The sequence below is a fragment of the Streptomyces sp. NPDC087845 genome, assembly GCF_044742755.1.
Lineage (GTDB): Bacteria > Actinomycetota > Actinomycetes > Streptomycetales > Streptomycetaceae > Streptomyces.
In genome coordinates, this window is sequence record NZ_JBIUVC010000005.1 from 395,332 (window position 1) to 451,818 (window position 56,487).

Here is a 56,487-nt window from a genome sequence, read left to right on the forward strand (position 1 = left end):
CGGTGGGCAACCGGGGCGCGCACACGGAGATCCAGTCCATCAAGATCGCCACCCCGCGCGCGGTGGTCGACATCATCGACCGGGCGGTGCAGCTGCACGGTGCGGGTGGCGTCGGCCAGGACTTCCCGCTGGCCGAACTGTGGGCGGCGGCACGGACGTTGCGGCTGGCGGACGGGCCGGACGAGGTCCATCAGCGGTCGTTGGCTCGCCGGGAGATCAAGCGGTACGTGTAGGCGGGGCCACCGGTTGCCGTTCCGTCCTCGGGCGCCGGGCGGGGACTTCGGTCGTCGGGCGGGCCTGACGGCTGCCCGGCGGGATCTTCGGTCGCCGGGCAGGCTTGACGGCTGCCCGGCGGGTCTGATCGTTGGTGGTGGTCAGCCGGACGTCCCGATCCGGTCGAGGACGGACGTGTAGACGGAGCGCCTGTCGGGGCGGGCGTGGGCGGCGGCGTGGCGGAGGGCCGGGACCGCCGCCCCACCCATGCCGATGAGGCCCTCGGCCGCCGCCCTGCGCACGACGGGACGGGGATGTGCGAGCAGTCCCGTCACGGCGGGGATCGCGGGTTCCCAGCCTGCGTGGCAGAGCGTGCGGATCGCCGTACGCACCACATCCGGCCGGGGGTCGTCCAGCAGGAGCACGGTGTGGCCGAGATGAGTGATCCGGTCCAGCATCGCCCGTGAGGTCCGGTGGGCGCGCAGGCGCACCTCGGCCCGGGGATGGGTCAGCAATTCGTCCAGCAGGCGGCGGAGTTGCGGGTCCCGGTCCGGGTCCGGGCCGGAATGCGCCTCGGCCATGCCGGCGAGGGCCCGGCAGGTCTGTTCCGGAGTGCCGGTCCGGGCCAGGTCCAGCAGTTCCCTCCGGGACGGGCCGTGCGGAGTTCCGGTGTCCGCGACCGGGGGGCGGTCCCGGAGCGCCGCCAGCGCCGCCGCGTCCCGCTGTGCGGCGTCCGGGCCGCGCAGCGGGCCCTCGACGAGCAGGAGCCGGTCCGCGAGTGCGTCACGTCCTTCGGCTCGCAGGCGTCGGCTCGTACGCGTCAGCGCGGGGGTGCGCAGGAGCCGGCGGCCGAGGAGCAGGTCGAGGAAGCCCCAGGCCCCGGCGTCGAGACGGTCGCCGAGGGTCCTGGCGAGCGCGTCGGCGGGGTATCCGCGCAGTGCGTCGCCGACTGCCGGAGCAACGGTGGACGGGGCGTGTTCCCACCACTCCAGCAGCAGCGGGACCAGGGGTGCCAGTTCCCCGGGGCCGAGCTTCGAGGCGGCGAGCGCCACCCTCTCGGGCAGGATGTCGTCGCCCCGGAGCTCCGCCGGGTCGACGGCGCTCAGCGCACGGGCCTGCTCCGCGCCGAGGGGCAGGTCGATGTCCCCGCGCAGGTAAGCGCGCAGCACCGGCAGCCGGGCCTCCGGCTCGGGCCACTTCGCCAGCGTCAGGGCGGCGGTCTCCCTGCGGTCGGCACGGTCCGACCCGAGCATGGCCAGCAGGCGGTCCCGCAGGGCCGTCGAGCGGGGCTGGTCGAGGTCGTCGATGTGTACGCGCCGGGGCGGCGGCGTCGGGGCGTGGGCGGTCTCGGTGAGGGTCCAGGGCGGCGCGTCGAGCGGCTGAAGCAGTGTCATCCAGTCGAGCAGGGCGGCCCGGACCTCGGGGTCCGCACCGTGATGGACCTCGATCAGCGCGGCCAGCCGGTCCCGCGATCCCACCGGGCCCCCGTCCCGACGGCGGAACTCCTCCAGCGCACCCGGTGTGCGTACCGCGTCGTCCAGCGCCGCCCGCCAGGCCCGGGTCTCGGCGCACCCGGGCCCCGCCTCCGGGGCCGCGAACGCCTCCCTCAGCACGGCGGTCCCGGCCCGCCAGGGGTCGGCGCCGAGCCGGGCCGACGCGAGCGCCTGATCGAGGTCGGCGCGGACCAGCACCGCGCCCAGGCGGCGCAGCAGCGTCAGCGTGGACCGGCTCGGGATCACGGGTGCCGGCCGCAGGGCCCGCACCGCGGCGACGACGGACGGCTTCCGTGCCGCCGCGAGCATCGGCGCGACCGCTTCGAGCAGGGCGATCAGGTCGTGCCGGTCCTCGTCGCGGGTCTCGGCGAGGGCGTCGGCCAGGACCGGAACGTACCGGGCGAACACCGCCAGTTCCCCGGCGGCCCAGGGGGCGGGGCAGATCCGCAGCACGAACCGGACCACCCGGCTCCGGGCCGCCGGCCGGGAGTCGGCCAGGCGGAGCCAGTCGGGGAGCATCGGCCGCAGCGCGTCCAGCCGGCCGGGGGCGGGCGGCTCGTCCCGCTCGGCGAGGCGCAGCGCGACGGAGGGGTTCCAGCCGCCGGCCACCAGGGACTCGATGGCGCGGTCCGCCCGGCTGCCCACCGGTGGCCGCCGGGCGGGGGCGGATACGGTGATCCCATGCCGGGCCGCCGCCGTCGCGAGTTCGCCGACCTCGCCGGACGCGAGCCCGACCCGGCCGGCCGCCACCAGGGAGAGCAGGGTGCCCGCCGCCGGTGACTCCTGGTCGTCCAGGGCGAGGACCGCGCGGGCCGTGAGGACGCCGTCGAGACCCGCCAGCAGCAGTTCGCGGGAACGGCCGTCCCGGCTGTGCTCGGCAGCGGCGACGAGTGTGGCGGCGTAGGCGTCGCCGAGGACGGCGCGCAGGGCCTCGACGAGCGCGCTGCGCAGCCCGGGATTGTCGTGGTGCCCGAGCCAGAAGAGCAGCTTCGGCAGCGCCGCCGGAGTGCCCGCCCGGACCAGCGCCTCGGCGGCGGTCTTCTTGATGTTCATGTTCGGCCGGTCGAGGCAGGCCGCGATCGCGGTGCATGCCCAGTGGGCCCGTGCGTGGCCCAGGGCGAGCAGGGCCTGGCGGACGGTCTGGATGTCCTGGACGGCGGTCAGCGCGATCAGGGTCGCCGACAGTGCCTGGGCGTCCTCGCCCGTCGCGTCGCGGGCGAGCAGGGCGATGACATGTTTGCGTACGTGCCGGTCGCGGTGGCGCAGCAGCCGGTGCACACGGGCGCGGGTCCCCGCCCACGGGGCCCGGAGCAGCAGTTCGAGCAGAATCGTCTGCTCGCGGCCGGACAGCCCGGTCCGGTCCAGCAGGTCCAGCGCCGTGGTCGCGACGAGTGCGTGGCCCGCCTCCCGCCCGTCCGCCGCGTCCAGCAGGCAGACCGGCCGGATCGCGCCCCGCGCGTGGAGCCGCCTGCCCAGGTTGTGCACGGCGTCCAGGACCTCCTGGGGCACCGCGGGCTCCCCGCCCGGCCGTCCCCGTTCCCGCTCCCGCTCCCCGGCGGCCGACAGCCCGGTCACGACGCGCAGCAGCAGGTCCGCGACGGCCGGGAGTGTGCCGGCGTTGCCGTGGGCCGCCAGCCGGCACAGCGCCGCCACCGGGTCGTCCGGGTCGAGGTGGGAGCTCAGCAGGGCCAGTTCCCGCTCGTCCGGGCCCCCGAGCCCGGCGGCGATGCGCGGCGGCAGGTCGACGGGGTCGAGCCGTACGAGGAGGGCGTGCCGTTGCACCGGATCGCTGGTCAGCTGCCAGAGGAGTCCGAGGGCGCGGTCGCGTACGGCGTACAGATGGGGTGCGGGCGGGACCGTGGACAGCCCCAGTCCTTCGCGCAGTGCCTGCGCCGTCCGGTGTCCGCCGATGGCCTCCAGGGCGTCCAGGGCCGCGGCCGGCACCGAGGGCAGCAAGGCGATCACGGCCTCCTCGGCCTCCGCGTGGCGCAGCTGGCGGATCGCGTGGAGGAAGGGGCCGGGGGCGGGGGCCGAGGCCAGTACGCGGCTGACCGCCTCGCCGATCGGAAGATCGCCCGCGCCCTGCCCGGACAGGGCGATCAGCAGGGCGAGCCGTCGCGGCCAGGCCGGATCGTCGGCCGCGGTGTCCGTCAGGACGCGGAGCATCTCCCTCCGGCAGGTGTAGAGGACCGTCGCGACGTCGCGCGGCGGAATCGAGTGATCGGACAGGGCGAGGCCGATGACGGCCGGGACGTCCGGATCGTCCGCGAAGTGCCCGCGCCGGTGGAGCCCGCGCAGGCAGCTCACCATCGGCCCGCCGAGCAGCAGCGGATCGCGTGCGGCGACGCCCGTCAGTTCACCGATGTCCTCGCGGCCGGCCAGGCCGCCGAGCAGTTCCATGCCCTGTCGGCGAAGACCCGGCGGGAGACCGGGGTCCTCGACGACCTGCCGCAGCAGGTCCTTGTGGCCGTGGCGGGCGGCGGCCGCGAGGGCGGCATCGGCCACCGCGGGCCGCTCCCCCGCCGCATCGGCGGCGAGAAACGGAGCGAGGCGCCCCGGCGGCAGCGGCTCCGGCGCGGCCCACGGCTCGGCGAGTCCGCCCAGCGCACCGGCGACGACCTGGGCACTGTCGGCGTCGAGCAGGCCGGCCAGGATCCCGCGGACCGGCGTCGGGGCCAGCAGTCCGGCGTGCAGCCCCTCCCGGGCGAGCCGCAGCGCCTCGGCCTGCAGTACGGGGTCGCCGCTGTCCGCCAGTTCGCCCACGAGCCGCGCCGGGCGGCACGCGCCGGCGATACCCGTCTCGCGCACAGCCTGGTACAGGAGTTCACCGGGAGCTTCGCCACGGATCACCGTCGGGTCGTGGAGGATTTCGGCGCGCAGCCATGCGATCCCCACCCGCGCCGGCAGCCCCGCCGCGCGCCACGAGGGCCACGGGCGGTCCCGGAGACGGTGACCGAGCCGCTCGTAGAGCCCCGCCAGGAGCAGATCCGCCTCCGGTGGTCCCAGCGGCGACACCGGCAGCAGGCCGGCGATTTCGGCCAACTCCCCGTCGTCGGACGGGCTGCACGCGGCGGCACGCTCGGTGAGCAGGACCAGGCCCAGGTGACGCGTGCCGGGGTCGTCGTGCCGGATCAGTCGGCCCAGTTCCGAAAGCGGGCCCTCACGCGCGTCCACGAACCCGGGCAACGACGCGTCCACGAGCCCGGACAGCGGCGCGTCCGGAAATCCGGACAGCCGGCCGGTGCCGGCCCGGGGTGCGGCGTCGTGGAACGGTTCGTCGGCCGGCGTCTTCACCGTCGGATGCTAACCGGGACGCTTCCGGCTCCACCAACGGAATAGGCCCCTCCCCCGGTCGGCAACCGCCGATGGTCAGTAGCCGCCGAACGGCACATGGTCCGCCAGTGCCAGATCCCGGGCGAACGCCCTCAGGCGCAGCAGGCACCGGGCGGCCCGGCGGACGGCACGGGTGTGCCGCGGCCCGTATGCCGCGGCCCAGAGTGCGGGGACGCGCGCGGATGGCTGGATGTGAGTCATACATCCAGCTTCGGCCCGTTTCGCCGGTCGGTCCAACAGGTGGTTTCGCCGGCGGCGACGACACCGCGGACGGACGGAGATACGCCGACTCCGCCGCTTCGTCGCGGTGCTCACGCACGGCACCTTCACCAACGCAGCCCGTGCCGAGCCGAGCGGGCGGGCGGTCCGCGCCGAGCGTGCGGCCCGCTCCGAGCACCTCGGTACGCGCTCCCCCCAACGGGGGCCGGGTGCCGAGCTGTTCGACCGGACGGGCCGGCGTGCGATCCCCACCGAGGCGCGCCGGGCGCTGCCGCCCTCGGCCCGGCCGGTGCTCATCCGGCAGCCGGAGCCCGGCCGGACCGTGGTCCTCACCGGGCAGGCGCCCCGGCCCCGCGATCCTGCGGCGGAGGCGCTGCTGCGCCGGCCGGCCGGAGACTCAGCAGACTAGGGACGCAGGGCGCGCAGCAGCAGGTCGGCCAGGTGGTCGGCGACCTCCTGCTGGCTGAGCGGGCCGTCCGGCCGGTACCAGGTGGACAGGTGGTGCACCGAGCCGAAGTGGTAGTCGACGATCAGGTCCGCCGGCGTGGCCGTGGAGAACACCCCGCTCCGCTGGCCCTCTTCCACCAGGGCGCGGAACCGCTCGTGGTAGCGGCGCCGCTCCAGCCGTACCTGCTTGTTCTTCTCCGGGCTCAGGTGGTGCATGGACCGGAAGAAGATCGAGGCGTCGTCGAGATTCTCGATGGTCGTGACGACCACGTCCGCCGCCGCGTCGCGCAGCCGCTGCTCGACCGGGGCGTCGGCGTCCGCGAAGGCGTCGAGCCGCTCCTGCTGGAGCCGGAGCACCCGGGCGTAGACCTCCTGGAGGAGGTCCTCCTTGGAGCCGAAGTAGTGGTAGAGCGCGCCCTTGGTGACGCCTGCCGCCTCGACGATCTCCTGGACCGAGGTGCGGTCGTAGCCCTGCTCGGCGAAGAGCCGGGTGGCGGCGGCCAGCAGCCGCTGAGGGACGGGGGGCGTCTCCCCGTCCGTCGCCTTGGCCATTGCCGCCACCTTCCTTCCGTGCTGTGCTGTGCTGTGCTGTGCTGTGCTGTGCTGTGCTGTGCTGTGCGTGAAACGGTCCGACCGGCCGGCGGTCCACCGGGGGGAACACAGTTCCCACCTGAGGATCTTCCCACTCGCCGGCTCCGGGAGCCCGGTCAGGATCTCAACCTCGTGCGGGTACTTGTACGCGTGGCTCACGCGCCCGTCGAAGCGGGCGAGCGCGGGGTGCCCGGGGCTGCGGCCGCCGGACGCGCGGACGGCTCGGAAGGCGCGGACCACGGTCCCGGCCGGACGGGGGCCCGTTGGGCCTCGCCGAGCAGGGCGGTCCACGGCGTGGCGGCGTAGATCGCCCCGGTCATGCGCCGGTCTCCTCCCACTTCCGCTGGAGGTGGTTCATGCTGCCCAGCCAGTGGTCGGTGTCCTTGGTGCGGGCCCGGTAGTAGCCGGCGACCTCGGGGTGCGGCAGGACGAGGAAGCGGTCCTCGGCCATGGCGTCGAAGAGCGCGTCGGCGACCGCCTCGGGCTCGATGGCACCGGGGGCGAGGACGAGCTCGCCGGCCGATCCGGCGGCGGCGAGCATGTCCGTACGCACGCCCTGCGGACAGATGGCGTGGACCTTGATGCCACGGTGGCGGTAGGTGAGCGAGAGCCATTCCGCGAAGGCGACGGCGCCATGCTTGGTGACGCTGTACGGGGCGGCTCCGATCATCGTCAGCAGCCCGGCCGCGGAGGCGGTCGAGACGAACCGGCCGCTGCCGCGCTCCAGCCAGTCCGGCAGCAGCGCCCTCGCCGCGCGGACGTGGGCCATCACATTGACGTCCCAGGCGGCGGCCCAGATCTCCTCGTCGGCGAAGACGTCGCCGGGCGAGGCGAGGCCCGCGTTGGCGCAGTAGATGTCGACGGTGCCGTCCAGCGCGTCGCGGGCGGCGTCCACGATCCGCGAGGCGTCACCGGCGACGGCGACGGCGCCGATCTCCTCGGCCAGCGGCTTGATCCCGGCCTCGTCGAGGTCATTGACCACGACCCGCGCGCCCTCCGCGGCGAACCGGCGGGCCAGAGCGGCTCCGATGCCGCCTCCGGCCCCTGTGACCACCACGCCCGAGCCCTGCACCGTACTCATCGGGTCCCGCCTCTCTCCGCCGGCTGCCCCCGCAGACTAACCAGTCGGTATGTCGGAACGGAAGAGGCCGTCCCGACTCGGACGACACTCCTGTCACACCCGTCGCGTCCGGCTCATTCCGTATGGCCGGAACGCGCGCTAGCGTGCGTGACCATGACAGAGGTCGCGATCATGGAGGTACCCGAATGAGCCTGTCCAGACGTGGTTTGCTGGCCGCCGGCGGTGCGGTGGGGGCCCTCGCGGCGACGGCCGCCGGCACCGGGAGCGCGGCCGCCGCCCCCGCATCCGGCCACGGGCGGGGCAACGGGCGCGGCCGGGTCCGTACCGGCTTCGACCGGCTGGCGGCGGACGGCTACGGGCTGCTGAAGGGCCAGAAGGTCGGGGTCGTCACCAACCCCACCGGGATCACGTCCGACGTGCGCCACATCGTCGATGTGATGCACCCGGACGAACGGGTGGACCTGATCGCCGTCTTCGGGCCCGAGCACGGTTTCCGCGGCACCGCGCAGGCGGGTGGTTCGGAGGGGCGGTACGACGACCCGGCGACCGGGCTCCCCGTCTACGACACGTACTTGAAGAGCGGGCAGCCGCTCGCCGATGTCTTCGCCGCGTCCGGTGTGGACACGGTCGTCTTCGACATCCAGGACGCGGGCGCCCGCTTCTACACGTACATCTGGACGCTGTACGACTGCATGGAGGCGGCGGCTCTCGCGGGCAAGCGGTTCGTCGTACTGGACCGGCCGAACCCGGTGACCGGACGGGCGGCGCTCGGGCCGGTGCTGGATCCGGCGTACGCCACCTTCGTGGGCCGCCGGGAGATCGCGCAGGCGCACGGCATGACGGTCACCGAGCTGGCGCTGCTGTTCAACAAGGAGTTCCTGGCCCGGCCGGTGGATCTGCGGATCGTGAAGATGTCGGGGTGGAAGCGCGCGGACTTCTTCGACACGACCGGGCTGCCGTGGGTGCCGCCGAGCCCCAACATGCCGACGCCGGACACCGCGCTGGTCTACTCGGGGACCTGCCTGTTCGAGGGCACGAACCTGTCCGAGGGGCGCGGCACCACCCGGCCGTTCGAACTGCTCGGCGCGGAGGGCATCGACCATCGGTGGGCGGCGGCCGCGAACGCGCTCGATCTGCCGGGGGTCGCGTTCCGCGAGGCGTACTTCGCGCCGACGTTCTCCAAGTTCGAGGGGAAGACGGTCGGCGGGGTGCAGCTGCACGTCCACGACCGCGAGGTCTTCGATCCGGTACGCACCGGGATCGCGCTGCTGGTGACGGCGAAGCGGACGTGGAGCGGGTTCGCCTGGCGCCCGGACAACTGGATCGACAAGCTCACCGGCAATACACGGGTCCGCACGATGATCGATGCGGGTGCGGACACGGACGAGGTGGCGGGAGCGTGGGCGGCGGACCTCGCCGCGTTCCGGACCGTCCGCAAGAGGTACCTCCAGTACCGGTGAGCCCAGGGGGCGGGTGCACGTGCCGGACGGGCCCGATGGTGCCGGCCCACCGGCTGGACGGTTCCGCCCTCGGGCGCCGGACGGGCTGGAAATCAAGCCCGTCCGGCGATTGAGGACAAAGCGGCTGCCGGACGCCCCCGGTGCTAGCGGTGCGCCGGGAACTCCACCACCTGCTGGTACGTCGGGCGGTTCTGCCAGTGGACGGCCTTCTGCGCGATCCCGCCCAGCGGCCGGTGGACGATCGAGTCCGAGCACCACTGCTCACCGGCCTTGCAGCTGTCGTCCCCCGGGTACACCTCCGCCGCGGGCTCCGCCGCGGCCCCCTTCAGGGAGGCCAGCAGCGCGTCCCGGCAGCTGTCCGGATCGCCGTTCCCGCAGTAGGTCTTGGCCAGCGGGCCCTCGACCGGCTGGCCCAGGACCTGGCGCAGGTCCTTGTCCACGAAGCCCCACCAGCCGTACTGGAACGCCGAACCACTGTGCGCCCCGCTCGGACCGTGGCTGGCCGCCGGGGACTCGTCGGTGGCGAGGTTGGCGGTCAGCGCCCCGTACAGCCCGTCGCCGAGCCCCGGCCTGAACTCGGCCTCGACCAGCTTCGGCCACCACGCGTCCATGATCCGTACCGCGTCGGCATGGCTGTACGTGTGCGATCCGGGGCTGCTCTCCCGGCGCTGCGATCCGTCCGCCCGCCAGGACTCCAACTGCTGCACGACGCCGTTCAGTTCCGGATCGGTGACCGGCCGGGACCGGATCACCTTCAGCAGTTCGGGCAGCAGCTGCTCGCCGCGCAGATCGGTGACCGCGGCCTGGGCCATCGCCCGGGTGAGGGACGCCCGGGTCACACCGCCCTCCTCGACCAGCCGCGCCACCCGGTCGTCCAGCAGATCGGCCCGGTGCACCGCGCCTAGGCCGAAGCCCGCGGAGGCGTACCCCTTGGCCTGCTTGTTGTTCCAGGAGACGTAGTAGTCCTGGCCGCTGGAGTGCGGGTGCTCGGCGAACGGGGTGTACGCGGCGGTGTTGGCGGCCGGGTCGTACTCCTTCCACTCGTAGGCCCGCTCGGCCTTCACCGGCAGCGCCGGGTCGACGCCCGCCGCGCGCACCGGGTTCATGCCGCTGTTGTAGTACGCAGCGGTACGGGAGTCGGCGTAGAACCAGTTGAACGCGTAGTCGATGCTGCTTGCCGCCTGCTGGAAGGAGGCGGCGTCCTTGACGTACGCCGGGTCGTTCAGCATCTGGAAGCCGATGATCGAGTCGGCCTCGTGGCGGTAGGTGGTGCGCAGCGAGGTGTACGCGACGGGCTTGCCCCCCACCGTGGCGCGGTGGGTGACGATGCCGTAGTTCGTGCGCCGGACCTGCATCCGGTAGGAGCCCTTCGCGGTGGAGTCGGCGACGGTCGGATTCCAGGAGTTGGTGCGCTCCAGCGTCTCCATGGCGGTGCAGGTGCCGCGGTAGAGGTAGTGCGTGGAGTCCTTCGTGGGCGTGGAGCCGTCGGGCTCGCACAGGTCGACGGCGTATGTGTCGGTGATGTCCTGACCGGCGGAGGTGGCGCTCCAGGCGTAGTCCTGGCCCCGGCCCATCTGGATGTACATGCCGACACCGGCGAAGGAGACACCCCGGGCGCTGATCCCCGGACCCTGGAGCTCCTGGAGCATCATCAGCTGCGGGGCGAAGTAGCCGGTCTGCGGTCCGAAGACGGCGATCGGGTTTCCGCTCGCCGTGTGCTTGCCGGAGACGAGCAGGGCGTTGGACATGCCTCGCTTCTGGGCGCCGGAGCCGGAGCCCGGCAGCGAGCCCTCGGGGATGACGCCGTCGTCGTAGATGCCCTGGGCCTTCTTGAGCGCGGCGGGGGCCTTGACGGGGGTCTTCCTGTCCGTGCCGGCGGAACCGGTGCGGTCGTAGATGAGGGGTTCGGCCGTGACGGAGCCGCTGTCGGGCAGGGCGGTGCCGCGCGCCGCGGCGGGCTTGCCCGCGTACGGGAACGACGTGCCGTCGTGAATCGTCAGCACGGCCTCGGGGTCTTCGCGCTGCCGGAACGACTCCCAGACCTTGGTGCCTTCGGCGACGCCGTACTTCTGCTGGGCGGACAGCAGCGAGAGCGCCGCCTGCACCTCGCCACCGCCGCCACCGCCGAACTGGCCGCCGACCACGGAGGCGATGGAGATCAGGTCGGTCAGCTCGAACGGCTGTATCTCCCCGACGTTGGTGATGGCGTCGATCTTGCCGGTCAGGACGTACTCGCCCGGGAAGTAGCGGCCGTTCTTGGACTTCTCGCGGTAGGCGTTGATGCCGTCGACATACGCCTGGGCGTCCGCCATGGCCTGTTCGCCGCGGGCGCCCTCATGGGTCCTGATGTAGGTGACCTGGGCTTCGAGATCGGCCTCGGTGTACGGGGCCTGCGGCCAGAACTGCTGCTCCAGGCCCTGGTTGGCCAGTGCGCCGCCGGCGAACGAGGTCAGTTCACCGCGTCCGATGTGGCGGAAGAGGTCCATCAGCCAGAGCCGGTCCTGCCCGGCGGCGAATCCGGCGCCGAACTCGGTGCCGTAGCGGGTGGTTCCCTTGATGTGCGGGACACCGGACGCCTTGTCACGGGTGATGGTGACGTCGTCGCGCGGCGAGGTGACGGACTCGACCTGGTCCTTCGGGACGCCGAACGAGGCGTCGTTGAAGAAGTCGGTCAGCTTCTGGTCGGTGAGACCGGAGTGCCCGGCCACCAGGCCGTTGTAGCGGTCGAGTTGGTCGTCGCTGTGGGCGGGGTGCGTGCCGAACGCCTTGTTGCCGAGGATGTCGACGAGCGTGGCGTTGCCGTTCTCGCCGGGCGGCAGTATGTCGTCGCACTGCCCCTGGCAGTAGTCGGTGACGGGTGCGGGTTCCGCCGCCGCGGCGCCGGACTGCGGCGCGGCAGCGAGCAGCGCGGCGCCGAGAGCGAGGACCGCCGCGGCGGTGGCGGCTCTGAACTTGACGGTGCGTGGGGGCATGCGTGCTCCTCCGAGAGGCCGATGCGCCGGAGGTTACCGGCGGTACGACCCGTCGGTAAGGTGAGCAACAGTCACTTTTTCCGAATCATCACATGCCGCCGCGCACGGCCCCCATGACGACCCGTCGTCTCACATGGTGGACGTCACAGCGGTTCGATGGATCCGGATCGGGCAGTCGCACGTCTATTCCTGGACGCCGAAGTACGAGCGACGGAGGTGGCGGTGCAGTGGCCGGATTCCGGAGTCTTGCGAGACAGGTCCGCGATCCGCGGAGCGACCTGGCGCTGCGGCGGTATTCGCTGCGCAAGTGCCTGGAGAGGTTCGCCCCTTACGGGCATCGGGCGACCTGGGACCATCTGTGCGCCCGGCACGGGATCGATGCCGAGGACCGGTCCCCGGATCCGGTGCGGCTGATGCGCGCGCTGGACGAGCTGGAGGCGGCGCGGGCCGTCTGGCTCGGCTACGAGGCGGGGTTCGCCGAGCGCCGCAGGCGGGAGAAGCACGACGGGTTGCGCAGGCCGGGCGCGTTCGACGACTGGCACCGGCGCACCTGGGGCGGGTACGGGGTCGCCCGCTGCGAGGACCCGGGGGTGCACCCCTCGGCGCCGCTCGCCGAGGTCCTCGGCCGGCTGATCGCCGCCCTGGAGTCGGAGCCGGGCACCGCCTGCCCGGTGTGCGCGGGCGCAGAGATCGCCTGGCGGCCGGACCTGGGATGCGAGCCGTGGTCGGGGCCGGTCTGCACGGGGTGCGGGATCCTGGTGCCGCAGCCGGTGCTCACGCGCGGGGCGCTGGCGAGGGCCCGGAGCGCGCACCGCGAGAATCTGGCGTCGGCGGCGTGACGGACGACAGGGGCATCCGGCAGGCGCGCCCGGCCAGGGGTCCGGCGGCGTGACGGACGACAAGGGCATCCGGCGGGCGCGCCCGGCCAGAGTGTCCGGCGGCGTGACGGACGACAAGGGCATCCGGCAGGCGCGCCCGGCCAGAGTGTCCGGCGGCGTGACGGACGACAAGGGCATCCGGCAGGCGCGCCCGGCCAGGGGTCCGGCGCGCCCGCCCGGCAGCCGAACGGCGGCGGGCGGGCCCCGGTATCTACCGGCAGTCGGCCGACGGGCGCTCCGGCATCAGCCGCGAGCCGCTGATCCGCTGCCCGGAGACGTCGTTCGGGTTGGAGAGCACGCAGTTCTCCAGCGACAGGCAGCCGCAGCCGATGCAATCGGTGAGATGATCCCGCAGCCGGCCCAACTGCTCGATGCGCTCGTCCAGTTCGCGACGCCATGCGGCGGAGAGCCGCGCCCAGTCGTCGCGGGTGGGGGTGCGCTCCTCCGGGAGCTCGGCGAGGGCGTCGCGGATGGTGGCGAGCGGGATTCCGACCCGTTGCGCCGCACGGACGAACGCGACCCGGCGCAGCGCGTCCCTGCTGTAGCGGCGCTGGTTGCCGCTGGTGCGGCGGCTGCTGATCAGGCCCTTGGCCTCGTAGAAGTGCAGGGCCGAGACAGCGGCGCCGCTACGCGCGGAGAGCTGGCCGACCGTGAGTTCCTGGAGTGTCTGCGGGATCTGGGGCACCCCTCCAACCCTACGTGGCCACCCCCGGGCAGGTCCGTCGTTGACAGGAACGCACCCGCCAACCATGCTGAGCAAGCGCTTAGACAGGCGCGCGACACCGGATGGCCGAGAGCGGGAAGGGCAGGGACCAGGGACATGGCGGAGCCGAGGATCTTCACGTCCGCGCAGGAGCTGCGCGACGGGGTGGGCGAGCAGTTGGGACACAGCGAGTGGCTGGAGGTCGACCAGAAGCGGATCGACCTCTTCGCCGAGGCCACCGGTGACCACCAGTGGATCCACGTGGACCCGGAGCGGGCCGCGGCCGGGCCGTTCGGCGCGACGATCGCGCACGGCTACCTCACGCTCTCGCTGCTGCCCGCGCTCGTCCCGCAGATCATGCGGGTCGAGGGCATGAAGATGGGGATCAACTACGGGACGAACAAGGTCCGCTTCCCGTCCACCGTCCCCGTGGACTCCCGGCTGCGCGCGACGGCCGTTCTGCAGAGCGTGGAGGAGGCCGGGGGCGGCGTGCAGGTCACCGCCGTCGTCACGGTCGAGCGCGAGGGCGGCGACAAGCCGGTGTGCGTGGCCGAGTCGGTGTCGCGCTACTACTTCTGACGGCGCCCCGGCGCTACCGCCCGGCAGCGACCATGCGCAGCACGAGGTCGGCGTACAGCTCGCCGACCTCGTCCGGCGTCCGGCTGCCCTGTGCGTTGAACCAGCGCGCCACGTCGATGCAGAGGGAGAGCACCGCCAGCGTGGTGCCCGGGATGTCGGGCACGTCGAACTCCCCGGCCCGCACGCCCTCGCTGATGATCCGGCGCACCACCGCGTCGCTCCTGCGGCGCAGCTCGACGATCTCGGTGCGGTGCTCCTCGCCGAGGGCGTCGAGTTCGTACTGGACCACACGGGCCGTGGTGTGCCGTTCGGCGTGCCAGCGGACGAAGGACCGTACGGCCTCGGCCAGCCGCTCGGCGGCCGTGCCGCCGCTGTCGGCGGCGGCCTCCAGGACGAACAGGGCGCGGTCGTGACCGATCCGGCTGATCCGGTGGAGCAGTTCTTCCTTCGTCTTGTAGTGGATGTAGAGCGCGGCGGGGCTCATCCCGGCCCGGCCGGCGATGTCGCGGGTGGTGGTCGCGTGGTACCCGCGCTCGGCGAAGGCGTCGACGGCGGCGACGAGGAGCCGCCTGGCCGCCTCGGGTGTCACCTCGGCCCACGGCGCACTGTCGCCGTCGGTCTCCTCCGCCGTGCTCATCGTCACTCGCCCCTCTCGTCAGCAGGACGAACACCATACCCCGAACCTGAGCAAGCGCTTAGGGTCCGTCCGGGCCGGACCCTCCGGGCGCCGGAGGGCCGGAGGGCCGGAGCTTCCGCAGAGGTCAGAGCTTCTGGAAGGGGTCGTGCTCCGCGAGGATCTTCTCCAGCCGGGCCTGGTCGACCCGGCTGACGATCTGCCCCGCCTCCTGCCGGTCGCGGACGACCTTGGCCAGGGTGAAGCAGGAGGTGACGAGATAGAGGACGCCGATCGCGAGGAATCCTCGGACCCAGGCGTCGGCGTCCAGGAAGTAGATACCGAGGGCCACCGCGGCCATCGCCACCCCGAAGGAAGCGACGGCCTGGCTGTAGAAGGCCGCGGTGCTCTGCTGCTTGACCGATGCTGTGTCACTCATGGCACCCAGCATCGGCCGCCGTGGTGTGCGCCACATCCGTCCCCGTACTCAGTGCGGTACTCAGACTCCCGTTCGAGCACGGGCGAAGCGGTCAGAAGGCGGAGACCCCGGTGAGCGCGCGGCCGATGATGAGCTTCTGAATCTGGCTGGTGCCCTCGTACAGCGTCATCACCCGGGCGTCGCGCAGCAGCTTGCCGACGGGGTACTCGTCGATGTAGCCATAGCCGCCGAAGACCTGGAGGGCGTTGTTGGCGGCGCGGACGGCGGCCTCCGAGGCGAAGAGCTTCGCCTTGGAGGCGGCGGTGGCGAAGTCCTCGCCGCGGTCGACGAGGTCGGCCACCCGCCAGGTCAGCAGCCGGGCGGCGTCGACGTCCACGGCGATGTCGCTGATGAGTTCCTGGACGAGCTGGTGGCTCGCGATGGACTTGCCGAACTGCTCGCGCTCGCCCGCGTAGCCCACGGCCGCGTCGAGGGCGGCCTGCGCGATGCCGACACAGCCGGCCGCGACCGACATCCGGCCCTTGGCCAGGGCGGACATGGCGATCGAGAAGCCCTTGCCCGCCGGGCCCAGGAGCGTCGAGGCGGGGACCCGGACATCCTCCAGGACCAGTTCGGCGGTGGCCTGGCCACGCAGGCCGAGCTTGCCGTGGATGGTGCGGCGGCTCAGGCCGGGGGTGTCGGTGGGCACCAGGAAGGCCGATATGCCCCGGTGGCCGGGGGCGTCACCGGTGCGGGCGAAGAGCAGGACCACATCGGCCCAGGTGCCGTTGGTGATGAACATCTTGCTGCCGTTGATGACGTACGAGCCGCCGTCCCGGACGGCCTTCGTCGTCAGGTTCCCGGCGTCCGAACCGGTGCCGGGCTCGGTGAGGCCGAAGCAGCCGACCGCGTCGCCCGCGGTGAGCGCGGGCAGCCAGCGCCGCTTCTGTCCCTCGTCGCCCCGGGCCGCGATCGTCTTGGCGACCAGGCCGAGGGAGACGGAGACGATGCCGCGCACCGAGGAGTCGCCGCGGCCGAGCTCCTCGGTGACCAGGCAGTAGGCGAGGTGGTCACCGCCCGAGCCGCCGTACTCCTCGGGGACGGTCAGCCCGAGGAAGCCGACGGAGCCCAGCTTCTTCACGATCGACCTGTCGACGCTCTCGGACCGGTCCCACTCCACGGCGTGGGGGGCGACCTCACGGGCGACGAAATCCCTGGCGAGCCGCCGGACGGCCTCCTGCTCCTCGCCGAGTTCCAGGTTCATCCTTCGGCTCCCCACTTTTAATTAGCACTGCTAGTTTTCCGTTCGCACGCCCTACTATGTGCCGCATGGCCCGACCGCGCAAGCCCCTCCTCAGCAGAGACCGCATCGTCGAGACGGCGAGCGCACTCGTGGACTCCGAGGGACTCGACGCCGTCTCCACCCGTCGGCTCGCCGCCGAACTCGGGGTCAGCGGTCCCTCGCTCTACAACCACTTCCGCAACAAGGACGAGATCCTGGACGCGGTCGCGGACGCCGTGTCCGCCCAGGTCGATCTGTCGATGTTCGACGAGGCGGACGCCCGTGACTGGCGCGCCGCCCTGCACGACTGGGCCGTCTCCTACCGTGCGGCGCTCAGTGAGCACCCGCACATCGTCCCGGTGCTCGCCCAGGGCCCGGGCCGCCGCCCGGCCGGCCTGCGGGTCGCCGACGCGGTCTTCGGCGCGATGGTCCGGGCCGGCTGGCCGCCCGCCCAGGCGACGTACATCGGCGCCCTGATGCGCTACTTCATCACCGGATCGGCCCTCGGTTCGTTCGCCCGCGGCTTCGTGGACGACGAGACGGCGTACGACCCCGCGGACTATCCGCACCTCGGTCAGGCCCACCTGCTGGCCGAGCGCCGCCAGAAGGTCGACGAGGGGGCGTTCGAGACCGGGCTGCGGGCGCTGGTCGACGGCCTCGACCTCCAGTACGAGCGGCTCCCGCGCGAACAGCTGCCGCCCGCCGGAACAGTTCGGCAGCGGCCGAAGCGTCCCTGACGCATCCTGGAACCCATGGCACGCATGGCACACCCCGACCCGGCCGCGCCCCGGCTCGCCGCCCTGGCCGCGCTCCTCGCCGACGAGACCCGCGCGGCCTTCTGCCTGGCCCTGCTCGACGGCCGCGCGTGGACCGCGGGAGAGCTGGCCCGCTACGCCTCGGTGGCACCGTCCACCGCCAGCGAGCACCTCGGCAAGCTCGTCGCGGGCGGGCTGCTGGCCGAGGAGCGGCAGGGCCGCCACCGCTACCTGCGGCTCGCCGACGAACGGACCGCACACCTCGTCGAGGACCTGGCGGCCCGGGTCCTCGACGGTTCCGCGCCCGAGCGGCCGCACACGCTGGGCGCGGCGAGCGCGGGCAGCGCACTCGCGCGCGGGCGCACCTGCTACGACCACCTCGCGGGCCGGATCGGCATCGCGATCGCCGATGCCATGACCGTCCGGGGGCTGCTGAGCCAGGACACCGGCTTCGCGCTCACCGATGACGGCCTCGGCTGGTTCGACGGGCTGGGCATCGGCCTGGAGTCGAGGTCGCGGCGTCCGCTCGTACGGAGCTGTCTGGACTGGACGGAGCGCCGACCGCACCTGGCGGGGGCCGCCGGAGCGGCGCTGTGCCGGCACGCGCTGGATGCCGGGTGGTGCGTGCGGATCGGGTCCGGGCGCGCGGTGAAGGCGACCCCGGAGGGGGAACGGGCGCTGCACGAGCACCTCGGTATCGAGCCGTCCGTCCTTCGGTAGGTGCCGAACGGCCGCGGCCCTGCGGCCGGGGCCATGACGACGGCATCCGCCCCGGCGACGCCGCCCGCGCCCTCTCGTGACGGGCGGGCCACCGCCGCGGCCCGCTCTGTCCGGCCGGGGTGGCGGTCTCCCGTACTCGTCAGCAGACTGGCCTGACGCGGAAGAGTCCGGCACAGCCGGTGGAGGGACACCTGCATGACACGGAGCGCCAAGGAACCGAGCAGCCGCAGGAAGACGAAGAAGCAGCCGGCCGGGGCCCGGGAGGCCGTGCCGGACGCCCTGGCCGAGGCGGCCCGCCACGGCGGCTCCGGGCTGGACGGCTTCACCGTGGCCGACAGCGGTGACGACGACCCGGTCCTGGTGACGCCCGAGGGCCGGGCCCGGGACGCCTGGCGCGAGGACTACCCGTACGACAACAAGCTCGGCCGGAAGGCGTACGAGAAGTCCAAGCGCGCCCTGCAGATCGAGCTGCTCAAGCTCCAGCACTGGGTGAAGGAGCGCGACGAACGCCTCGTCATCCTCTTCGAGGGGCGCGACGCGGCGGGCAAGGGCGGCACCATCAAACGCTTCACCGAGCACCTCAACCCCCGTGGCGCTCGGGTGGTGGCCCTGGAGAAGCCCACCGAACGCGAGCGCACCCAGTGGTACTTCCAGCGGTACACGGCCCATCTGCCGTCCGCCGGGGAGATCGTGCTGTTCGACCGGTCCTGGTACAACCGGGCGGGGGTGGAGCGGGTGATGGGGTTCTGCACCACCCGCGAGTACCTCGAATTCATGCACCAGGCACCGGGCTTCGAGCGGATGCTCGCCCGGGACGGCATCCACCTGGTGAAGTTCTGGTTCTCGGTCTCGCGCAACGAACAGCGCAATCGGTTCATGATCCGGCAGATCGATCCGGTGCGGCAGTGGAAGCTGAGCCCGGTCGACCTCGCCTCGCTCGACAAGTGGGACGCGTACACGGAGGCCAAGGAGTTGATGCTCTTCCACACGGACACGGCGGACGCGCCCTGGACGGTGGTGAAGAGCAATGACAAGAAGCGGGCCCGGCTGGAGGCGATCCGGCATGTGCTGCACCGCTTCGACTACCCGGACAAGAACACGGACGTGGTCGGCGAACCGGACCCGCTGATCGTCGGCCCGGCCTCCCGGCTCTTCGAGCAGGACGAGATGGACGCCCGGCTGCTCACCACGGAGCGGGCTCAGGCCGCGCCGACGGCCTGAGGGCTGTCCCCCGGTCCCTGGCGGGACAGCCCTTGGACGGGATCAGAACACGACGAGCGCGCGGCCCCCCTTGCCCGCGATCATGTTGTCGAAGGCCGCCGGGATGCCTTCCAGCGCGATCCGTTCGGTCACCATCATGGAGAGGTCGAACCTGCCCGCCCGGATGTGCTCGGCGAGGACCGGCAGATCGCGGGCCGGGTCGCTGTTCCCGTACACACAGCCCGTCAGCGAGCGGCCCCAGTGGAAGATCTCCAGGGCGTTGAAGGTCACCAGCTGGTCCTTGCCGCCGATGCCGACGACCGTGGTGCGGCCGCCGCGGCGGGTGGAGTCCCAGGCGCCGCGGATGGTGGCGGGCCGCCCGACGCACTCGATCGCGACGTCGGCGCCCTGGCCGCCGGTGAGCTTCCGGATCGCGCGCGGGGTGGTGTCGGAGGCGATCACGTAGTCGGTGGCGCCCGCCTGCCGGGCCAGTTCCTCCTTCTCCGGGGACACGTCGACGGCGATGATCTTCGAGGCGCCCGCGATCCGGGCGGACTGGAGCACGGCGAGGCCGACGCCGCCGATGCCGAACACGACGACCGACTCGCCGGGGTGGACCCGGGCGCTGTGGTGGACCGCGCCGTATCCGGTGAGGACCGCGCAGCCGAGCAGGGCGGCGTCGGTGAGCGCGATGCCGTCCGGGGCGGGCAGGACGCAGTTCGCGGCGACGACGGTCTCCTGCGCGAACGCCGCCACGTTCAGGCCGGGGTGGAGCTCGGTGCCGTCGGCCGTACGGGCGTGGAGGCCGGCCGCACCGGCCAGGGCGTGGGCGCAGAGCCACACCTCGCCGATCCCGCAGTGGTGACAGCTTCCGCAGGAGGGAGCCCAGTTGAGCACGACGCCGTCACCGGGCGCGACATGGGTGACACCGTCGCCGACCGCGACGACGGTGCCCGCGCCCTCGTGCCCGAGGACGGCGGGGACGGGCAACCGCATGGTGCCGTCGGACAGCGAGAGGTCGGAGTGGCAGACGCCCGCGGCGGCGAGACGGACTCGCACCCGGCCGGGGCCGGGCTCCGGGAGTTCGATGTCGGTGATCTCCAGGGGAGCTCCGGCGGCGGGCAGTACGGCGGCGCGGACCACGAACAGGCTCCTTGACGGTCGGCAGCGGGGATCGGGGCGGGGCGGAACGGTCAGAACTGCAGGGACTTGGTCTGGAGGTACTCGGCGAGCCCGTGCGAGCCGAGCTCGCGGCCGACGCCGGACTGCTTGTAGCCGCCGAACGGGGCGAGCGCGTTGAACCGGCCGCCGTTGATGTCGACCTGCCCGGTGTCCATCCGGCGGGCGAACGCCACCGCCTCGGCGTCGTCGCCCGCCCAGACCGCGCCCGCGAGGCCGTACACGGTGCCGTTGGCGATGCGCAGGGCGTCGTCCTCGTCCTCGTAGCGGATGATCGAGACGACCGGGCCGAAGATCTCCTCCTGGGCGATGGTCATCTCCGGGGTGACGTCGGCGAACACCGTGGGGCTGACGAAGTAGCCCTGCTCGCGCGGGGCCTCGGGGCCGCCCGCGACCAGGCGCGCACCCTCCGACACGCCCTTCTCGATGTAGCCGAGTATCCGCGCGTGCTGCTTGGCGTTGACGAGGGGACCGATGCGGTCGCCGTACGTGGCGGCGGCCTCGGCGGCAAGCGCGACCGCCTCGTCGTACTGGGAGGTGTGCACGAGCATCCGGGTCCAGGCACTGCACGTCTGGCCGGAGTTGCCCATGACGTTCGCGATGCCGGCGCCGACGGCCCTGGCCAGGTCGGCACCGGGCAGGATGACGTTGGCGGACTTGCCGCCCAGTTCGAGGGCGACGCGCTTGACGGCCGCGCCGGCCGTGGCGCCGATCCGCCTGCCGACGGCGGTGGAGCCGGTGAAGGAGACCAGGTCGACGCCCTCGTGCTCGGCCAGCGCCTGTCCCGCGACCGGCCCCAGCCCGGTGACCAGGTTGAACACGCCTGCGGGGATGCCCGCTTCGTGGACGGCCTCCGCGAAGAGCTGGGCGGTCAGCGGGGTGTCCTCGGCCGGCTTGAGGACGATCGTGCAGCCGGCCGCGAGCGCGGGGGCCACCTTGGCGACGATCTGGTGCAGCGGGTAGTTCCACGGTGTGATCGCGCCGACGACGCCGACCGGTTCGGCGTAGACGGTGGAGTTGCCGACCTTCTCCTCGAAGGCGTACGACGCGGCGAGCTCGGCGTACGAGCCGGCCACCAGGATCGGCACGCCCGCGTGCACCGCCCGCGAGAACGGCAGCGGGGCACCGAGTTCGGCGGTGACGGTCGCGGCGACCTCGTCCCTGCGGGCGACGAGGACGTCGCGCAGGGCGGCGATCCTCGCGGCGCGCTCGGCGGGCGGGGTCGCGGCCCAGGCGGGGAAGGCCGCCCGCGCGGCGGACACGGCGGCGTCGACGTCCTCGGCAGTGCCCGCCGGGACGTGGGCGATGACCTGCTCGTCCGCCGGATCGACCACGGCGATCGTGTCCGTGCCCGCGGCGGCGCGCCACTCGCCGCCGATGTACATCCCGTCGTGGGCCTTCATCGCATTCCTCCCGGGTGCCGTGGTTACGGCGTAGTCGTCCGCGCCCAAACTAGCGCTGTTAGTTTTTGGGCGCCAGGGCCATGTCTCCGAGGACCGTGTCCATGGCTCCCGCCACCGTGTCGTGCCGCGCGGTCGTGCCGCGCGCCGGATGTCCGTCGGGCCGGGGCCGGCAACCCGCCGGCAACGCCCCTCCTGGCGCCCGGGACCGGGGGCGTCCGGCAGGAGCGTCCGCGGCGGACGAGACCGCCGCGACGGACGGGAGCACCGCCCGCACCGGGTACCCGGGCCGACCGCCGGCGGCGGCCGTTTGTCAGCCGAGTTCCACTTCCGCGGGCTCCGCACCGGGGGTCTCGAACTGGGTGCGGTACAGCTCCTCGTACCGGCCGCCCGCCGCGAGGAGTTCTTCGTGGGTGCCCCGCTCCACGATCTGCCCGTTCTCCACGACCAGGATGAGGTCGGCCGCCCGTACGGTGGAGAGCCGGTGGGCGATCACCACCGCCGTGCGTCCCGCGAGGGCCTCGGTGAGCGCCTCCTGGACAGCCGCCTCGGAGGTGTTGTCCAGATGGGCGGTGGCCTCGTCGAGGATGACGACGCGCTGGCGGGCCAGGAGCAGCCGGGCGATGGTCAGCCGCTGGCGTTCGCCGCCGGAGAGCCGGTAGCCGCGTTCGCCGACAACAGTGTCGAGCCCGTCGGGCAGCGAGGCGACCAGACCGTCCAGGCGGGAGCGGCGCAGTGCGTCCCAGAGGTCCTCCTCGGTGGCTTCGGGCCGGGCGAGCAGGAGGTTGGCGCGGACCGACTCGTGGAAGAGGTGGCCGTCCTGGGTGACCATGCCGAGGGTGTCGCGCAGGGTGTCGGCGGACAGGTCGCGTACGTCGATGCCGCCGATGCGTACCGAGCCCTCGTCCGTGTCGTACAGGCGCGGCAGGAGTTGCGCGATGGTCGACTTGCCCGCGCCGGACGAGCCGACGAGGGCCACCGTCCGGCCGGGTTCGGCGCGGAAGGAGACCCCGCGCAGCACTTCGCCGCCGCCCCGGGTGTCGAGGGTCGCGACGTCTTCGAGCGAGGCGAGGGAGACCTTGTCGGCGGACGGGTATCCGAACCGCACCTGGTCGAACTCCACGGAGACCGGGCCGTCCGGGACCGCCCGTGCGTCCGGCTTCTGCTCGATGAGCGGCGTGAGGTCGAGGACTTCGAAGACCCGCTCGAAGCTGACGAGGGCGCTCATCACCTCGACGCGCGCCCCGGCCAGGGAGGTGAGCGGCGCGTACAGCCGGGTCAGCAGCAGGGCGAGGGCGACGACCGCGCCCGCGTCCAGCTGTCCGCGCAGCGCGTAGAACCCGCCGAGCCCGTAGACCAGGGCGAGCGCCAGCGCGGACACGAGGGTGAGGGCGGTGATGAACGCGGACTGGGCCATGGCCGTACGGACCCCGATGTCGCGCACGCGGCCCGCTCTGGCGGCGAACTCGGCGGACTCGTCGGCGGGGCGGCCGAAGAGCTTGATCAGTGTGGCGCCGGGTGCGGAGAAGCGCTCGGTCATCCGGGTGCCCATCGCGGCGTTGTGGGCCGCGGCTTCCCGCTGGAGCCGCGCCATCCTCGTACCCATGCGGCGTGCGGGCAGCACGAACACCGGCAGCAGCACCAGGGCGAGCGCGGTGATCTGCCAGGAGATGGAGAGCATGACGCCGAGGGTGAGGAGCAGCGTCACGACATTGCTGACGACGCCGGAGAGTGTGTTGCTGAAGGCGCGTTGGGCCCCGATGACGTCGTTGTTGAGGCGGCTGACGAGCGCGCCGGTGCGGGTGCGGGTGAAGAACGCGATCGGCATGCGCTGCACATGGTCGAAGACGGCCGTGCGCAGGTCGAGGATCAGCCCTTCGCCGAGGTTCGCCGAGAGCCAGCGGCCGGCCAGGCCGAGCGCGGCCTCCGCGACGGCGATCACGGCGATGAGCAGGGACAGCCGCGTGACCGTGTCCCCGTCCTCGCCGGCCACGATCGCGTTCACGACGCGTCCGGCCAGGACGGGGGTGGCGACCGCGAGCAGTGCCGTCGCCACGCTCAGAATCAGGAACAGGGCGACCCGGCGCCGGTGCGGGCGGGCGAACGCGGCGATGCGCCGCAGGGTGGTTCGGTCGAAGGGGCGTCGGTCCGCTTGCGCGTTCATGACGTTGTGGAGCTGCGTCCACGCGGTGGCTTCCATGCTCATGGGAAGGAACGTACGACCTCCAGTGGGCTTGAGGTCAATGCCCGTCCCAGGCAGTCGGCGTCGGACGCCGAAACCCGGAATGCCCTTCGGCGGCGGGCAGATCCGGCGGCCGTGGCGGTCGGGCGCCTACCGGTACGCCGAGTAGGCGGCGAGCCGCGCCATCGGCACCGCCCCCTGCGCGCAGGCGAAGACGACGACGAGGCGCGGCAGCCGGCTCCGGCCGGGCTTCTGGGTACGGGCCGCGGTCAGATGATGCCGAAGAGGAGTCCGGCGCAGAGCACCACGAGTGAGGTGAGCGCGGCCCACTTGACGGTGAACCTGGTGTGGTCGCCGAATTCGACTTTCGCCATGCCTACGAGGACGTAGACGGCCGGGACCAGCGGGGACGACATGTGCAGGGGCTGGCCGACCAGGGAGGCGCGGGCGATCTCCAGCGGGGAGACGCCGTGGGCGGCACCGGCTTCGGCGAGGACGGGGACGACCCCGAAGTAGAAGCCGTCGTTGGACATGAAGTACGTCAGCGGAACGCTCAGGATGCCGGTGACGATCGCCATGTGCGGGCCCATGCCGTCGGGGATCGCGCCGACGAGCCAGTCGGCCATGTGGTCGACCATGCCGGTGCCGGAGAGGACGCCGGTGAAGACGGCGGCCGCGAAGACCATGCCGGAGACGTTGAGGACGTTGTCGGCGTGGGCGGCGATGCGGGCCCGCTGGTCGGGCATGTGGGGGAAGTTGACGGTGAGGGCGAGGGCCGCGCCGAGCAGGAAGAGCACCGGGATCGGCATCAGTTCCATGATCATCGCGGTGAGCAGGGCGACGGTGAGGCCCGCGTTGAACCAGTAGAGCCGGGGGCGCAGGGTGGCGCGGTGGGGGTCCAGCCCCTTGAAGCCCTCGCCGTCGTCCCCGCCGCCGTCCTCGTCCTTGCCCTCGCTCCTGTCCTTGTCCTCGTCCTTACCCCTGCCCCTGTCCTCGTTCTTGTCCTTGTCCGCACGCGCTTCCGCGCCCGTCGCCGCCCCCGTACCGGCTCCGCCGGAGTTCTTGCGGGTACGGCCGCCGCCGCCCGCCCCGACGAGCACCGTCTCCGGCTCCGTGGCCGTCTGCGCGGCCAGCGCCTCGTCGAGGGTGAGCATGCCGAGCCGCTTGCGCTCGCGCCGGCCCAGCACGACGGCCAGCAGCAGGACCGCGGCCAGTCCGACGCCGAGCGCCGGGATCATCGGGACGAAGATGTCGGCCGCGTCCAGCTTCAGCGCCGTGGCGGCACGGGCCGTCGGGCCGCCCCAGGGAAGGGTGTTCATGACGCCGTTCGCCGTGGCGGCGACACCGGTCATCACGACCAGGCTCATCTTGAGGCGCTTGTAGAGCGGGTACATCGCCGAGACCGTGATCATGAAGGTGGTGGAGCCGTCGCCGTCGAGCGAGACGATCGCGGCGAGCACCGCCGTACCGACGACGATCCGCATCGGGTCGGCCTTGCAGAAGCGCAGGATGCCCCGCACGATCGGGTCGAAGAGGCCGACATCGATCATCACGCCGAAGTAGACGATGGCGAACATCAGCATCGCGGCGGTCGGGGCCAGGTTGCCGACGCCCTCGATGACGTAGTCACCGAGCTTCGCACCCTGCCCGACGGCTACGCAGAACAGTGCGGGGATCAGGACCAGCGCCGCGATCGGCGACATCTTCTTCAGCATGATCAGGACCAGGAAGGTCGCGATCATGGCGAAGCCGAGGATTGTCAGCATGTGGGATACCTATCGTTCACCCTTGAACTCCCACCGGAGTCGGCGGTGCGGATGACGTTAGGGCGCGGCTCGCCGCGTTAACAAGATGTTGACACGCGAGCAATACGAGCAAAACCCCAGGTCAACATGGGGGTAATGAGGTGGGCGCAACCGGCGGCACCTCCGGGGGCGCGCCGTCGGACGCCGCGGCCGGGGTCACCGTCACCGGGATGCCGTTGAGCACGGCGGTGCCGGAGAGCGGGTCGAGCCGGGTGCCGTCGAGAAGCTGGTTGACGTTGACACCGGGGCGGGCCGCGGCGACGGACAGCCGGGTGCCGGGGCGGTCGTGCCCCCACCCGTGCGGGAGGCTCACCACTCCGGTCCGTATGCCCTCCGTGAGTTCGACCGGGACGGTCAGCGCGCCGCCGTCCGACGCGACCGCGGCCCGGCCGCCGTCCGTCAGCCCGAGCCGGGCCGCGTCGGCGGGATGGATCTGCAGGGTGCAGGTGTTCGAACCGCCGCTCAGCTCGGCGATGTTGTGCAGCCAGCTGTTGTTGGAGCGCAGATGGCGTCGGCCGACCAGCAGGAGGGTGTCCGGTCCGCGCCGGTCGGCCAGGGCGCGGCGGAGCCTCGGCAGATCGGCGGCGATCGGTGCGGGGAGGAGTTCGACGCGTCCGCTGCGGGTGGCGAGGACCTGCGGGAGGCGGGGGCGGAGCGGGCCGAGGTCGATGCCGTGCGGGTGGGCGAGCAGCCGTTCCAGGGTGAGGCCGTCGGGGTCGGTGCCGAAGCCCTCACCGTACGGGCCGAGGCGGAGTATCAGGTCGAGGCGGCGTTCGGGTCCGGTGCGGCCGGTCAGTGCGGCCGCGAGCCCGGCCGGGGCGCGGCCGTGCACGGGCGAGTGCGGGTCGGCGACGGCCCTGGTCAGCATCCGGTCGATGGCCAGGGCGTCGACGGCGGACGGGTCGGTTCCGTGCATCCCGGAAACGGCGAGGACGAGCCGGGCGAGGATCTCGCTCTCGTCGAGCAGACCGTCGCCGAGGGGGACGGCCGCGCGGGTGTACCGGACCTGGTTGCGCACGGCGAAGGCGTTGAACGCGAAGTCGAAGTGGGCGCTCTGCGAGGGGGGCGGCGGAGGCAGCACCACATGTGCGTGCCGCGAGGTCTCGTTGAGGTACGGGTCGACGCCGACCATGAAGTCGAGCCCGCCGAGGGCCCGGTCGAGCCGGTCGCCGTCGGGTGCGGAAAGCACGGGGTTGGCCGCGAGGACGATCAGGGCGCGGATCCGGCCCTCCCCCGGCGTCTCGATCTCCTCGGCGAGCGCGGCGAGGGGCAGTTCGCCCTTGGCCTCGGGGTGTCCGGAGACCCGGCTCGTCCAGCGCCCGAGGGAGAAACCCCGGCCCGGAGCGGCGGGGCGGGGAGCTCGGGCGGTGGCGGAGAGCGGGAAGAGCGCACCGCCGGGGCGGTCGAGGTTGCCGGTGAGGATGTTGAGGACGTCGACCAGCCAGCTGGCGAGGGTGCCGTGTTCGACGGTGCAGCTGCCGATGCGTCCGTAGACGGCCGCGGTGCGGGCCGCGGCCAGTTCGCGGGCGATCGTCCGGATGGTGCCGGCGTCCACGTCGCAGACCCCGGCGACCGCCTCGGGCGTGAACTCCCGCACCGCTTCGGCCACTTCGTCGATCCCGTCGACGTGGTCGGCGAGTGCGCCGGCCGCCGTGAGCTTCTCGTCGAAGAGGACGTGGGCGAGGGCGGCGAGGAGGAGGGCGTCGGTGCCGGGACGGATGGCGACGTGCCGGTCCGCGAGGCGGGCGGTGCGGGTGCGGCGCGGGTCGACGACGGTCAGGGTGCCGCCGCGGCGGCGCAGCGCCTTGAGCCTGCCGGGGAAGTCGGGGGCGGTGCAGAGGCTGCCGTTGGATTCGAGGGGGTTGGCGCCGAGGAGGAGCAGATGGCCGGTGCGGTCGAGGTCGGGCACCGGGATGGCGTTCGGGTCGCCGAAGAGCAGTCCGCTGGAGACGTGCTTGGGCATCTGGTCGAGGGTGCTCGCGGTGAACAGGGAGCGCGTGCGGAGGGCGGAGAGCAGGGCGGGCGGGTAGAGCGCGCCGGCCATGGTGTGCACGTTCGGGTTGCCGAGGACGACACCGACGGACTGCTGCCCGTGCTCTTCGGCCAGCGCGGGCACCGCGCGGGCGATCGCGTCGAACGCCTCGCTCCAACCGGCCTTCTCCAGAACGCCGTTCCTGCGCACGAGCGGAGTGCGCAACCGGTCGGGGTCCGCGTCGAGCCCGCCGATGGACGCGCCCTTGGGGCAGATGAAGCCGCGGCTGAGGACATCGTCCCGGTCGCCCCGGGCGCCGGTGACCCGGGTTCCCTCGATGGTGAGGGTGAGTCCGCAGGTGGCCTCGCAGAGCGGGCAGATGCGCAGGGCGGTACGGGGGCTGCTGGAGTCGTGCGACATGGGCCCTCCCCGGGGCGGCGGCAGCGGTGGCACGCGTACATGGGCAAGCGGAGCCGAGCATACCGACCGGTACGCATGGCGGGGAGGTGTTGCGGTGACGGTATTTCCGGGCCTTGCGACGGGGATGCGGCGGTACGGGGTGCGGCAGTACGCAGTACGGGGCGTGCGGCAGCCGAGAGGGGGCGGGGCGTGCGGCCGTCGGGGGCGCCGGGCGTGGGGCGAGGCCCTCGTGGTCAGTCCAGGACGTGTGCGAGGTAGGCCCGGAGCAGGACGCGGGTCTCGGCGACGATCGCCCGGTCGCCCGACGGGTCGGCGCGGAAGGCGAGTTGGAGCAGCGCGTCGGCGGCCTCGACGCAGACCAGGATCGCCCGGAGCAGCTCCTCGTCGGGGGCGCGGCCGAGGTGCCCGGAGAGCAGTTCGGTGAGCCGGCCCGCGACCCGGTGGTTGGCGTCGTCGGCCGGGTCGTCGCCGGGGGCGGGTGAGCCGAAGTCGACGAGGGCGAAGCCGGCCACGGAGCGCTTCATCGCCAGGTACTCGTCCAGGACGGCATCGATGGCGTTGCGCCAGTCGGCGGCCGCGATGGCGGCGAGGCGGGCGGTGACGCGTTCGGCGTAGCTGTCCAGGTTGCGCCGGGCGAGCGCGTCGGTCAGCGCGCGCTTGTTGGAGAAGAACCGGTAGACGGAGCCGATGGGGACCTCGGCGCGGACGGCGACGGCCCGGGTGGACAGCTGCTCGTAGCCGGTCTCGTCGAGGAGTTCGGCGCAGGCGTCGAGTATCCGGGCGAGGCGTTCGGCGCTGCGCTGCTGCACGGGGGCGCGGCGGAGGTTCGTGTTCGCATGGGGCACGGGCTCCATGATGCCGTGGGTCTCCGTCGCGGTGGCCGGTCGGTGCGTGCGCGGCCGTCACGCGATGAGCAGGGACAGCCCGCCGATGGTGTACGTGATCATCAGGGCCAGCAGCGGGAGGTGTCCGGCGACGGCGCGCCCGGCGGGGAAGAGGCGTACCGACCTGTCGTGCGCCGCGATGACGCCGAGTACATGGCCGAGGACGATCGCGGCGACCTGGAGCGTGGCGACGCCGCCCGGACCGAGGGGCGGCTCGGGCGGGACGGGATTGTCGGTGCCGGATGCCACCATGACGGTGCGTGGTCCTTCGGTGACGAAGAGCGTGAAGTAGTGGGCGACGAGGTAGCCGAGGGCGATCGGGACGAGCGCGTGTGCGAAGGAGGTGAGGGGGGTGCGGATGTGACCGGAGATCAGCCGGGTGGCGCCGGCGCAGAGGGCGTAGAGGGTGGCGACGAGAGCGGCGGCGCCCAGGAGTCCGAGCGTGGCCGTGGTGGTGCGGCCCAGGGGTGAGGTCTGGACGGTGGTGATCCAGGAGGGGGCGTCGGAGAAGCCGTCGTAGGCGGTGGAGCCGAGCATGACGCAGACGGTGGCGGCGAGGCCGGGGGTCTGCGGGGTGGCGTCGAGTCCGTTGAACGGGGAGCGGAGTACGAGCCGGCGGTCGGCGGGGCGGCGGCCGAGAGGGGAGAGCCGGGCGAGCAGCCCCGAGTAGACCTCGAAGGCGTCCGCGTGGTCGAACCATGCGGCGCCGTGGCGGGCGGCGCCTGCGAGGTGGACGGCGGCGTAGAGGGAGAGGAAGAGCAGGAGGGCGGTGGTCGACGCGGGGTCGGGGGCCACGAGTTCGAGCCAGGTGAAGGCGAGGAGCCCGGCCGCGGCGGGCCGCAGGCCGAGACGTGCGGGAAGGGGGCGGCCCGCGGCCGGGTCGCGGCCGAGTGCGCGGCAGCCGAGGAGGTGGACGGTTCGCAGGGGGTTGAGCAGTCGCCAGACGGGGCCGAGAAGCAGTGAGGCGGGGACGAGCCCGACCCAGAGGAGTACGTAGACGGCGCCGGGGGCCGGGTTGCGGCCGGGGTCGTCGGGTCCGAGAAGGAGGTGAACCATGACGAACAGCGCGGCGGCGAGCCCGAGTACGCGCAGGGCGGTACGGGTGGGGCGGGCGTCGGCGAGGCGCTGGACGGCGGCCGGGAGCGGGCGGCCGGCCCGGTCGCCGCGGAACCGGGAGGAGGACCAGAGCAGGCCGAGCGCGAGAAAGGAGACGAAGAGCGCGGCGAAGGCACCGGCGAAGGCGTAGAAGGGGGACAGCGGAAGGTCGTGCTGGGCGCCGATGCCATGGGCGAGGACGCTCACCGTACGACGAGTTGGGTCAGGAGCAGGTCGGACTCATGGGTCTCGACCTCGAAGAGCCCGGTGCGGTCGGCGGTGAACGTGAGGGTGACGGTCTTTCCCGCGGGCAGCCGGGCCTCCTTGTCGTAGCCGTGGACGTGGAGGGTGTCGGCCCGGTCGCTGCGGACCCGGAGTTCGATGATCCGGCCCTTCGCGATCTCGGTGCGGCCGGGGGCGGGGCCGACCCTGCCGTGGGAGACGGTGATTTCCACGGTCGTGTCGGGCCGGGGCGTCTCCGGTCGGTGTGCCGCGGGGGCGGTGGGGCGTGCGGAGGCGGTGGCGAGGGAGGTGGTGGCCTGGATCGGGGCGGCGTCCACGGCCCAGGCGGTGTGGTCGTCCGCATAGAGCCGGGCGGTGAGGCCGGTGCCGCCGCCGGCACCGTGGACGAGGGCGGCGGGGAGGTGGTACCAGGAGCCGTATACCCGGGCGAGGGGGTGGCCGTCGAGGAAGAGGCGGGCGTGGCCGCGCCCGAGGAGAGCCGCGCCGCCCACGCTGTCCGGGGTGAACCTGAAGTTCCGTACGGAGACATGGACGTTCCAGCCGTCCTCGGAGTCCGGCCGTACGGCGATCGTCACCGCGGGGGCGCCCTCGGCGTCGACCTGGCGCAGCCGGTGGCCCGCGCCGTCGTCGGCGGTGAGGAGCCGGCCGACGCCGCCGGTGGCCTGCTCGTGGCTGGTGCCGGGCTTGTGGTGGGTGGTGGCCCGCCCGCCGCAGGCGCTCGCACCGAACACGAGGGCACCCGCGGTGAGCACGGTGACGGCCGCGACACCCGGCCGGGCGAGCCACGCTCGCGTGCGGGAACGCTTCACGATCCGTCTCCTTCCCGGGTGGGGGCCGGAGCAGCGGGGTCCCGGCCGGGCGCCGGGCCGGCGACCGCGCCCACCCCGGTGTCCGGGGCAGCGCCCTCCTGCGACGCTCCCCGGTCGCCCGGCGTTTCCCGTTCGCCGTGCCGGGCGGCGGCCACGACGGCCCAGACCACCCAGATCATCCCGAGCAGTCCCCGCACCCAGGCCGGGCCGAGCGGGATCCACGGGATCATGAAGACGGCCTTGTCGACGGCGTCGAGCAGGGTGAGGGCGCCCAGGACCACCGTGGTCCAGCCCAGCCAGGGCCGTGCGCCCCGCAGCACCAGCCCGGTACCGGTCCACCACACCCCGGTCAGCAGCAGGGCCAGCGCGGGCACATGGGTGGCGTCCAGCCCCATGGTCGATCCGGCCACGTCCAGCCCGAGGCCGACCGCGCCGAGCACCGCGACCGCGGTGGCGAGCCGGCTGTGCCGCAGGCGGCGCCACCACAGCACCCCGCCGACCAGTGCGAGCACCAGGGCGGCGCCCAGCGCGATCTGCACCTCGATGCGCTCGATGCCCCGTGCTCCGTACCAGTCGCAGCCGGCCGGCAGCCGTCGTGCCTGCACGTTGTAGTCGGCGCAGACCAGCAGTTTGGCCAGCTTGACCGGTTCGCCGGCGAGCCGGTCCGGGTGCCCGGAGACGGCGCCGCGCTCGGAGCCGCAGGTGGGCAGGGCACCCGGGGAGGAGGGCCCGGTGTCCGACTGCCAGCAGTTGCCGTCGCCCTGGCCGTCCCACCACACATCGGTGCGGTTGGGCCGGGAGTTGCCCGCCCTGTCCGTGCCGAGGTGATTGCCCGCGTACCGGTTGTGGTGGGAGGTGTCGGTCTGCCTGGACAGCGCGTTCTCGCCGCGGATGAAGGCGGGGACGGCGCTCAGGAAGAAGGCGGCGCGCTGCTGCCCGTAGATCCAGTTGTTCTCGTACAGGTTCCAGTTGCCGCCCGCGGTGATGATGCCGGTGCCCGGCGGCATGGAGATCTGCGGGCAGACGACCCCCTCCTCGTAGCCGCGGTCCACGGGCGGCTTGGCGCAGGTTCCGTCGGCGACGTACGGGTAGTAGTCGGCGTTGTTGTCGTGGATCAGGTTGCGTTCGAAGCGGGCGTGGTTCTGCGGGAGTCCGGGGTGGCCGGGGAAGGCGCTGTCCATCGAGGCGCCGCCCATGTTGTGGTCGAACTCGTTGTCGTGGACGTGGACGGAGTCGCCCGCGGTGCCGGAGTAGCCGACCATGTTGTGGTGGCTGCGGCAGCCGGTGATCTCGATCGAGTAGCGCGGGACCTCGTAGCCGTACCCGTCGTTGATGTCGGACGCGCTGCCGGGGTAGATGCCGGAGTCGCCGTTCCCGTACGACTCGCAGTTCTTGTACAGCCCGTGGTCGCTGGCGAAGGTCAGGAAGCCGTACTCGTCGTTCCACCGGGTGAGGACGTCGTCGATGACGAAGCCGTCCTGGGCCAGGACGTACAGGGAGTTGAAGGTGGTGCGCTGCGCGGTGAAGTTCTTGAAGTAGATGCCGTCGGAACCGTCCGCGCGGATCGCGTTGAGCTTCTGGTACTTGGCGTCGATGACGACATCCGTGCGCTCGGCGCCGGTCCCCTCGATCTGGAGGTCCTTCTTGCCGAGGATCGCCACCAGGTTCTGGTTGTGCGGGCACCGCGCCTGCTGCGCGTAGGACAGGATCTGGTAGCCGAGTCTGGAGTCGGGCGCCTTCAGCCGGGCGCACTCCCCCGCCGGCTCGGGCAGCGAGGGCTCCTCCTCGTACAGGCCGGGCAGGATCGCGATGTTCACGCCGGGCCCGCCGACCGCGTCGACGGCCTGCTGCAGATGGCGGTAGCCGGACTTCTGGCACCGGTCGAACAGCTTCAGGTTCCGGGCCCGCAACCCGTCCGGGAAGCCGGATACGCGGCGCTCGAAGTCCGCCCGGTCGCTCTTGCAGACCAGCAGATCCGGCTCGCCTGTGCGGTACACGGGGACACTGCCGGTTCCGTCGGGCAGGGTGACCGGGCGTTCCTCGTGCGCCTGGACGGCCGGGGCCGCGAGGAGGGTGGCGGCGAGCGCCGCCAGGACCGCCAGAAGTCTTCGTGTCCATGACATGTGCGGGAGAGTAGAGCATTGTTCAACTTATGGAACCCCCCATGCACGACGAATGCCGTTGACGCGCCCCGATCCGATTCCTACGGTTGTCCATAGGATTTCTTCGGCACCGGGAGCGCACATGAGCGGCATCGAGCAGGCGAGGAAGACGGCGGAAGGGCTTGGGTATTCCGCCGGTTTCGGCAATCAACACAGCTCGGAGGCGGTGCCGGGAGCCCTGCCGCACGGCCGCAACTCACCTCAGCGGGCGCCCCTCGGGCTCTACGCGGAGCAGTTGAGCGGCTCGGCCTTCACCGAACCGCGGGTGCACAACCACCGTTCCTGGCTCTACCGGATCCGCCCGTCCGCCGTTCATCCCCCCTTCGTCCGCATCGGCAACGGCGGGATCCGGACAGCCCCGTTCACCGAATCCGTGCCCGACCCCAACCGGCTGCGCTGGGACCCGCTCCCCGAGCCCGCGGCCGGGACGGACTTCCTGGCCGGCCTGTGGACCCTCGGCGGCAACGGCGACGCGACGCAGCGCACCGGCATGGCCGTGCACCTCTACCACGCCGACTCGTCCATGACCGACCGGGTGTTCAGCGACGCGGACGGCGAGCTGCTGATCGTCCCGGAGCGGGGCGGCCTGCTGCTCCGTACCGAACTGGGCCTGCTGCGCGCCGAACCGGGGCACGTCGCGCTGATCCCGCGCGGCGTCCGGTTCCGTGTGGAGCTGCTCGACGCCACCGCCCGCGGCTACGTCTGCGAGAACTACGGCCGGCCGTTCACCCTCCCCGACCTCGGCCCGATCGGCGCCAACGGCCTGGCGAACGCCCGGGACTTCCTCGCCCCCGTCGCCGCGTACGAGGACGACGACCGCCCGGTGGAGGTGGTCAACAAGTTCTGCGGGAACCTCTGGTCCGCGACCTATGACCACTCGCCGCTCGATGTGGTCGCCTGGCACGGCAACCACACTCCGTACGTCTACGACCTGCACCGCTTCAATGTCATCGGCTCGATCAGCTACGACCACCCCGACCCGTCGATCTTCACGGTGCTGACCTCGCCGTCCGACACCCCCGGCCTGGCCGGTGTCGATTTCGTCGTCTTCGCGCCGCGCTGGCTGGTCGGCGAGGACACCTTCCGGCCGCCGTACTTCCACCGCAATGTGATGAGCGAGTACATGGGCCTGATCGAGGGCGCGTACGACGCCAAGACGGCCGGCAAGGGCGGCTTCGTCCCGGGTGGCGGTTCGCTCCACAACATGATGTCGGCGCACGGCCCGGACCGGGAGACCTTCGACCGGGCGAGCGAGACGGAGCTGAAGCCGCAGAAGATCGACGACGGGCTGGCCTTCATGTTCGAGACCCGCTGGCCGGTGACGGCGACCGGGCAGGCGGCGACCGCCGGCCATCTGCAGCGTGGCTACGACGACGTGTGGCAGGGTCTGAGCAGCAACTTCAGGCCGTAGGCAACGACGCCGCTTCCCGGCCCCGCGTCGTCGCGTCCGCTGTGTCGCAGTACGGAGAGACCAGGTGACCCAGGTGCCTCAGATGCCCAAGACGCCCCAGAGGCATGCCTTCGCCCCCGATTCGCTGGTCCTGAACCGCAAACTGCCGCTGTGGTACCAGGTCTCGCAGTCGTTGCGCGCCTCGATACTGGGCCGCACCGAGGACGCCTCGGCGCGGCTGCCGACCGAGGAGCAGCTCGCCGCGCATTACGGCGTGAGCGTCCTGACGATGCGTCAGGCCCTCAAGGAGCTGGAGGCGGAGGGGCTGATCAGCAGGCACCGGCGGCGCGGCACCTTCATCGAGCCGCGCGCCCGCCGGGTGTCGCCGGTCCGGCTGCTGGGCTCGATCGACGCGATCGTGGCTCAGCAGTCGGGCGAACGGGCCGTGGTGCTCGGCCATGGCCCGGTCGCCGTGCCGGGCGATCTCGCCGAGTACTACCCCGACTGCGCGGAGGTGGTCAGCTACCGCAGGCTGCGCCGCGACGGGGACAGCGACGAGCCCACCAACTGGGCGGAGAACGCGGTGCATCCCGAGGTGGCGGCCCGGCTCGATGTCGCCGATCTCGAACGCTGGCCGATGACCAAGGTGCTGCGCGACCGGGTCGGTGTCCGGATCGCCCGCATCACCGACACGGTCGAGGCGCGCCTCGCCGACCCGGCCACCGCCGAACTCCTCCAGGTCCCGCTGCTGAGCCCGATCCTTTTCTACACGGGGGTGACGTACGACGAGAGCGGCCGTGTGGTGGACGTGGCACGGATCCGCTACCGGGGCGACCGGTTCTCCTTCTCGGTCACCGTCGAGGCCCGCTGACCCCGCGGAAGCACCCCTGCAGTTCGCGCTGCTGCGACCGGGCACCCGGGGCCCGCGCGCTACCGGCCGAAGGAGTCCAGCACCCGGCGCAGCGCCCGGTCGAAGACGCCGTCCAGATCGATCGGCCCGGGGTCCTCGGCGAATCCCGCCGCCATCCGCGGATACTTCCCGGTCGCGATCTGGCTGACGAGGTAGCCGGTGCGCACGGCGTGCTCCTGCTCCTCGGACCAGGGCAGCGACCGACTGCGCTCGGCCGTGGCGATCTCGTTGGACACATAGGTGGTGACCACACTGGTGAGCATGGCGATGAGTTCCATCTTCTCGCCGAACCGCGCCTCGACCCCGTCCAGGCAGCTGAGCGTGTACTCCAGATACCGCAGGGCGTTCGGGCTGAAGCCGTACACGGGTGACATCAGCCGGGGCACCCAGGTGTGGCGGTGCATCATTTCGCGGGTCTGACGGGCCAGCGCGACGAGATCGGCGCGCCAGTCGCCGGAGGGCTCCGGGAACTCGTAGTCGGCGCTGACCGCGTCGAGCATCAGCTCGTACAGGTCCTCCTTGCGCGGCACGTAGTTGTAGAGCGACATGGTGCCGCAGCCCAGCTCCGCCGCCACCTTCCGCATGGACACCGCGTCGAAGCCCTCCGCATCGGCGATACGGACGGCGGCCGCCGCGATGTCGGCGCGACTGAACGCGGGCCTGGGGCCCCGGCCGGCACGTTCGGGGCGCGCCCAGATCACTTCGGGTACAGCGGGTCGCCCCACCATCGATCACCACCTTTTCCCTCATCGTAGTTACGTACACCGTACGTAGTGCGCTACGGTGGCCGCATGGCAACTACGTACGCTGTACTTAGTAAAGGTCTGGAGAAGCGCTACGGCGACGTCCACGCGCTGCGGGGGCTCGATCTCGCGGTCGCCGAGGGCACCGTCTGCGGAGTGCTCGGGCCGAACGGCGCGGGCAAGACCACCGCCGTCCGGGTCCTCACCACGTTGACGCGCCCGGACGGCGGAAGCGCCCGGGTGGCGGGCCACGACGTGGTGCGCGAGGCGGGCACGGTGCGCGCGGCGATCGGCGTCACCGGGCAGAACACCTCGGTGGACGGCGAGCTGTCCGGCCGGCAGAACCTGCGGCTCTTCGCCAAGCTGCTCCGGTTCCGCGGCGCGGCCGCGCGCAGCCGCGCCGACGAGCTCCTGGAACGCTTCGAGCTGACGGAGGCCGCCGACCGCCCGGCCCGCACCTACTCGGGCGGCATGCGCCGCCGCCTCGACCTCGCGGCCAGCCTGCTGACCCGCCCCCGGGTGCTGTTCCTGGACGAGCCGACCACCGGACTCGACCCGCACAGCCGCAACCAGATCTGGGCGGCCGTACGGGAACTGGCCGACCGGGGCACGACCGTCCTGCTCACCACGCAGTACCTGGAGGAGGCCGATCAGCTGGCCGACGACATCGTGCTGATCGACCGGGGCCGGGCCGCGCACCGCGGCACCCCCGCCGAGCTGAAGGCCCGCATCGGCAGTTACACCGAGGTCGTCGTCTCCCACGAGTCGGCGCTGATCCCGGCGGCAGCCGTCCTCGATCAGCTCACCGGCGCCGCACCGGTGCTCGACCACGAACGCCGCACCGTGGGCGCCGTCGCGACCGACACCACGCTCACCCTCCCCCGCATCGTCCGCGAACTCGACGCGGCGGGCGTACCGCTGATCGACGCGAGCCTGCGCCCGCCGACGCTCGACGAGGTATTCCTCCGCCTGACCGGCCGCAACGACGGCCGCACCTCCCCGCCCCTGAAGGAGACGGCCGCATGAGCAGCATCGCACCGGTCCACGAGCCGACCGCCACGCCCGCCACGAGCACCCCGGTCGCCGACGCCCTGGCCATGCTGGGCCGCCATCTGCAGCGGATCAAGGCCGCACCGGGCGTCATGATCCTCACGCAGACCATGCCGATCACGATGCTGCTGTTCTTCGGCTACGTGTTCGGCAGCGCCCTGGCCATGCCCGGCCAGGAGTACCGCGCGCTCCTCGTGCCGGGCCTGCTGGCGGCGACGGCGGCCAACGGCATCATGGTCGGGATGTTCCAGGCGTCGCAGGACTGCGACCGCGGGGTGATGGACCGGTTCCGTACGCTGCCGATGAGCCGGCCCGCCGTACCGTTCGGCCAGACCGCCGCCGATCTGCTGACCACAGCCATCGGCATGATCCCGCTGATCCTGGTCGGACTCGCGGTCGGCTGGCGGATCGAGGGCGGTCCGCTCGCCGCCCTGGGCGCCTTCGGGCTGCTGCTGCTCCTGCGGTTCGCCACGTCGTGGATGGGCTGCTGGCTGGGCCTGCTGATCCGCAACGAGGAGGCCGCCGGCCAACTGGGCAGCGCCACCTTCATCCTGCCGCTGCTGTCGAATGCCTACATTCCGACCGACAATCTGCCGGGCTGGCTGCGGACGGTCGCGGAGTGGAACCCGATCAGCGCGATGGCGTCGGCCACCCGCGAACTGTTCGGCAACGCGTCCCCGGCCGCCGACGCCGCCTGGCCGGTCGCCCACCCGGTGGCGGGAACGCTCGCCTGGTCGGTGGTGCTCCTCGCGGTGTTCGCGCCGCTGGCCGTACGGAGTTACGCGCGCGGCGGCGAGTGACCGCCGCGCTCACCGGGCAGCGCGGCGGGCCGGTCCAGGGCGCCGAGCAGACCGACGAAGCTCGACTCGAGAAAGGCCGCGAGCTCCGTGAGCGCGTCCGGTTCGCCGAGCGGCCAGCTGGTGACGGCCTCCTCGGCGAACGCCATCCAGGCCCGCGCGGCGACCGGCAGCCGCGGCGAGTCCGGCATCCGCAGGCGCCGTTGGGCCTCCTCCACCCGCCGGGCGAGGGTGTCCCTGGTGCGCTCGACGATGTCCTCCGCCGCGGGCCGACTGCCGGAGGCGCCGCGCACCAGGGCGAGATACACCTTGCGGTGCTCCAGTACGTACGACACGAAACCGCTGATGAACGACCGCAGCCAGGGGACGGGCTCCAACGCGGGGTCCGGTTCCGTGGCTGCGGCGAAGCCGTCGCACTCCTGGCGCACCACGGCGCGGTAGAAGTCGCGCTTGGAGTCGAAGTAGTGGAAGAGCAGCCCCCGCGAGATACCGGCGCGGCGCGCCACCTCGTCCGTGGACAGCTCGTCCAGTGACCGGTCGGCGAGCATGTCCCGGCCGATGGCGACCAGCTGGGCCCTTCGTTCGTCGGGACTCAGGCGCGCGGCTCGCTTTTCGGACATGCGTACAGTCTAGAAGTACTTCGGCGCCGAATTATTTCGGCACACCATCCGGCCCGAGACCGGGGCGCTCCGGCCGCGACCGGGTCGGGAGCGAAGGGGCGAAGGGGCGAAGAGGCGAAGGGACAATAGAGGGACGCACGGAGCCGTTCGTGCGGGCACGCTTCCGCGGGCACGTTCACGCGAGTACGTTTCCGCCGGTCGCCGCGGCCGACGCGCCGCCATGGCGCGCCGGACCCGGCGCCCTCGCTCCGACGCCGGGCGGACACACCAAAGCGCTGCTGCGGGCTCCGGGGATGACGGGAGAGCCGGCAGCAGCGCTGCGCCGGGACAGTGCGATCGCCCGAGCGGTCCCGAGCGGGGGACCTGGACGACAAACCCTGGCCGGGGAGAGCCCGGGCGGTGGACCGTTGCGCGGTCGTGACGGGCCGTCCGATCAGTGGCGGCCACCGAAGAGCGAGCGGCGCAGTCGACGCAGCGGCGCGAAGAGGGAGACCCGCGCACTCTTGCTCCCACGGCGATGGGCGGCGTCGCGCGAGGTGAGCTCACGCATCAGCAGCGTCGCCTCCGCGGACTCCCGCTGCGGCACGGCGGGTCCGCCGAGCACCGCGAGATGGCGGTCGAGGCGCGAACTTGTCGCACTGCTCCCACATGTGATGGCAGGCACACGCGGCCTGCTGCGCATCGTTATCTGTTCCATGTCACTCCCCACCCGTACGAGGGCACCCGGCCCGGGCAGGTTAACCCTATCCCCCCGCGACGACACCCGTGTATCCCGGTCACAGGATTGAGCACACACATACGGAGGTTGACGACCCCACTCCCGATCCGCCCGATTCCAGGGCGAGTTGGACAGATCGGAAGTGGTTCACCACCGCCGATCGACGGAGTGCCGGACGGAGACCCCTGCGGACGGGGGCCTCCTACCCGCCGGACGACCGAACGGGCCCGGCGCACGCACGGCGGGAGAGGTCAGGCGGCCGAGGTGAGGACGGGCAGGTAGCCGCCCGACTGTCCGGCCGCGGTGGGGTGGTACGACTCGCCGATGTCGAGCCAGTTGAGACTGTGCAGCCAGGCGCTTCCGGAGCAGATCTCGTGCCCGGTGAACTTCCCGCTGACGTCGGCGAAGGTGAAGCCGTGGTCGGCGGCGCGCTTGGCGGTCGCCGCGTTGAGGTAGTCGGAGGCCCCGTTGATCGCGGTGCGCACCTTGTCACTCAGACCGACGACGCAGCTGCCGCCGATCTTGTAGAAGCGCGGGTAGCCGAGGACGACGACATGCGCGGACGGCGCCTTGGCGCGGATCGCCGAGTACACCGAGTCGAGGTTGCCGGGCAGCGTGGTGTCGACGAAGCTGCGGGCCGTGGCGATCCGGCTGAGACAGGTGGCCTCCGACTGGAGGACACAGGTGGTCATGACGTCGGCGAAGCCCGCGTCATTGCCGCCGATGGAGATCGAGACGAGGTCGGTCGAGGAGCTGAGCGGGCCGAGCTGACCGGACTTGACATCACCCGTACGGGCGCCCGAGCAAGCGGTGAAGGCGAAGGACGAGGGCGAGTTGGCGGCGGCCCAGAGCGCGGGATAGGCCTTGCTGCTGCGCTTGCAGTCCCCACTGGCGCTGTCGTAGCTGCCGGATCCGACCCCCGAGGAGTACGAGTCGCCGAGGGCTACGTAGTCGACGGCCTGGACAGACTGTGCGGCGTCGGCGGTGGCCGCTCCGGTCAGAGCCAGTACGGCACCGAGCAGGAGCGATGACGAGAACGCCACGAGTCTGGACATTTTCATGGAACCTCCCTTGGACCGACCGGCAGGATCTCCACCGGCCTGCCGTGTCCGTGGTAGCAGTACCCACACCCTCACCGGAAGTGTGCATGCCAAGTTGGTCCAATGAGTTCTTCCACGCGCCCCCTTGAAGCCGCGTCATGTCCGCGAGCGCCCCGTGCGAGCGGGGAAAGAAGGCGGGGAAGAAGGTGGTGAAACCCGGGTGCGCGGGGTGCCTTCGTGCCGGATCATGGGCGCCATGTCTGCCAACCCTGAGTCCGCTCTACCGATCCGGCTCACCGTCGACGACAGCGACTCCCCGTCCGATGTCGTCGACGCGCTGTTCCTCGGCCGCTTCGCGACGGGCGAGCAGCCGTACTCGCACAGCTCCTCCCTCGACCGCGTCAAGACCGGGGCCACTCTGCTGCCCCCGGCGGCCAAGGTGTTGCGCGCCGCCCGCGACGACGACCGCAGCGCCACGCTCGCCGAGGGCGACGGCTGGACCCTGCTCGTCTCGCGGTGGAACCGCGGCGCCGATGTCACGGTCACCGCGACCAGCCCGGAACTGGCGCAGCAGATCCTCGGCCAGGCGACGGACGGCGCCCGGGACGAACCGGAACCGCAGCCCGAGAACGTGACGATGGGCTTCTGGTACGTGTCGCCGCGCCGCGGTCCATACCGCACCACCCGGCAGATCGCCGCCGGCACCTGGGACGAGGTCCGCGACAACTACACGGCACCGGTGGCCGACGCGATGGGCCGGCTGATGAAGGTCACGCCCGACGACATCGCCGGCCGGCTGCTCCTGCTGCACGGCCCGCCCGGTACCGGCAAGACGTCCGCGCTGCGCACGCTCGCCCGCTCGTGGCGGGACTGGTGCCAGGTCGACTGCGTGCTCGATCCGGAGCGGCTGTTCAACGACGTCGGCTATCTGATGGACATCGCGATCGGTGAGGACGAGGGAACGGCCAAGGGCCGTTGGCGGCTGCTGCTCCTGGAGGACTGCGACGAGTTGATCCGCGGCGAGGCCAAGCACACGGCGGGCCAGGCGCTGTCCCGGCTGCTGAACCTCACGGACGGACTGCTGGGCCAGGGCCGCAACGTACTGGTGGGCGTCACCACCAACGAGGATCTGGAGCGGCTCCACCCGGCCGTGGTCAGGCCCGGCCGCTGCCTCGCCAGGATCGAGGTGGGCTCGCTGACCCGCAAGGAGGCGGTGGCCTGGCTGGGTACGGAGGAAGGGCTCGGCCGCGAGGGCGCCACGCTCGCCGAGCTGTACGCGCTGCGGCGGGGCAGCAGTCCCGCGTCGGTGCCGAAACAGGATTCCGGCGCGGACGCGGGTCTGTATCTCTGAGCCGCCCTTCGCCCCCGCCCGATGAGCGGGGAACGCCCTGCGAACCCGCCCGGCCGGCGAGGACGAACGGCCGCCGGACGGCCCCGACCACGACCGCGGCCCGGGCCCACCGCGCCTCGTCCCGCCTCACCGCGCCCCGTCTCACCTCACTGCGTACGCCGCCCGCAACGCGTCCTCGGCCAGGGACAGCGCGTCGGCCCGCGACAGCCCCAGCCGCCGCGCCTGCTGCGCGTACTCCTGTGCGGCGGCCGCCGCACGACGCTCCGCCGCATCACCGGCGGCGGCGACGAACGTGCCGTTGCGGCCACGGGTCTCGATCACCCCGTCGGCCTCCAGCGCCCGGTACGCCTTGGCGACGGTGTTCGCGGCGAGGCCGAGCTCCTCGGCGAAGGCGCGTACGGTCGGAAGCCGGAAACCGACGGGCAGCGCGCCGGAGCGGGCCAGTTCGGAGATCTGCGTCCGCAGTTGCTCGTACGGGGCGGTACCGGCATCCGGATCAAGGGCGATCTTCAGAGTCACGCGCCGATTGTCCCCCACCGCCGGAAAACCAGGGGCGGCCCGTACCGGCCCCCGCGTAACGTCCGGCCCATGACTGTCCTCGTTCGCGACTTCCTGCCCGCCGACGCGGAGGCCTGGGTGCAGGTCCGGCGTGCCGCACTCCCCTACATGGTGACGACTCCCGAGCAGGTCGCCTTCGACCTCGCCTCCGCCCCTCCCGACAAGCGCTACCGGCTGCTGGTCGCCGAAAGGGACGGGGAGCTGATCGGGACCGCGCAGGTCGGCCTCGCGCACGACAGCCCCGAACCCGGCCAGGCGTTCTGCAATCCGTACACGCGCCCGGACCGCACCGGGCGCGGGGCGGGTGGGCTGCTGCTCAGGACGGCCGAGGAGTATCTGGCACGGGAGGGCGCGCTCGCGGTCTACACATGGGTGCTCGACACCCCGTCGAACCGCGCGTTCGCCGAGAAGCGCGGCTACGCGCCGAGCCGCTCGGCGCACTTCCTCCACCTCGATCTGGCGGGCGGTTCGCTGCCGCCCCGCCAGGAACTCCCGGCGGGCGCCGAGTTGCGTACCGCCGCGGACTTCGCCGACGACCCACGCCCGCTCTTCGAGGCGGACGCGGAGACCACGGCCGACGAGCCGAGCGACACCCCGGCCGGACTGTCCGACTACGAGGACTGGCTCCGGCAGACCTGGCGCCGTCCCGGACTCGACCGCGAGCTCACCTCGGTCGTCGTGGTCGACGGGGAGGTGGCGGCGTTCAGCGCGGCGCAGACCGACGGCCTGACCCGCTACATGTCGGGGATGACCGGCACCCGCCGGGCGTACCGCAACCGGGGCCTGGCCAGGCTCGCCAAGAACGACTCGCTGCACCGGGCGCGCGCCGCCGGGTACACGGACGCGTACACCGGCAACGACGCGGAGAACGGCCCGATGCTGGCGGTCAACCGATGGTTCGGCTACGAGATCTGCGCCACGGAGGTGCGGTATGTCCGCAAGCTCGGCTGACGAGACGCTGGTGGTCGCACTGGTGAAGGCCGGGCGGACCAAGATCCGCTACCCGGCGGACGTGGTCCGTGCCGACGGCACCCGCGTGACGGTGCGTGCGCCGTGGGCGGCGCCGGGGGTACGGGACTTCGGCTTCGTGCGGTTCGAGCCCGGCGATGTGTTCACCGAGCACTACTGGCGCGACCGCTGGTTCGCCGTGAAGGAGGTCCGTACCGGCGCGGGCGAACTCAAGGGCTGGTACTGCGACATCACCCGTCCCGCCGTGCTGAGGGACGGTGAGCTGCTGGTCGAGGACCTCGACCTGGATCTGTGGGTGTCGGCGGACGGCACGTCCGTGCTCCGGCTGGACGAGGACGAGTTCGCCGAGAGCGGTCTCGCCGAACGCGATCCGGCGGCGGCCGGGGCGGCCCGCCGGGCGCTGGACGAGCTGGAACACCTGGCCCGCACGGAGGGTTTCGCGGCGCTGCTGGCCTGACCGGCAAAGGGACGCGTCCCGATTCCGGGCGGACCGCCCCACGGTGCGCCCGGAACCCGGTCGCCCACTCCCGCCGGCGGTCGGCGTCAGCGGTCGGCCGTCAGCACGGTGGCTGCGGCGGCGGGGACCGGCGCGGGGTCCTGGGCATGGACCGGCGCGGGCTTCTGCGCGGCGGCCCCGGGCCCTTGGACGAGGGCTGCCTTGGCCCGGAACGAGGCGATCACCGCGGCGTCGGCACCGCAGCCGCGCAGGAATGCCTCGGTGCCGCCGTGGCGAGTGCGGATGCCGTCCACGAAGGTGCGGATCGCCTCGGCGGGAGCCTCCAGCAGCGCGGGCGGGATCGACCGGTCACCGAGGGCCGTCCCGGCGGTGCTCCGGGCCACGCCCCCGCCGTTGGGCGCGCTCCGGTCCGCGGCACCGGCGTTGAGCGCGCCCCGGTCCGCGGCACCGGCGTTGAGCGCGCCCCGGTCCGCGGCACCGGCATTGAGCGCGCCCCGGTCCGCGGCACCGGCGTTGAGCGCGCTCCGGTCCGCGGCACCGGCCAGGGCGGCGAAGATCTGGGGCAGGGCGTCGGCGGTGCGCGCGTAGTCCTCGGCGATCTCGTCCAGCGGGACCCCGGCCAGGTCGAGCAGCAGGGCGACGAGCAGCCCGGTCCGGTCCTTGCCCGCGGCGCAGTGCACCAGGGTCGCGCCGGGGGCCGCCGCTGCCGTGACCGCGTCCGCGATCGCCCGGGGCGTAATCTCGGCCAGGGTGAGATAGAAGCGCCCGAGGTCCTCGGCGGTCCGCAGCGAGCGGGGATCGACCGCCTCCATCTCGGCGGAGGCGTCCAGCGGCGCCCACAGGACCCGGATGCCCGCTTCCGCCGCCGCGGCCCAGTCCGCGTCCGACCGCTCGGAGTCACCGCGCAGGTCCACGATCGTGCGGATGCCCCGTGCGCGCAGTTCCCGGACGGTGTCCTGATCTGCGGCGGGGAACGGCTGGGCGGAGCGGAAGAGGGTCGCGGGACATATCCGGTTGCGGTGGGAATCGGCCGTCAGGGCGGGGTCGCGGAAGTTCAGCAGGGGCACGGGGACCTCACAGGTGGTGCGGGAAGGACGTCGGGATGTCCAGCGACAGGCAAGACATCTAGATGTATAGATGCCATCGGCGCGGTTGCCGGGCCCTACGAGTGACGGGCACGTGAACATCCGCGAAATGACCGTGGTGCGACGGTCGGTGGGACGGGATCCGTGTCCGGGACGCCGCGCGGAGGTTCGTACTATCCAGGGGTGTCGAACCACCGAAGGACCAGTCCGCGCTATCTGCAGTTGGCCCGCCACATCCAGGAACGCATCGATGCCGGAGAGTTCCCGGCGGGCTCCCGGCTGCCGAGCGAGCCCGAGATGTGCGCCGAGTTCGGCGTCAACCGCCTGACCGTCCGCGAGGCCATTGCGGAGCTGGAGCGGGCCGCCGCCATCGAGATCCGGCGCGGCATCGGGACGTTCGTGCGCCCGCCCGTCGCCCGGGTGTCGATCGCGGTCGATCCGCGCAGCCAGCGGTTCGACATGGGCAGCACGCACGCCTCGCTGCCCGAGTCCACCGCCGGACCGGGCATGGACGTCCAGGAGACGGTCACCGCCGCCCTGCCCGCGGGTACCGCCACGGTCGACGAGGAGGCGGCACGCCATCTGGGCCGTCCCGTCGGCGTGCTGTCACGGGTGGAGACCGTGTTCTCCATCGGCTCGGAGACCTGGGGCATCAGCAGCTACTGGATGCCCTCCGCCCTGCTGCCCCGGGAACTCGCGGCGCCGGGACCGGTGGAGAACCTGGTCCGCGCCCTGGCCGACAGCGCCGGCATCACTCTGGAGTACGACTGGCGCGCCTTCAGCGCGGTCGGGGCCGACATCGGCGACGCCGACGTGCTGGGCGTACCGGCCGGGAGCCCCCTGCTCGTCCGCGAAGGCGTCAGTTGCACCCCCGACGGCGAGCCGGTGCTCTACGTCCGTCGCCGCATCCAGGGAGAACGCGCCCGCTTTGTGCTGAATTTCCGTGAGTCCGGCACGGCTCCGCCGTCCGGCCCCGCCGGTTCGGCCAGTTCTGCCGGATCGGCCGGATCGGCCAGCTCTGTCGGGTCGGCCGGATCGAACGGGTCGGCCGGTAAAGAGCGTGAGCCGGGGAAAACACAGCTCCCGTGATCACCAGCTGAATTACAGTGCTCAGGTCAGTTCCCGACCCGGTGACCTGAGAAGGAATCGCTGATTATGCCCACTGAGACGTTCGAGTTTCAGGTGGAAGCGCGCCAGCTTCTGCAGATGATGATCCACTCGATCTACTCGAACAAGGACGTGTTCCTCCGCGAACTCGTCTCCAACGCCTCCGACGCGCTCGACAAGCTGCGACTCGAAGCGCTCCGCGACGACTCGCTCGGCGCGGATGTGTCCGACCTCCACATCGACATCGAGACCGACAAGCAGGCCCGCACGCTGACGGTGCGGGACAACGGCATCGGCATGTCGCACGATGAAGTGGTCCAGCTCATCGGGACCATCGCGAACTCGGGCACGGCGAAGTTCCTGCGCGAACTCAAGGAGGCCGAGGACTCCACCGCGGCCGAAGGGCTGATCGGCCAGTTCGGGGTCGGGTTCTACGCCAGCTTCATGGTCGCCGACGAGGTCACGCTGCTGACCCGGCGCGCGGGCGAGAGCCAGGGCACCCGCTGGACGTCGACCGGCGAGGGCACGTACACGATCGAGACCGTCGACAGCGCTCCCCAGGGCACCTCGGTCACGCTCCGGCTCAAGCCGGAGGACACCGACGACCGGCTCTACGACTACACCGCCCCCTGGAAGATCAGGGAGATCGTCAAGCGGTACTCGGACTTCATCACCTGGCCCGTCAGGATGGCCGCGGAGACCCCGGCCGACGACGCCGAGGACACCGGGGAAGGGTCCGGCGCCGCCCCGCGCGAACCCGAGACCCTCAACTCGATGAAGGCCCTCTGGGCGCGCTCGCGCGACGAGGTCAAGGACGACGAGTACCACGAGCTGTACAAGCACATCAGCCACGACTGGATCGCCCCGCTCGAAACCATCCGGCTGCAGGCGGAAGGCACTTTCGAGTACCAGGCGCTGCTCTTCATCCCGTCGCACGCGCCCCAGGACCTGTTCATGCAGGGGTACAAGCGCGGCATCCAGCTCTATGTGAAGCGCGTCTTCATCATGGACGACTGCGAAGCGCTGATGCCGCCGTACCTGCGCTTCGTCAAGGGTGTCGTCGACGCGCAGGACCTGTCGCTCAACGTGTCGCGCGAGATCCTCCAGCAGGACCGCCAGATCCAGCTGATGCACCGGCGCCTGGCGAAGAAGGTGCTGTCGACGGTCAAGGACATGATGTCCGCCGACCCCGAGCGCTACGCCACGTTCTGGCGGGAGTTCGGCCGCGTCCTCAAGGAAGGGCTGCTGAGCGACTTCGAGAACCGCGACGCCATCCTCGGCGTCGCCTCGTTCGCCACCACCCACGACAAGGACGAGCCGACCACGCTGCGGCAGTACGTGGAGCGGATGAAGGACGGCCAGGAGCACATCTACTACCTCACGGGTGAGTCCCGGCAGGCCATCGAGAACTCCCCGCACATGGAGGCGTTCCGGGCCAAGGGCGTCGAGGTGCTGCTGCTGACCGATCCCGTCGACGAGGTGTGGGTCGAGGCGGAGCCCGAGTTCGACGGCAAGAAGCTGCGGTCCGTCGCCAAGGGCGAGGTCGAGCTCGGTACCGAGGAGGAGAAGAAGGAGGCCGCGACCGAGCGTGAGAACCGGCAGCAGGAGTACGCGGATCTGCTGACCTGGATGACGGACCGGCTGGGCGAGACCGTCAAGGAGGTACGGCTCTCCTCGCGCCTCACCGTCTCGCCCGCCTGCATCGTCTCGGACACCCACGACGTGACGCCGGCCCTGGAGAACATGTACCGCGCCATGGGCCAGCCGGTCCCGCAGGTCAAGCGCATCCTCGAACTCAACCCGGAGCACCCGCTGGTCAGCGGCCTCAACCGGGCGCACACCGAACGCGGTGAGGATGCCGGTACGGGCCTGGAGGAGACGGCCGAGCTCCTCCACGACCTGGCGCTGCTGGCCGAAGGCGGTGAACTGGGCGACCCGTCGCGCTTCGTCAGGCTGATGGCCGACCGCCTGGAGCGCACCCTGTAAGTGAGGGCCGCACCACCCCGGACGGGCCCTCGGGCCCGTCCGGGGCTCCGCCCGCGGGCCCGTCGGCGACCTGCACGAAGGCCGGCCCGGCCGGTCCCGGCCGACCGGGGTCGGACACCTTCTGGTCCGGGCCGACCGGGCCGGTCGCCCTCTGGTGCCGTGACCGGCACTAGTCCCGGCGCCGCGCCCAGACATCGGTGTACGGCGCCGGGTCCTCCGGTACCGGGCGGGCTTGCGGGATTCCGGCGACCAATTCCACCTCGTACCCCGCCGCGTCCTCCAGGTAGGCGGCGGTGTGCCCGCCGCCGCCCGCGTGCGGGTAGCGGTCCGGGAAGAGCTGCCGCCAGCCGTGCTCGGGGGCCCTGGCCACCAGTCCGTCGAGGGTGGCCCGGTCCCGGACGTGGAACGCCAGGTGGTTGAGCCCGGGGCTGCGGCGGTCGTGCGTCACCCCGGTCAGGTCGGGTGACTGCTCCACCACCACATAGCTGTCGCCGCGCCGCCAGCTCCGGCCGTGCTCCCAGCGCTGGTACGGGACATGACCCAGCTCGCCGAGCAGCCAGCCCCAGCCCTGCTCGGCCACCGGCAGATCGGGCACCCACAGCTCGATGTGGTGAACCCCGCCGGTGCCGGCTCCACCGGCGGGCAGCGGAACCGCGCGGCGGATACCGTGCGGCTGGTACGCCACGGTGTCGCCGTCCTCGTGCCAGTGGATCAGGAAGTGCTCCCCCGCGCGATAGCCGTCGAGTCCCGCCCGGCAGTAGGCGACGATGTCGTCCGGGAGGGCGTCCAGCGGGAACCAGGCCAGTTCGGAGCACTTGTCCGGTTCGCGGTTGTACGGCGGCCGGGCCGGGTCGTACTCCGCCTCGAAGAACCAGCCGGTCCGGGGACTGCCGCCGGGGCCGCGGTGCTGCATGACCAGGGCCACCCGCAGTTCGTCCGGGCCGAGTTCGACACCGATCTCCTCGGCGGCCTCACGGATCATCGCCTCGCGGACGTCCTCACCGTCCTCTACGTGCCCGGACGGGCTGTTGAACAGCCCGTCCGCATACCCGGTGTTGGCCCGGCGGGCGAGCAGGACCTCGGGGCCGCGGCGGAGGATCAGATGCACATCGACGACCTCGGTGTGCCGGTGCGGTGGTTCGGCGCGGGCCACCAGGGCGTAGCGCTCGTCGTCGACCTGCTTGCCCCACAGGGTCGGGTCGCCGGAGAGCGGCTCGTGGTGGATGTGCTCGGTGAGCTCCGAGAGCAGCCCGGTCAGCCGCTCCGCGGAGAGGCCGACTCCGCCCCAGACACCCTCGATCAGGATCAGCCGCCCGCCGGGCCGCAGCAGGGTGAACCAGTGACGCAGGACCGCCGCCGGATCGGGCAGCAGGAACACGACGTGTCTCGCCATGATCACATCGAACTGCTGCTTTCCGACCGGCGGTTGGGCCGCGTCCCCGAGATGCACCCCGGTGCCCGTGCCGGCGAGCTTGGCCCGCGCCTGCTCCACCATGCGCGGCGACCGGTCGACGGCGGTGACGCGGTGCCCCTGCCCGGCGACGAGCAGCGCGAGGCTTCCGGTGCCGCACCCCAGGTCGAGGACCTCGGAGCGCTCGCCGGGCAGCCAGCTCTCCAGCCGCCGCGCCCAGGCGTGCCGGACCACCGGATCGAGCAGCCCGTGGTCGGGCTCCTCGTCGAAGGAGTCGGCCGCGGAGTCCCAGTCGATCGTCGTCATGAGTCGATCGTGCCATCCGCCGCCGACAGCAGCGGCCCGCACGGTATGAAACGCCCCGCCTCCGGTGCGCCGTGGGGCATCGGGGGCGGGGCGTCTCCTGGCACAGTCCTGCCGCCGGGCGGGGCAGTGCGCCTATGGCCTCTCGTTTGGATCACGCCGGGCTCGCGGGGACTGGCCCGATCCAAACGAAAGACCCTAACCGACGACCGAGGCGCAGGTGGTGGGGGTGGCGTGTGCCGGGTCCAGGGCATTCGCCACTTCGTGGTACGCGATCCGGTCGACGGTGCCGATCGCCACATGCTCGGAGAGATCGACCGGACAGAGGTCCTGGAGCAGGACGTTGTGCACGTTCGGCCCGCTCAGGAACTGCGTGCGGTACGGGGTCACGACCTCGTCGTACCGGGTCGCGATGACGGTGTAGCGCACCCCCGGCACGGTGTCGCCGCCCGCGTTGAGCTTGGTGAGGAACGGGGATCCCGCCACCTGGTCGGCGAGGCCGGGCGTGTTGGCGTTCAGCAGGTCCTCCACCCCCGGGAAGTACGGCAGCAGCTGCGTCAGGCCGAGGAGGGTGGTGCCGTGGTTGTCGGGTGCCAGCCCGATCATGGCGTTCACCTTGGCGGCCCCGCCGAGGAACTTCAGGTAGTAGTTCGGCATCATGCCGCCCTGGGAGTGGCCGACGACGTCGACCTCGGACGTCCCGGTGGAGGCGAGCACCTCGTCGACGAACGCGGCGAGCTGTCCGGCCGACTTGTCGATCGGACCGAGGCCGTTGAAGAGCGGCACTCCGGGCAGCTGCCCGTAGTCCAGTGAGTAGACGCAGTAGCCCCGGTTGACGAGGTACGGGGCAAGGACCAGCCAGTTGTCGATCGAGTTCCCGAAGGTTCCGTGGACCAGGACGACGGGGCGGGGGTGGGCTGCGGAGGGCTTGCAGGAGTAGTCGTTCCAGCCACGGGAAGTGGCGGTGACGGCAGTGGGGGTGGCTGCAGCGGCAGTGGCCGTGGGGGCGGCGACGGCGGCGACGGCGAGGAGCAGTGCGGCGAGGGTTCTCCGCGTACGTGGGGTACGCGACGCACGGGTCCAGGGCAGCATCGTGTGGTCTCCTTGCGGCTCAAGGGAGTTGCGATGGCTGTGCGCCCTGCGGCCCGGACCACAAGTTCTGACTGCTGACCTTCTGTGTACTCACGCCAAATTACGCACGAGTAGGGTGGCGTGGGAAGTTACGCGTCGGTAAAAACTGACGCCCGTACGCGGCGGCCTCGTCGGCGCGAGGGCCGTACCGGCGGGAGCGGGCACGGAACCCCTGGGCGTCCCCGCTCCGACGCCCAGAAAAAAATCAGTTGCACCGAAGGCTGATTTCGGCCACGTCGGCCTGGAGAGAGCCCCGATATCGGCGCGGACGGCAGAGCCCGGCCGCGGTAACGTCGCGGCGTCGCCCGACCCGCTCCCCGATTCCGGCCACCATGCCGGGCTCGGCATCACTCGCTCGCACGACCTCGCACGCGCCGGACGGCCGGGCCGACCACACAACGGGCGACTCAACACGCCCCCGCGCAAAGCGAACATTTACCGGACGGCTTTCGACCGGCACCAACAAGCCAATTGCATTCGGAGGCTTGACAGCCCATTACGACCCACGCCCGGTCGCGCGCCCTTGACTACCCTCACTCGCACGTGATCAGGTTGCTTCTGCCAAAAATCAACAGATCAGGGAATCCGCGTTCCAGCTGTGATTGCAGCGCCAGCGCCGCAACACACCTGCGAAAGTCAAGTAATGGCAATGCCATTGCAAGGAACGGCTCATCGAGGAAGGAGACGTGCAACTATGCGGCCCGCAAGACGGGTTGAACGGCCGACATGAGCGGCCAGGTCCGTAGCCCGGTCAGGAACCCATGGACTACGGGCGATCGGCATGCCCCATTGCTCATGATGCCGCGGGAGGAGCTATGCGAAGAGCCCTCCGACCTGCTGTTGCACGTCAGCCACCAATAGTCGAATGATTTCGGTTTCGCCACCTTTCCCTCTCGGCAATTTCCCCGTGCACACCTTTCCCCTGTGTCATGCCAAAAATGGAAGCTGTGGTCATCTTCGTAAGCCGCCATAACGGACTATTGCAGAACCGTGCATTTCGGAATCTGTTCATTGCCACAACAGTGAGCGCGGCGAGCGTAAGCGTTGCCCGGATAGCCATCCCGCTGTCAGCGGTACTCGCCCTGAGTGCCAGCGGGTTCGAAGTCGGCCTTGTTTCGGCGTTCCTGACTCTTCCTTTCCTGCTGGTGGGACTGCCGGCCGGCGTCTGGGTCGACCGTGTGCGCCGCCGCAGCGTACTCATCATCTCCCAGCTGGCCCGGGCCCTGGTTCTCTTCTCCATTCCGCTGTCCTGGTGGACCGGAACTCTGACCATCTGGCAGCTCTACGCTGCCGTCATCCTGTTCGGCACGTGCAACGTATTCTACGATGTCGCCTATCACAGCTTCCTGCCGCAGGTCGCCGGGAGAGAGAAGCTCCTCGAAGCGAACTCCAGGATAACGGGCGTCCAGCAGGTCTTCGAGGTCGGCGGACCGTCGTTCGGCGGACAACTCGTGGCCTTGCTCACGGCCCCCATTTCCTTTGTGGTCACCAGTGTTGGATTGGCGATTTCGTCGTGGTGCGTTGTACGCATCGACGTGGTGGAGGAAGCACCCGCCCGCGAAGAAAAGTCAAGAATGATCCCGGAGGTCGCTGCGGGGCTACGCATGGTGCGCAACGATTCTCGACTCCTCGCGATAGCAGGGTCGAGTGCGTGGTTGAATCTGACTGGTTATGCTATTTACACGGCGACCATGCTGTTTCTGGCGAGAACGTTGGAGCTCTCACCCGGATGGATCGGCGCCTTCTTCAGCATCGGCGGCCTCGGGGGGCTGCTGGGCGCGCTCGCTGCCAATCGGCTGTCCCGTGCTCTGGGCCACGGCAGAGTCATGTGGTTGATTCTGCTCGTCGGGTGCCCGTTTTCGCTGCTGCTGCCGATGGTCGGCTCCTCGTGGACGCTCTGGCTCGGCGCGTGCACCAATGGCGTCGTCACGTTGACGAGCGTGGTTTACAACGTTGCCCAGCTCAGCTTCTGCCAGGCCGTCACGCCCGATCATCTGCTCGGGCGGATGAACGCGACCATGCGCTTCCTGACGTGGAGCGTCATGCCGATCGGGTCAATTCTGGGAGGCATGGTGGCGGGATGGCTCGGACCTCGCGAGGGGTTGTTCGCCTGCGCCGCCGCGAGCTGTGTGGCCTTCATTCCTCTTCTGTTCTCACCCCTGCGCGGCATGCGAGACCTTTCCCCTTCCGTGCCGGATGGCGAAGTCCGCGGGGAATCCGACCGGGACTCCGTCCTCGGGAATTAATCACGTGTGGCCCGTGGGCCCCGTGAACAGGGGGCGCCGGCCGGCCGCATAGAGCCCCCTCTCCACTGGTTGCATCATTGCTCTGGCTTGAAGCTGCTCGATCGATCAGGTGAAATTTACCTCCCTTCGGATTCTTCTGCGCGCCCAAAAGTAGGGCGGGCCACGCAAAGAAAGGGCCTCTTGGAAATGATCAATGGACACCTTGAAGACTTCTTCGCGGCCCGGGTGCCGTGCTGCTGCTCGGCGGTGACGCGCTGCGGAGGCCGGGCCGGGAGGCGGCAAGCCGCATAGCGGTGGCGACCGGGGCGCGGATCCTGGCCGAGCCGACACCGGCCCGGCAGGAGCGCGGCGCGGGGATACCGCACCTGGACCGTCTGGCCTACCGGGGAGAGACGGTCCAGACCCAACTGGCCGGTGCGCGGAGTCTCGTCCTCGCCGGGGCGACGCCCCCGGTGGCGTTCTTCGCCTACCCGGGCCGGCCGAGCGACCTGGTGCCCGAGGGGTGCCGGGTGCTTGATCTGGGCGGCCGGGCCTCGGCCGTCCGGGAACTGGCCGACCTCGTGGCCCCGCACGCCCGTCCCGTGCCGGCCCGGCGGACCGTGCCCGGGATGCCCGGCGGCGAGCTCACCGCGGAGAAGGCCGCCGCGGTCATCGGTGCCCTGCTGCCGGAGGGGGCGATCGTCTCGGACGAGGCGATCACCTCCGGCTGGTGGCTTCCGCAGGCGACCGCCGGCGCGCCGCCGCACGACTGGCTCACTCTCACCGGGGGCGCCATCGGCCAGGGGATTCCGCTGGCCACGGGGGCGGCGATCGCCTGTCCCGGCCGTCCGGTGATCAGCCTCCAGGCGGACGGCAGCGCCATGTACACCGTGCAGGCCCTGTGGACCCAGGCACGTGAGGGGCTCGACGTCACCACGGTGATCTTCAGCAATGCCTCGTACGCGATCCTCGGCGTGGAACTCGACCTGCTCCGGGCCGAGGCCGGGGACAACCGGAGCAGGACGCTGCTGGACCTGCCACGGCTCGATTTCGTCGCGCTGGCCAAGGGCATGGACGTACCCGCCACCAGGGCCACTACGGTGGCGGAATTCGCGGACCAGCTCCGCAAGGCCCTCGCGGAGCCCGGACCGTGCCTCATCGAAGCCGCTGTTCCCCCACCCACATCCTTCCCGGTCTGAAAACACCTGCTGCGCCACAGAGATGGGACGAAGAATTGAATTCCCCCTTTCGCGATCTTCACCACATATGCATCGTTGTCCGCGACATGGAAGAGTCCGTCAGGTACTACACGTCGCTGGGGATCGGCCCATGGCGGGATTTCGCGAATCCGACTGCCCTGGCCGAGGTTTCGATGCCCAACCGCGAGGCGTTCTTCGCGTTGACGTACAAATGCGCGGACCTCGGTGGCGTGCAACTCCAGTTGTGTCAGCCACCGCAGCTCGACTGCCCGCAGCGCAGGTTCCTCGACACGCGGGGCGAAGGGGTCTTCCACCTCGGCTTCTCCGTCGAGGACGTCGACCGCGGCGAGGAAGCCGGTCAGGAGCTCGGCCTGGAGGTGCTGATGAGCGGCCGGAGGAGCGACCGCTCGGGTTTCACCTACTTCGACACCCAGGACGACGCCGGGTTTGCGCTGTCGGTGCGCTCGGCGCCCCCGCCGGCTTCGCGCTGATCTCCGGATGCCGGCGCGCGAGGGGCCGCCCGGCGGTCCCCGGGGCCAGAACGGCGGGATACACGGCTTCTGGACCGAAGCGGCGGCGGGCCCGGTCCGTGGCCGCTTCGGCGGCGCGGGTGCGGTCGTCACCGGAGTCCAGGGAGAGTTGGCGGTGGGCGGCACCGGCCGGCGTCAGATCGTCGGCACGGACCACGAACGCACGGACACGTGCCCGTTGCAGCCCGAGGGAGGCCAGCAGTCCCAGGGCAGCCGTGCCAAGGACGGGCGAGTGGTTGGTGGATTCCGGCAGTGGACGCGTCCGCGTGGTGGAACTGCGGTCGGCGTACCGCACCGTGAGGGTGAGGCGGCCGGTGACCTGGCTCTCGCCGCGCAGGCGCTGGCCGATCCGGTCGGCGAGTCCCACGACGGCCCGGTGATGGAGCGCCGGGTCGAGGCAGTCCCGGTCCAGCACCAGGTCGGCGGTCAGGTGCTGCGCCGGTTCCAGCGGTGCGACCGGGCGGGGATCGCGGCCTCGGGAACGCTCGGCCAGCAGCCGGGCGGGGCCGGCGCCGAGAAGACGCTGCAGGGTCGCCGCCGGTACGTCGGCGACCTGGCCGATGGTGTGCAGGCCGTATCGGTTGAGCGTTTCCGCTGTGGCGCGGCCGATCCCCGGCAGCGCGGTGACCGGCCGCGGGTACAGCCAGTCGGCGGCCTGCCCGGCGGGAACCCAGGTGGTGTCCCCCGGCGCGGACGCGTCGGCCGCCATGGCGGCCAGCATGCGGTTGCCCGCGAGCCCGGCGCTGCTGTCGATGCCGTAGAGGGCCTTCAGCCTGAGCTTCGCCAACTGGACGACGTCGTAGGGAGACAGGCCGAAGTATCTGAGCGCCGACGTCAGGTCGAGCTGGACGGCATGGGGCGGGACGGCCTGGACATGAGGCGTGATACCGGACATCAGTTCGATGATGTCGTCGTACTGGTCCTCACTCGGCGCGGCGTGCAGATGGAGGTGGGCGATGTACCGCCGGCGCGTGGTCATCCTGCGCTCCCCGGGCTGGTGTAGCCGAGCTTCTTCAGGTCGGCCGAGCGGCTGCCGGCGGGTTGCAGGTCGGCGTACGGGTGCAGCCGGGCCCCCGCGGTACCGTCGGCCAGGGTCCGCCGCGGCTGCGCGGGGGTCGGGTGCGGGTGATCGGCGCCGAGGAGGGTGAGGGCGGCTTCGGGGCCGTAGTCGCGGCGGGCGGCGGCGATCCGGTCCAGGTCCCAGGCCATGGTGCCGACGACGGTGCGGCGGGTGCCGCGCACCTGGACCGTGCCGCGGACCAGCAGCAGCCCGCTGTGGAAGACGGTGTGCGCGCAGGCCGGGTGGGAGTCTTCGAAGAAGGCCAGGTCGACCAGGCCGGAACCGTCCTCCAGGGTGACGAAGATGATGCGCCTGCCGCTGGCGATCGGCGGGGTCTGGGTCGAGGCCCGCACCCCGGCGACCAGCACCTGCCGACCTGCCCGCGCTGCCGCCAGGTGGGCCGCGTCGGTCGCGCCGATCTCCCGCAGCAGCCGGTGGTGATGCTCCATCAAGTGCTTGGAGACGTCGATGCCGAGCGTGTTCAGCTCCGCGTTCAGGGCCTCGCGCCCGGTCATTTCGGGCAGGCCGCTCGGCTCCGCCCCTCCGGCCGCGTCCGCGTCGATGGGCAACTGGCCCCTGCCCGCGGACCGGTGGCGGGACTGCCGGTGGAGTTCGGTGATCTGCAGGAGCAGATCGCGCCGTGTGAGCCGCCCGTCGTGGAGAGTGCCCAGGGCACCGATCTCCGCGAGGCGTTCGGCGACCGGCCTGCTGGGACGGGCCCGCTGCCAGAAGTCCGACA

At 71.8% G+C, this 56,487-nt stretch carries 48 protein-coding genes and 1 pseudogene (2 of these 49 cut by a window edge); 20 read left to right on the top strand and 29 right to left on the bottom strand.

Annotated features, from left to right (window positions below):
* A protein-coding gene (locus ACIOMQ_RS16280) for an acyl-CoA dehydrogenase family protein (RefSeq protein ID WP_401938850.1) crosses the window boundary here: on the top strand, nt 1-233 show its 3' portion. The gene continues 982 nt to the left of window position 1, outside the view; the window shows 233 of its 1,215 coding nt (coding positions 983-1,215); the start codon falls outside the window, past its left edge; the stop codon is at nt 231-233.
* 141 nt (nt 234-374) lie between these two features.
* On the opposite strand, the gene ACIOMQ_RS16285 is transcribed toward ACIOMQ_RS16280, so the two are convergent.
* Complete coding sequence (locus tag ACIOMQ_RS16285; RefSeq protein WP_402189244.1) at nt 375-5,000, bottom strand: HEAT repeat domain-containing protein; 4,626 nt, start codon at nt 4,998-5,000, stop codon at nt 375-377.
* A 75-nt stretch (nt 5,001-5,075) separates the two neighbouring features.
* Nucleotides 5,076-5,240, bottom strand: coding sequence for a hypothetical protein (locus ACIOMQ_RS16290; RefSeq protein ID WP_362206280.1), 165 nt, complete (start codon nt 5,238-5,240; stop codon nt 5,076-5,078).
* A 106-nt stretch (nt 5,241-5,346) separates the two neighbouring features.
* Here ACIOMQ_RS16290 and ACIOMQ_RS16295 point away from each other — a divergent pair, with 106 nt between their 5' ends.
* Nucleotides 5,347-5,667 (top strand): hypothetical protein, encoded by a 321-nt coding sequence (locus ACIOMQ_RS16295; RefSeq protein WP_362206281.1) that lies wholly within the window; start codon nt 5,347-5,349, stop codon nt 5,665-5,667.
* On the opposite strand, the gene ACIOMQ_RS16300 is transcribed toward ACIOMQ_RS16295, so the two are convergent.
* The 3 genes from ACIOMQ_RS16300 to ACIOMQ_RS16310 form a co-directional block, all read right to left on the bottom strand.
* Nucleotides 5,664-6,257: a TetR/AcrR family transcriptional regulator gene (locus tag ACIOMQ_RS16300; protein WP_362206282.1), complete on the bottom strand. Its 594-nt coding sequence runs from the start codon at nt 6,255-6,257 to the stop codon at nt 5,664-5,666. The genes ACIOMQ_RS16295 and ACIOMQ_RS16300 overlap by 4 nt on opposite strands.
* A 194-nt stretch (nt 6,258-6,451) precedes the next feature.
* Nucleotides 6,452-6,616 (bottom strand): hypothetical protein, encoded by a 165-nt coding sequence (locus tag ACIOMQ_RS16305; protein WP_401267496.1) that lies wholly within the window; start codon nt 6,614-6,616, stop codon nt 6,452-6,454.
* The gene (locus ACIOMQ_RS16310; RefSeq protein WP_362206284.1) at nt 6,613-7,377 is read right to left on the bottom strand and encodes an SDR family oxidoreductase; all 765 of its coding nucleotides are present in this window, start codon (nt 7,375-7,377) and stop codon (nt 6,613-6,615) included. The genes ACIOMQ_RS16305 and ACIOMQ_RS16310 overlap by 4 nt, the downstream gene beginning before the upstream one ends.
* Nucleotides 7,378-7,562: 185 nt before the next feature.
* Between ACIOMQ_RS16310 and ACIOMQ_RS16315 the strand changes: the two genes are divergently transcribed.
* Nucleotides 7,563-8,837, top strand: a complete 1,275-nt coding sequence (locus ACIOMQ_RS16315) for a DUF1343 domain-containing protein (protein WP_362206285.1) — start codon at nt 7,563-7,565, stop codon at nt 8,835-8,837.
* A gap of 143 nt (nt 8,838-8,980) precedes the next feature.
* On the opposite strand, the gene ACIOMQ_RS16320 is transcribed toward ACIOMQ_RS16315, so the two are convergent.
* Complete coding sequence (locus ACIOMQ_RS16320) at nt 8,981-11,809, bottom strand: penicillin acylase family protein (protein ID WP_401267505.1); 2,829 nt, start codon at nt 11,807-11,809, stop codon at nt 8,981-8,983.
* 227 nt (nt 11,810-12,036) lie between these two features.
* Here ACIOMQ_RS16320 and ACIOMQ_RS16325 point away from each other — a divergent pair, with 227 nt between their 5' ends.
* Nucleotides 12,037-12,648 carry a hypothetical protein gene (locus ACIOMQ_RS16325; RefSeq protein WP_362206287.1) on the top strand — a complete coding sequence of 204 codons (612 nt, stop codon included), beginning with the start codon at nt 12,037-12,039 and terminating at the stop codon, nt 12,646-12,648.
* A 250-nt stretch (nt 12,649-12,898) separates the two neighbouring features.
* On the opposite strand, the gene soxR is transcribed toward ACIOMQ_RS16325, so the two are convergent.
* Nucleotides 12,899-13,372, bottom strand: a complete 474-nt coding sequence (gene soxR, locus ACIOMQ_RS16330; protein ID WP_362206288.1) for a redox-sensitive transcriptional activator SoxR — start codon at nt 13,370-13,372, stop codon at nt 12,899-12,901.
* A 135-nt stretch (nt 13,373-13,507) separates the two neighbouring features.
* On the opposite strand from soxR, the gene ACIOMQ_RS16335 reads away from it, so the two are divergent.
* Nucleotides 13,508-13,969 carry a MaoC family dehydratase gene (locus tag ACIOMQ_RS16335; RefSeq protein ID WP_401267509.1) on the top strand — a complete coding sequence of 154 codons (462 nt, stop codon included), beginning with the start codon at nt 13,508-13,510 and terminating at the stop codon, nt 13,967-13,969.
* Between the two features lie 13 nt (nt 13,970-13,982).
* Here ACIOMQ_RS16335 and ACIOMQ_RS16340 read toward each other — a convergent pair whose 3' ends face one another.
* From ACIOMQ_RS16340 to ACIOMQ_RS16350, 3 genes are all read right to left on the bottom strand, one after another.
* A complete protein-coding gene (locus ACIOMQ_RS16340) occupies nt 13,983-14,606 on the bottom strand; it encodes a TetR/AcrR family transcriptional regulator (protein ID WP_362206290.1) in 624 nt (207 codons plus the stop codon).
* Nucleotides 14,607-14,730: 124 nt separating this feature from the next.
* Nucleotides 14,731-15,021 carry a YiaA/YiaB family inner membrane protein gene (locus ACIOMQ_RS16345; protein ID WP_401267513.1) on the bottom strand — a complete coding sequence of 97 codons (291 nt, stop codon included), beginning with the start codon at nt 15,019-15,021 and terminating at the stop codon, nt 14,731-14,733.
* 91 nt (nt 15,022-15,112) lie between these two features.
* A complete protein-coding gene (locus ACIOMQ_RS16350; RefSeq protein ID WP_362206292.1) occupies nt 15,113-16,264 on the bottom strand; it encodes an acyl-CoA dehydrogenase family protein in 1,152 nt (383 codons plus the stop codon).
* Between the two features lie 65 nt (nt 16,265-16,329).
* Here ACIOMQ_RS16350 and ACIOMQ_RS16355 point away from each other — a divergent pair, with 65 nt between their 5' ends.
* From ACIOMQ_RS16355 to ppk2, 3 genes are all read left to right on the top strand, one after another.
* Nucleotides 16,330-17,019 (top strand): TetR family transcriptional regulator, encoded by a 690-nt coding sequence (locus tag ACIOMQ_RS16355; protein WP_362206293.1) that lies wholly within the window; start codon nt 16,330-16,332, stop codon nt 17,017-17,019.
* Between the two features lie 15 nt (nt 17,020-17,034).
* Nucleotides 17,035-17,757, top strand: a complete 723-nt coding sequence (locus ACIOMQ_RS16360; protein WP_401755300.1) for an ArsR/SmtB family transcription factor — start codon at nt 17,035-17,037, stop codon at nt 17,755-17,757.
* 327 nt (nt 17,758-18,084) lie between these two features.
* Nucleotides 18,085-18,978: a polyphosphate kinase 2 gene (gene ppk2, locus ACIOMQ_RS16365; protein WP_401267589.1), complete on the top strand. Its 894-nt coding sequence runs from the start codon at nt 18,085-18,087 to the stop codon at nt 18,976-18,978.
* A 42-nt stretch (nt 18,979-19,020) separates the two neighbouring features.
* On the opposite strand, the gene ACIOMQ_RS16370 is transcribed toward ppk2, so the two are convergent.
* The 9 genes from ACIOMQ_RS16370 to ACIOMQ_RS16410 all read right to left on the bottom strand — a co-directional run bounded on the left by ACIOMQ_RS16370 (nt 19,021) and on the right by ACIOMQ_RS16410 (nt 33,069).
* On the bottom strand, nt 19,021-20,100 hold the full coding sequence (locus tag ACIOMQ_RS16370) for a Zn-dependent alcohol dehydrogenase (RefSeq protein ID WP_401267521.1): 1,080 nt from the start codon (nt 20,098-20,100) through the stop codon (nt 19,021-19,023).
* 50 nt (nt 20,101-20,150) lie between these two features.
* Entirely contained in the window at nt 20,151-21,539 is a 1,389-nt protein-coding gene (locus tag ACIOMQ_RS16375; RefSeq protein ID WP_402189247.1) for an aldehyde dehydrogenase family protein, read from the bottom strand.
* 310 nt (nt 21,540-21,849) lie between these two features.
* Entirely contained in the window at nt 21,850-23,742 is a 1,893-nt protein-coding gene (locus ACIOMQ_RS16380; protein WP_362206297.1) for an ABC transporter ATP-binding protein, read from the bottom strand.
* A gap of 245 nt (nt 23,743-23,987) precedes the next feature.
* Nucleotides 23,988-25,484: a citrate:proton symporter gene (locus ACIOMQ_RS16385; protein WP_362206299.1), complete on the bottom strand. Its 1,497-nt coding sequence runs from the start codon at nt 25,482-25,484 to the stop codon at nt 23,988-23,990.
* Between the two features lie 121 nt (nt 25,485-25,605).
* Nucleotides 25,606-27,915 carry a molybdopterin-dependent oxidoreductase gene (locus ACIOMQ_RS16390; RefSeq protein ID WP_402189249.1) on the bottom strand — a complete coding sequence of 770 codons (2,310 nt, stop codon included), beginning with the start codon at nt 27,913-27,915 and terminating at the stop codon, nt 25,606-25,608.
* Between the two features lie 233 nt (nt 27,916-28,148).
* A complete protein-coding gene (locus ACIOMQ_RS16395; RefSeq protein WP_362206301.1) occupies nt 28,149-28,769 on the bottom strand; it encodes a TetR/AcrR family transcriptional regulator in 621 nt (206 codons plus the stop codon).
* 48 nt (nt 28,770-28,817) lie between these two features.
* The gene (locus tag ACIOMQ_RS16400) at nt 28,818-30,101 is read right to left on the bottom strand and encodes a hypothetical protein (RefSeq protein WP_362206302.1); all 1,284 of its coding nucleotides are present in this window, start codon (nt 30,099-30,101) and stop codon (nt 28,818-28,820) included.
* Nucleotides 30,098-30,946, bottom strand: a complete 849-nt coding sequence (locus ACIOMQ_RS16405) for a hypothetical protein (protein ID WP_362206303.1) — start codon at nt 30,944-30,946, stop codon at nt 30,098-30,100. The genes ACIOMQ_RS16400 and ACIOMQ_RS16405 overlap by 4 nt, the downstream gene beginning before the upstream one ends.
* Nucleotides 30,943-33,069, bottom strand: coding sequence for a right-handed parallel beta-helix repeat-containing protein (locus ACIOMQ_RS16410; RefSeq protein WP_401938873.1), 2,127 nt, complete (start codon nt 33,067-33,069; stop codon nt 30,943-30,945). Before ACIOMQ_RS16410 ends, ACIOMQ_RS16405 begins: the two co-directional genes overlap by 4 nt.
* 121 nt (nt 33,070-33,190) lie before the next feature.
* Between ACIOMQ_RS16410 and hmgA the strand changes: the two genes are divergently transcribed.
* The gene (hmgA, locus tag ACIOMQ_RS16415) at nt 33,191-34,519 is read left to right on the top strand and encodes a homogentisate 1,2-dioxygenase (RefSeq protein ID WP_401755285.1); all 1,329 of its coding nucleotides are present in this window, start codon (nt 33,191-33,193) and stop codon (nt 34,517-34,519) included.
* A gap of 82 nt (nt 34,520-34,601) precedes the next feature.
* A complete protein-coding gene (locus tag ACIOMQ_RS16420; protein WP_362206306.1) occupies nt 34,602-35,369 on the top strand; it encodes a GntR family transcriptional regulator in 768 nt (255 codons plus the stop codon).
* Nucleotides 35,370-35,428: 59 nt separating this feature from the next.
* On the opposite strand, the gene ACIOMQ_RS16425 is transcribed toward ACIOMQ_RS16420, so the two are convergent.
* The gene (locus tag ACIOMQ_RS16425) at nt 35,429-36,136 is read right to left on the bottom strand and encodes a TetR/AcrR family transcriptional regulator C-terminal domain-containing protein (protein WP_362206307.1); all 708 of its coding nucleotides are present in this window, start codon (nt 36,134-36,136) and stop codon (nt 35,429-35,431) included.
* A 63-nt stretch (nt 36,137-36,199) separates the two neighbouring features.
* On the opposite strand from ACIOMQ_RS16425, the gene ACIOMQ_RS16430 reads away from it, so the two are divergent.
* Both ACIOMQ_RS16430 and ACIOMQ_RS16435 read left to right on the top strand, forming a co-directional pair.
* A complete protein-coding gene (locus tag ACIOMQ_RS16430; RefSeq protein ID WP_362206308.1) occupies nt 36,200-37,177 on the top strand; it encodes an ATP-binding cassette domain-containing protein in 978 nt (325 codons plus the stop codon).
* Nucleotides 37,178-37,248: 71 nt separating this feature from the next.
* Nucleotides 37,249-38,001, top strand: coding sequence for an ABC transporter permease (locus ACIOMQ_RS16435; protein WP_401267592.1), 753 nt, complete (start codon nt 37,249-37,251; stop codon nt 37,999-38,001).
* Here the strand turns inward: ACIOMQ_RS16435 and ACIOMQ_RS16440 are convergent.
* From ACIOMQ_RS16440 to ACIOMQ_RS16450, 3 genes are all read right to left on the bottom strand, one after another.
* Nucleotides 37,980-38,618 (bottom strand): TetR/AcrR family transcriptional regulator, encoded by a 639-nt coding sequence (locus tag ACIOMQ_RS16440; protein ID WP_401267539.1) that lies wholly within the window; start codon nt 38,616-38,618, stop codon nt 37,980-37,982. The genes ACIOMQ_RS16435 and ACIOMQ_RS16440 overlap by 22 nt on opposite strands.
* A 433-nt stretch (nt 38,619-39,051) precedes the next feature.
* Complete coding sequence (locus ACIOMQ_RS16445) at nt 39,052-39,315, bottom strand: hypothetical protein (RefSeq protein ID WP_401267542.1); 264 nt, start codon at nt 39,313-39,315, stop codon at nt 39,052-39,054.
* Between the two features lie 272 nt (nt 39,316-39,587).
* A complete protein-coding gene (locus ACIOMQ_RS16450) occupies nt 39,588-40,397 on the bottom strand; it encodes an SGNH/GDSL hydrolase family protein (RefSeq protein WP_362206311.1) in 810 nt (269 codons plus the stop codon).
* A gap of 235 nt (nt 40,398-40,632) precedes the next feature.
* On the opposite strand from ACIOMQ_RS16450, the gene ACIOMQ_RS16455 reads away from it, so the two are divergent.
* Complete coding sequence (locus ACIOMQ_RS16455) at nt 40,633-41,727, top strand: DUF5925 domain-containing protein (RefSeq protein WP_389801024.1); 1,095 nt, start codon at nt 40,633-40,635, stop codon at nt 41,725-41,727.
* 141 nt (nt 41,728-41,868) lie between these two features.
* On the opposite strand, the gene ACIOMQ_RS16460 is transcribed toward ACIOMQ_RS16455, so the two are convergent.
* Nucleotides 41,869-42,246, bottom strand: a complete 378-nt coding sequence (locus ACIOMQ_RS16460; RefSeq protein WP_362206313.1) for a GntR family transcriptional regulator — start codon at nt 42,244-42,246, stop codon at nt 41,869-41,871.
* Between the two features lie 69 nt (nt 42,247-42,315).
* On the opposite strand from ACIOMQ_RS16460, the gene ACIOMQ_RS16465 reads away from it, so the two are divergent.
* Complete coding sequence (locus ACIOMQ_RS16465) at nt 42,316-43,236, top strand: GNAT family N-acetyltransferase (protein ID WP_401755282.1); 921 nt, start codon at nt 42,316-42,318, stop codon at nt 43,234-43,236.
* The gene (locus ACIOMQ_RS16470) at nt 43,217-43,711 is read left to right on the top strand and encodes a DUF402 domain-containing protein (protein ID WP_362206315.1); all 495 of its coding nucleotides are present in this window, start codon (nt 43,217-43,219) and stop codon (nt 43,709-43,711) included. Before ACIOMQ_RS16465 ends, ACIOMQ_RS16470 begins: the two co-directional genes overlap by 20 nt.
* A gap of 86 nt (nt 43,712-43,797) precedes the next feature.
* Here ACIOMQ_RS16470 and ACIOMQ_RS16475 read toward each other — a convergent pair whose 3' ends face one another.
* Nucleotides 43,798-44,778 (bottom strand): tyrosine-protein phosphatase, encoded by a 981-nt coding sequence (locus ACIOMQ_RS16475; RefSeq protein WP_402189252.1) that lies wholly within the window; start codon nt 44,776-44,778, stop codon nt 43,798-43,800.
* Nucleotides 44,779-44,979: 201 nt separating this feature from the next.
* Between ACIOMQ_RS16475 and ACIOMQ_RS16480 the strand changes: the two genes are divergently transcribed.
* Both ACIOMQ_RS16480 and htpG read left to right on the top strand, forming a co-directional pair.
* Nucleotides 44,980-45,885 carry a GntR family transcriptional regulator gene (locus ACIOMQ_RS16480; RefSeq protein ID WP_362206317.1) on the top strand — a complete coding sequence of 302 codons (906 nt, stop codon included), beginning with the start codon at nt 44,980-44,982 and terminating at the stop codon, nt 45,883-45,885.
* Between the two features lie 66 nt (nt 45,886-45,951).
* On the top strand, nt 45,952-47,889 hold the full coding sequence (gene htpG, locus ACIOMQ_RS16485; protein WP_362206318.1) for a molecular chaperone HtpG: 1,938 nt from the start codon (nt 45,952-45,954) through the stop codon (nt 47,887-47,889).
* A gap of 169 nt (nt 47,890-48,058) precedes the next feature.
* Here the strand turns inward: htpG and ACIOMQ_RS16490 are convergent, their stop codons facing one another.
* Both ACIOMQ_RS16490 and ACIOMQ_RS16495 read right to left on the bottom strand, forming a co-directional pair.
* On the bottom strand, nt 48,059-49,606 hold the full coding sequence (locus tag ACIOMQ_RS16490) for a methyltransferase domain-containing protein (protein ID WP_362206319.1): 1,548 nt from the start codon (nt 49,604-49,606) through the stop codon (nt 48,059-48,061).
* Nucleotides 49,607-49,801: 195 nt separating this feature from the next.
* A complete protein-coding gene (locus tag ACIOMQ_RS16495; protein ID WP_401267559.1) occupies nt 49,802-50,695 on the bottom strand; it encodes an esterase/lipase family protein in 894 nt (297 codons plus the stop codon).
* A 977-nt stretch (nt 50,696-51,672) separates the two neighbouring features.
* On the opposite strand from ACIOMQ_RS16495, the gene ACIOMQ_RS16500 reads away from it, so the two are divergent.
* From ACIOMQ_RS16500 to ACIOMQ_RS16510, 3 genes and pseudogenes are all read left to right on the top strand, one after another.
* Nucleotides 51,673-52,980 carry an MFS transporter gene (locus tag ACIOMQ_RS16500; RefSeq protein WP_401987165.1) on the top strand — a complete coding sequence of 436 codons (1,308 nt, stop codon included), beginning with the start codon at nt 51,673-51,675 and terminating at the stop codon, nt 52,978-52,980.
* 227 nt (nt 52,981-53,207) lie between these two features.
* Nucleotides 53,208-54,158 (top strand): annotated as a pseudogene (locus tag ACIOMQ_RS16505) (acetolactate synthase large subunit); the annotation flags it as partial.
* The gene (locus tag ACIOMQ_RS16510; RefSeq protein ID WP_401755273.1) at nt 54,110-54,649 is read left to right on the top strand and encodes a VOC family protein; all 540 of its coding nucleotides are present in this window, start codon (nt 54,110-54,112) and stop codon (nt 54,647-54,649) included. The pseudogene ACIOMQ_RS16505 and the gene ACIOMQ_RS16510, both read left to right, overlap by 49 nt.
* Here the strand turns inward: ACIOMQ_RS16510 and ACIOMQ_RS16515 are convergent.
* Complete coding sequence (locus ACIOMQ_RS16515) at nt 54,573-55,667, bottom strand: DNA polymerase thumb domain-containing protein (protein ID WP_401938898.1); 1,095 nt, start codon at nt 55,665-55,667, stop codon at nt 54,573-54,575. The two genes, ACIOMQ_RS16510 and ACIOMQ_RS16515, sit on opposite strands and share 77 nt — an antisense overlap.
* On the bottom strand, nt 55,664-56,487 hold the final stretch of the coding sequence (locus ACIOMQ_RS16520) for a DNA polymerase III subunit alpha (RefSeq protein WP_402189255.1). The gene runs 2,629 nt beyond the window's last position; the window shows 824 of its 3,453 coding nt (coding positions 2,630-3,453); its start codon lies beyond the right edge, outside the window; it ends in the stop codon at nt 55,664-55,666. Before ACIOMQ_RS16520 ends, ACIOMQ_RS16515 begins: the two co-directional genes overlap by 4 nt.

Bases quoted from the DNA above. Each gene is read 5' to 3' on its own strand.
- ACIOMQ_RS16290 (WP_362206280.1), bottom strand. From the start codon at position 5,240: ATGACTCACATCCAGCCATCCGCGCGCGTCCCCGCACTCTGGGCCGCG.
- ACIOMQ_RS16300 (WP_362206282.1), bottom strand. From the start codon at position 6,257: ATGGCCAAGGCGACGGACGGGGAGACGCCCCCCGTCCCTCAGCGGCTG.
- ACIOMQ_RS16305 (WP_401267496.1), bottom strand. From the start codon at position 6,616: ATGACCGGGGCGATCTACGCCGCCACGCCGTGGACCGCCCTGCTCGGC.
- ACIOMQ_RS16310 (WP_362206284.1), bottom strand. From the start codon at position 7,377: ATGAGTACGGTGCAGGGCTCGGGCGTGGTGGTCACAGGGGCCGGAGGC.
- ACIOMQ_RS16315 (WP_362206285.1), top strand. From the start codon at position 7,563: ATGAGCCTGTCCAGACGTGGTTTGCTGGCCGCCGGCGGTGCGGTGGGG.
- ACIOMQ_RS16320 (WP_401267505.1), bottom strand. From the start codon at position 11,809: ATGCCCCCACGCACCGTCAAGTTCAGAGCCGCCACCGCCGCGGCGGTC.
- ACIOMQ_RS16335 (WP_401267509.1), top strand. From the start codon at position 13,508: ATGGCGGAGCCGAGGATCTTCACGTCCGCGCAGGAGCTGCGCGACGGG.
- ACIOMQ_RS16340 (WP_362206290.1), bottom strand. From the start codon at position 14,606: ATGAGCACGGCGGAGGAGACCGACGGCGACAGTGCGCCGTGGGCCGAG.
- ACIOMQ_RS16345 (WP_401267513.1), bottom strand. From the start codon at position 15,021: ATGAGTGACACAGCATCGGTCAAGCAGCAGAGCACCGCGGCCTTCTAC.
- ACIOMQ_RS16350 (WP_362206292.1), bottom strand. From the start codon at position 16,264: ATGAACCTGGAACTCGGCGAGGAGCAGGAGGCCGTCCGGCGGCTCGCC.
- ACIOMQ_RS16355 (WP_362206293.1), top strand. From the start codon at position 16,330: ATGGCCCGACCGCGCAAGCCCCTCCTCAGCAGAGACCGCATCGTCGAG.
- ACIOMQ_RS16360 (WP_401755300.1), top strand. From the start codon at position 17,035: ATGGCACGCATGGCACACCCCGACCCGGCCGCGCCCCGGCTCGCCGCC.
- ACIOMQ_RS16375 (WP_402189247.1), bottom strand. From the start codon at position 21,539: ATGAAGGCCCACGACGGGATGTACATCGGCGGCGAGTGGCGCGCCGCC.
- ACIOMQ_RS16380 (WP_362206297.1), bottom strand. From the start codon at position 23,742: ATGAGCATGGAAGCCACCGCGTGGACGCAGCTCCACAACGTCATGAAC.
- ACIOMQ_RS16385 (WP_362206299.1), bottom strand. From the start codon at position 25,484: ATGCTGACAATCCTCGGCTTCGCCATGATCGCGACCTTCCTGGTCCTG.
- ACIOMQ_RS16390 (WP_402189249.1), bottom strand. From the start codon at position 27,915: ATGTCGCACGACTCCAGCAGCCCCCGTACCGCCCTGCGCATCTGCCCG.
- ACIOMQ_RS16395 (WP_362206301.1), bottom strand. From the start codon at position 28,769: ATGGAGCCCGTGCCCCATGCGAACACGAACCTCCGCCGCGCCCCCGTG.
- ACIOMQ_RS16410 (WP_401938873.1), bottom strand. From the start codon at position 33,069: ATGTCATGGACACGAAGACTTCTGGCGGTCCTGGCGGCGCTCGCCGCC.
- hmgA (WP_401755285.1), top strand. From the start codon at position 33,191: ATGAGCGGCATCGAGCAGGCGAGGAAGACGGCGGAAGGGCTTGGGTAT.
- ACIOMQ_RS16420 (WP_362206306.1), top strand. From the start codon at position 34,602: ATGCCCAAGACGCCCCAGAGGCATGCCTTCGCCCCCGATTCGCTGGTC.
- ACIOMQ_RS16425 (WP_362206307.1), bottom strand. From the start codon at position 36,136: ATGGTGGGGCGACCCGCTGTACCCGAAGTGATCTGGGCGCGCCCCGAA.
- ACIOMQ_RS16430 (WP_362206308.1), top strand. From the start codon at position 36,200: ATGGCAACTACGTACGCTGTACTTAGTAAAGGTCTGGAGAAGCGCTAC.
- ACIOMQ_RS16435 (WP_401267592.1), top strand. From the start codon at position 37,249: ATGCTGGGCCGCCATCTGCAGCGGATCAAGGCCGCACCGGGCGTCATG.
- ACIOMQ_RS16440 (WP_401267539.1), bottom strand. From the start codon at position 38,618: ATGTCCGAAAAGCGAGCCGCGCGCCTGAGTCCCGACGAACGAAGGGCC.
- ACIOMQ_RS16445 (WP_401267542.1), bottom strand. From the start codon at position 39,315: ATGGAACAGATAACGATGCGCAGCAGGCCGCGTGTGCCTGCCATCACA.
- ACIOMQ_RS16450 (WP_362206311.1), bottom strand. From the start codon at position 40,397: ATGAAAATGTCCAGACTCGTGGCGTTCTCGTCATCGCTCCTGCTCGGT.
- ACIOMQ_RS16455 (WP_389801024.1), top strand. From the start codon at position 40,633: ATGTCTGCCAACCCTGAGTCCGCTCTACCGATCCGGCTCACCGTCGAC.
- ACIOMQ_RS16465 (WP_401755282.1), top strand. From the start codon at position 42,316: ATGACTGTCCTCGTTCGCGACTTCCTGCCCGCCGACGCGGAGGCCTGG.
- ACIOMQ_RS16470 (WP_362206315.1), top strand. From the start codon at position 43,217: ATGTCCGCAAGCTCGGCTGACGAGACGCTGGTGGTCGCACTGGTGAAG.
- htpG (WP_362206318.1), top strand. From the start codon at position 45,952: ATGCCCACTGAGACGTTCGAGTTTCAGGTGGAAGCGCGCCAGCTTCTG.
- ACIOMQ_RS16490 (WP_362206319.1), bottom strand. From the start codon at position 49,606: ATGACGACGATCGACTGGGACTCCGCGGCCGACTCCTTCGACGAGGAG.
- ACIOMQ_RS16495 (WP_401267559.1), bottom strand. From the start codon at position 50,695: ATGCTGCCCTGGACCCGTGCGTCGCGTACCCCACGTACGCGGAGAACC.
- ACIOMQ_RS16500 (WP_401987165.1), top strand. From the start codon at position 51,673: ATGGAAGCTGTGGTCATCTTCGTAAGCCGCCATAACGGACTATTGCAG.
- ACIOMQ_RS16515 (WP_401938898.1), bottom strand. From the start codon at position 55,667: ATGACCACGCGCCGGCGGTACATCGCCCACCTCCATCTGCACGCCGCG.